The organism is Anabaena sp. UHCC 0187, assembly GCF_009712035.1.
In the GTDB taxonomy this organism is placed as follows: Bacteria; Cyanobacteriota; Cyanobacteriia; order Cyanobacteriales; family Nostocaceae; genus Dolichospermum.
Window position 1 is genome coordinate 1 of the sequence record NZ_VILB01000001.1, and the last position, 57,671, is coordinate 57,671.

Here is a 57,671-nt window from a genome sequence, read left to right on the forward strand (position 1 = left end):
GAGAGCAAATCTCCAAAATGTTTTATAATTACGGATTTTATGCGTTTATAGATGGCGAATATGAGCCGCCTACACAAAATTAACCAGACTGTCAATCTAGTTTACAATTTTTTACGCTTTCTATCATAATAGGTGAAAATCTCTAATTTTGCTAGTGAACTAGAAAGAAAATTTTATTTGAGGATGGGAAGGGTAGGAAAGTAGGGAAAAAATTCTTCGCAACTGACAACCGACAACTGACAACTGACTAATGACGCTAGAATGGGTTTTAAAGTGAAAATTGATTAATTCTAAATGTTTACCATTGACTTAAGCATCAGAAATACTGCTTTCCCCATATCAGTACAACGTAAGTCTACTGAAGATGCCGAAGCTGTCTATCAGCTAATTTTGGCAGCAATGCGTTCTGGTAATCCTGATCTTGTGGAACTCAAGTGCGAAGGCAAAACAGAGAAAAAAATTGCTGTTCGTGCTAGTGAAATTTCGGGAGTTCAGATTATCCAAAAAGATAGTGCAGCTACTAGCAGTGGTAAACCACCTGGCTTTGCTGCTTTTACTGCTGAGTAACCCAAGGTGTAAACATGACAGCAGTAGGCATTGAAGTTAATAATTTAAACTTCTTTTGGCCTAATGGAGAGCAAGTAATCAAATCTTGCTCTCTTAAAGTACCTAAAGGTGAGTTTTGGATGCTTCTGGGGACAAATGGCAGTGGTAAATCTACGCTTCTGAGATTAATAGCAGGTTTATTAGCTCCTCAATCTGGGGAAGTTATGGTTTCACCTCCCGTTGGTTTTGTGTTCCAAAATCCTGATCATCAACTAGTAATGCCAACAGTTGGTGCAGATGTGGCTTTTGGATTGGTGGCGGAAAAGTTACAACCGGCTATGGTGAAGGCTAGGGTTGAGGAAGCTTTGGGGGCAGTAAATTTATTGTCTCTACAGCGACGACCTATTTATGCCCTTTCTGGGGGACAAAAACAGCGAGTGGCAATTGCTGGGGCGATCGCTCGTCATTGTGATGTTTTATTATTAGATGAACCCACTGCTTTACTAGATCCAGATAGTCAACTCGATTTAGTGGCTAGTGTGCGTAATCTCGTTAAAAGTCGCGGAATTACAGCTTTGTGGGTAACTCATCGGTTAGAAGAGTTAAATTACTGTGATGGTGCTTTTTTATTGGAAAAAGGCTGTTTAGTTGATGCCGGTGAACCAGAACGTCTTAAACAGCGATTAATTCAAGTACATCATTAGGTTTAGTAGGAGTCAGGAGTCAGGAGTCAGAAAAAAGAAGAAGAAAGAAGAAGTAAAAGCCCTAATTTTGAGAAATTTTTGACCAGATGCCAGAATACAGGATGCTGTATAGGTATCTGGTTTTTTAATATAGCGAAATATAAAATTTTGCAGATTGGGAAAAAATATTTTTTATAGAAAACAACTTCAGCAATCCTTATTTTTAGAGGCGTTTTCGGAATTAAGGCTTCTATCTTAGGGTCTAATTTTGATTGAAAGAAGCATTTTTTATTTTTTGTAGCATGGGGTTACAAGCAATGCTTCATTTACTATAAGTCTTATGAATGATTTTTGTTAACTCTAGATAATTGTGATTAAAAACCATGTCTCGTTCCATAGTCCCGGCCGTTCTCTTAGTAGACGGTTACAATATTATAGGCGCTTGGCCTTGCTTGATAAAAACCCGTGATCATGCCGGACTTGAGGCTGCACGGGGTGAGTTGGTGGAAGCAATGACTAATTATAGTGCTTTCCAAGGTTATGAAACTCAGGTGGTGTTTGATGCTCAATATCAAAACACTCCTAGCAACAGAGAAACTATTACAGATTTTTTAACAGTACATTATACGGATTTTGGCCAGACCGCAGACACATATATAGAAAAAACCTGTGCGTCTCTCCGTCACCAAATAGCCCAATCTTTACTTTCTCGCATGATTGTCGCTACATCAGATCGGGCGCAGCAATTAACAGTTCAGGGGTATGGGGCTGAATGGTTGTCAGCGCATCAACTATGCGGGGAAGTGGAAACTACTGTTTGTCGGATGCGCCATAGGTATCAGTCGCAAAAAAAACCCAAAAGTAGATTTCTGGTGAATGGGATTGATGCTAAAGCCAGACAACGGCTAACGGAATTACGGATGGGATTATAGATTTTATAATTCTAAAATCTCTGAATATCACTGCTGGAAAGGGTTTGGGGTATTAAAAATGAAAGGTTTCAGCAGCAACCAAAAAAAAGTTAAAAAAATTTTCCAAAACCACTTGCATTAATTTGGATTTCGGTTTATTATAGCTAAAGTTAAGAGCGTTCCTCAGTAGCTCAGTGGTAGAGCGATCGACTGTTAATCGATTGGTCGCTGGTTCGAATCCGGCCTGGGGAGTTTAAATAAATAAAAGATGAAGCATGAGGTTTTCCACTTCATGCTTTTGATTTTGTATGTAAACAAATATTAAGACTGGTTGGTAAATCAGCTACTGAAGCACGACAAAAAAATAAAACTAAGAATTAATTCAAGCTTGAGGGTAGGGGTTTAATCCAGGTTAATCTCCTACAATACTTTAATTGCACCTAGCTACTTACTTCTTGTTCTCTATTCACTTTATTAAGATTGGTTTAATGGTTAATTGTTTAAATAGATTTATTGATCTTTTTTGGAAAATACCATGCCACAGCGGATAATTATAGAAGTTAATAGTTGGTTCAAACGGGATAGAATTGTCCGTAACTTAGAATTTTTTCAGGATATTATTGTGATCTCCCTTTGCGTAAGTTTATTTTGTGTCATGCTTATGCGATTAGGAGATATGTTTTTATCATTTTTACATCCATTAGATTTACGACAAGTAACATCCGATATTTTATTTATTTTGATATTAGTAGAATTGTTTCGGTTATTAGTTGATTACCTACAAGAAAGGAGTATATCTGTAGGTGCAGCCGTAGAAATTACCATTGTTTCAGCTTTACGAGAGGTAATTTTACGTGGTGTATTAGAAATTTCCCGTGATCAACTTTTTGGACTTTCTGTATTTTTACTAGTTTTAGCAGGAATTTTTCTGGCTTTACCTTGGATGCCTCGTTTATTAGAACAGGTAAAAATTACCAAACATGAAACAGTAGAACCAGAGTGATAATTCTATTGGGCAATAGGGAAGAGGATAATTTTACCAATTCCCAATTCCCTCATGATAAATTTATATGATTAAAGGAGAATTTAAATCCACTCCAATTTGGATCTAATCTCTAGATAATTGCCTGATATGCTGATAACAAGATCCCATAATTACCAAAACTTTATCCTCAAATAGATGTATATGTCTCAATTAACATCAAAAAAATGGATTTTAATTCAACAGAAAATTACTCCGTATTTATTTTTATTGCCCGCTTTACTGATATTAACAGCCACTGTTTTTTGGCCAGCAATTCAAGCCTTTTATCTGAGCTTTACTAGCTATGAAAATATAGGAGATCCTCCCCAGTGGATTGGCTTGAAAAACTTTTTGCGTTTATCGAAAGATCCTGTTTTTTGGCAAACTTTACAAAACACATTTCTTTATCTGATTGGTGTTGTGCCAATTTTAGTATTTTTCCCCTTAATTTTAGCAATTTTAGTCAATCAAAAACTGCGGGGAATGAATTGGTTCAGAACAGCATATTATACCCCAGTCGTAATTTCTATGGTTGTGGCAGGGATAGCTTGGAAATGGTTATATGCAGAAAACGGATTACTCAACCAAATCCTCAAAATTTTAGGGATTTTTCCCGACGGAATACCTTGGCTAACAAGTCCAGATAAAATCTTGGGAATTGTCCCCATTTCCCTAGCTAGTATTATGGCTGTAACTATTTGGAAAGGACTAGGCTACTACATGGTGATTTATTTAGCTGGATTACAAGCTATTCCCGCTGATATCTATGAAGCGGCTGCTATTGATGGTTCAGATCATATTCGTAAACATTGGGATATTACCCTACCATTAATGAAACCTTATTTAGCTTTAGTAGCCGTAATTTCTGCCATTGCTGCCACTAAAGTTTTTGAAGAAGTTTATATCATGACTCAAGGCGGACCTCTGAATAGTTCTAAGACAATTGTTTATTATTTGTATGAGCAAGCATTTGGTAATTTAGAAATTAGCTATGCTTGTACAATTGGTTTGGTGCTATTTTTAATTATCTTAGGTTTATCAATTTTGCGATTAGTGGTCAATCAGCAAGATGGTAATTGGTAATTGTCAATCTCACAACTGGAATGAAGCCGTTAGTGCCACCGCTAAAGCATCAGCCGCATCATCTGGCCGAGGAATTTCATCTAAATCCAACTCCCGCATTACAGCCTCTTGGACTTCTGCCTTATCTGCTTTACCATAATTCGTTAAAGCTTGCTTAATTTGGGGTGGTGCAAATTCCACATAAGGCAGCTTACGCTGTCCCAAAACTAACATCAGGACACCTCTAGCCTGGGCTACAATAATGGTATTTGCCATCCGATAAAAAAATAATTTTTCAATTGCCACCAAATCTGGCTGTAAGTCCTCCATCACAGTGTGTAAATCGTCAAATAAAATACATAGTCGCTGAGTCATTTCCGTATCGGCAGAAGTACGAATTACGCCAAAATCTACCATCTCTACCGTTGTTTCTTGTCCTTGAGTTTGACTTTGTTGCCAATTAATTGCCCCAAAACCCACAGTTGCCAGTCCTGGATCTATTCCTAAGATGCGTTTTTTCATAAAGTTCACTTTTATTAACTTGGTAAGAGGCAAGAGGCACGAAAATATGAAGTAATGAATAAATCTTATAGTTTCTCCCTAATCTTTAAGGCAAGTGATGTAAAGTTTCTGTTAAATATTGTTTGTACCAACGTTCCCTATTAGGTATGTTTATCGGTTTCCTGAAACAGGCCATTAATTCGCTACAACTCCAGTCCCACAGCCGCACTTCCTATCGGGTTAACCAATGGTTCAAATGGTTATCCCCTGGATTAGCGGTGAAACGCTGGTTGCTTATCACTGTTGGGGGTGTTGTCTTAGCCAGTTTGGGGTTGGCTATTTGGGTAAAATTAACCCCCATTTTTTGGATACTAGAGTTACTGAAAGGTTTTTTAGCATTCCTCGCCGACATTTTACCCAACTATATCAGCGGTCCCTTACTGCTTATATTTGGTGTCATGTTAGTGCTGTGGGGACAATCCCGCACAGTCGGTTCAATTACAGAAGTGTTAAGACCTGGAGTTAATGAAGAGGAATTAATAGATGTCCTCTTGGCACATCGTCGCTTATACCGAGGTCCCAAAATCGTAGTTGTTGGTGGTGGGACTGGACTTTCAACTTTACTCAGAGGCTTAAAAACCTACAGTGCTAATATTACTGCTATTGTCACCGTAGCAGATGATGGCGGTTCTTCTGGGAGGTTGCGGGAAGAATTTGGCGTTTTACCACCTGGAGATATCCGCAATTGTTTAGCAGCGCTGGCAGATGAAGAAAAATTACTGACAGAATTATTTCAATATCGTTTTCGGGCAGGAGATGGCTTAACAGGTCACAGTTTTGGTAATTTATTTTTAACTGCCATGACTGATATTACTGGGGATTTGGAACAAGCGATCGCTGCTAGTTCTAAAGTCTTAGCGGTGAGAGGACAAGTTTTACCTGCTACCCTTAGCGATGTCCGTCTCTGGGCAGAATTAACCGATGGCCGCCGCATTGAGGGTGAGTCGAATATTCCCAAAGCTGCGGGAAAAATCGTCAAAATTGGCTGTATTCCTGAAAATCCCCCCGCAGTTCCCGCCGCAATTAAAGCCATTAAAGAAGCTGATTACATTATTATTGGTCCGGGTAGTCTTTATACAAGTTTAATTCCTAATTTATTAGTTGGAGAAATTGCCGATGCGATCGCCGCTACTAATGTACCCCGCATTTACATCTGCAATATCATGACTCAACCAGGAGAAACTGATGGATATAGCGTTGCTGAACATATTCAAGCCATAGATGATGCTTGTGGCAATAGAAGGTTATTCGATGCCGTATTAGTTCATAAAAAAACACCCTCAGCCCAAGCCCTGATCCGTTATGCCCAACAAAATGCCCATCCAGTGTTTTTGGATAGAGAAGCTGTCACCCAATTAGGACGGCGATTAGTTCCTGCTAATATTTTATTTGAAGATGAAAATGGTGCTGTTCGCCATGATCCGCAGAGACTAGCCAAGGTTTTATTAAAATGGTATAGTGGAGCGCATCACGGGAAGTAAGGACTGGGGACTGGGGACTGGGTTGAATTTTACCAATGACCAATGACCAATGACTAAAATTTTCCTTGCTGACATAGAAGCGACACAGCAATTAGGTATTACCCTTGGGGAAACTTTAACTGCTGGAAGTGTGATTTTATTAGAAGGTGATTTAGGTGCGGGGAAAACTACCTTAGTGCAAGGGATTGGTAAAGGTTTGGGGATAATTGATTCTATTGTCAGTCCTACCTTTACTCTCATTAATGAGTACCCAGAAGGACGCATTCCCCTTTATCACTTAGATTTATACCGCCTAGAACCTCAAGAAGTGACTGGGTTGAACCTAGAAAGCTACTGGGAAGGGATAGAAGTAATACCAGGAATCGTGGCCATTGAATGGGCTGAACGAATGCCATATTTACCAGATAGTTATTTAAAAGTATGTTTAAACTATGGTGAAAATGGCTCACGTCAAGCCGAAATTATGACTGTAAATTGTTAAGTATTAACAACTGACAACTAACTATGAAAAAGTTAAAGCTTGTCCGCGAACTTGGGTATTTATCTGCCCTTGATCATAAACAATTTCACCGCCGACAATTGTTGTTACAGGCCAACCTGTTAAATTCCAACCTTCAAAGGAACTCCAACCACACTTGCTGATAACTTCTTCCCGTTTAACTTCACGGTAATTTTTTAAATCTACCAAAACTAAATCCGCATCGTAACCGGGCGTAATTTCTCCCTTGTTGGCAATACCATAGGCTACAGCTACGGCTTTAGACATCCATTGCACAACTTGGGCAACAGTACACTTCCCATCCATTGCAGCGGTTAACATTAAAGGTAAAGAAGTTTCTACACCCGGCATTCCTGAAGGGGTGTTGGGGTAAGTTTGGGCTTTTTCCTCTAGAGTATGGGGGGCGTGGTCAGTGGCAATGAAGTCAATGATACCATCACGTAGAGCTTGCCAGAGAACTTCATTATCATGGGGCGATCGCAATGGTGGATTCATTTGCGCTAAACTACCAATAGTTTTATAAGCATTAGTATTCAAAAGTAAATGTTGGGGTGTCACCTCTGCCGTTACCCAACTCGGTTTATCCTCACGCAGTAAATCCGCTTCCTCTGCTGTGGACATATGGAGGATATGTAACCGTCTTTGATACTTTTTAGAAAGTTTTAATGCTAATTGGGTGGCTAACAAAGCAGCTAGATTATCTTGAATTTGGGAATGAACAGCCAGATCTGTAATACCCGCAAACTCCTGTTTTCGTTGCTTAATTCTGGCTTGATCTTCCGCATGAACAGCAATTAAACGGCTTCCTTTCGCAAAAATCGCCTCTAGAGAGTCTTCCTGACTCACCAACAAATCTCCGTGCATTGACCCCATAAAAATCTTAATTCCCGGAGTTGGCTGGGCAGAGAGTAAATCTGGTAGATTATCGGCCGTAGCTCCAATAAAAAAGCCATAATTAACTAAGCACTTCTGGGCAGCCCGTTGTAACTTGTCATCTAAAGCTGATTGGCTAATGGTTAAAGGTCTTGTATTGGGCATTTCTAAAAAGGAAGTCACACCCCCCTTAGCGCAAGCACAACTAGCAGTAAACAAATCTTCCTTGTATTCTAGTCCTGGTTCACGGAAATGCACCTGGGGGTCAATTACGCCAGGCAACAAAGTTAATCCTTGTGCGTCAATCTCACGGGTGGGTGTGGCATTAGTGATTTCTTGTCCTACCTGAACTATTTGCCTTCCCTGGGTTAGCACATCGCCAATCATTGACTCACCATTGGGTAAAATAATTTCAGCGTGGCGAATCAGTAAACTTTGTGGAGTTGACATGGATTTAAAAGTTTTAAGTATAAAGGGACTATTTATGGATCATAGATAACTTTTCCTTTAAGGTAAACTTAATCTCCACGAAGAATCGGCGATTTTGGTTTTGTGTTAAAAAATGTTTATCATCAAGTAAGCTAAAAACCTTAGTATTTGTAGTTGAATAAAAGAAAAACACTAGATTTTTTACTTTATTTACCTACCATCTGCTACATCTCGTTAAGATTAATAATATCAAGTCTATCTGTCTGAGTTCAATACTAGTCTCTTAACATACTTCAACAATTTCATGCAAAATCAAGCGTCTGATAAAAACTCTAGCCAAGAACCCGATAATTCCTGGATGGTAGAGCTAGGTAAAACGATGATCTTGAGTATCTTTCTGGCTCTAGGAATTCGTACCTTTGTCGCCGAAGCCCGTTGGATTCCCACTGGTTCTATGGAACCAACTCTACATGGTGTCAAAGACCAGTGGAAAGCAGACAAGATTATTGTTGATAAAGTGAAGTATAAATTTTCTAATCCTGAACGAGGAGATATAGTAGTATTTTTACCACCACAAGAAATACAGAATAATCCTGAACGGGAAGCATTTATTAAAAGAGTAATTGGTTTACCTGGAGAAAAAGTAGAACTGAGAGAGGGCAAAGTATATGTCAATAGCAAGCCCCTACAGGAAGATGTTTACCTATCCTCCTCTGTGCGGACATTCGTTGAAGCTTGCAATAGTAGCGGACTCCAACCTCCTTTCTTGGCTCAACCGGAAATTATTCCGCAAAATTCCTACTTAATGCTCGGTGATAACCGTCCTAGCAGTTATGATGGGCGCTGTTGGGGTGTTGTTACCCGTAGTAATATTATTGGTCGGGCTGTAGTTCGTTTTTGGCCGCTTGATAGAATGGGTGCAATTGATAAATCTCCTGCCTATTCATCTCCAAAGCCATGAAATGATGGCATATCTAGCAAAGATTTTTTTATATCCAATTAAGTCGCTAGATGGAGTAGAAGTAGAAAAGGCGACTATTCTTGACCGTGGCTCACTTAAGTATGACCGGGAATTTGCATTTGTTGACGCACAAAATAAGTTTGTTAATGGGAAGCGTTATCCGAAAATCCATTTGTTGCGTTCAGAGTTTTTTGTGGAACAAAGGCTGGTAAAGCTCAAATTTCCCGGTAAAAATTCAGAACAAGTTTTTCATTTAGATGAAGAACGTCCAGCATTAGCCGCAGTTTTCAGCGATTTTTTGGGTTTTCCTGTGCAATTGCAGCAAAATACCACCATGGGTTTTCCTGATGATACAGATTCACCAGGGGCAACCATCATTAGTACAGCTACCTTAATAGAGGTTGCATCCTGGTTTCCTGGTATCAATGTTGATGAAATGCGGCGGCGAATGCGTGCCAATATTGAAATTGACGGTGTGCCAGCATTTTGGGAAGATAAGTTATTTGCTGCTAGTGGGGAAACAGTAAGCTTTACAGTGGGAGATGTACAGTTTTTGGCAATTAACCCTTGTCAACGCTGTGTAGTTCCCACAAGGGATTCTTACTCAGGGGAAGTTTATCCAAATTTTCAGAAAATCTTTGGGCAAAAACGCCAAGCAACTATGCCAACTTATGTAAATACGGCGCAATTTAATCATTTTTATAGATTGAGTGTAAATACTAGAGTTCCCGTAACGGAAACAGGGAAAATAATTACACTTGGCAGTAGTATCGAAATTTAGCAATAAAAAATTAGTAACAAAAAAAAATCTAAATTTTCCTGATAACGGGCTGCTATTTTCAGTCGAATAAACGCATAATGGAAATGTGACTGATTTATTAGCCCCTTTACAATCCCTAAAACAAGGTAACTGGTTCAAATTAATTTGCGGAGCCAGTTTCCAACACCTTCCTGCGGTCAGAAATCTCACATTAGCCTACACCTTGGCTGGTGCTGACTGTATAGATGTAGCAGCCGATCCGGCGGTCATTGCCGCTACCCAAGAAGCTTTACTGGTAGCCAAAAGTTTGGCAGATGAGGCCCAGCAGCGCGGCTTTGCCTTTGCAGGTGATTTGCCTTTGTTAATGGTTAGCCTCAATGATGGCGAAGATCCCCATTTTCGGAAAGCTGAGTTTAATTCTCAGGACTGCCCTAGGGATTGTCCCAGACCATGTGAGAAAATTTGTCCAGCCCAAGCAATTTTATTTAACAATACCAAAGATGATTTTTCTGGAGTAATTTCCGAAAAATGTTATGGCTGTGGCCGTTGCATTCCTATCTGTCCTTATGGGATAATTTATACAAAATCATATGTGTCAACGCCAGGGGAGGTCGCACCATTGATTATGTCAACGGGAATAGAAGCCGTAGAAATTCATACTCAAGTGGGGCGGTTGGCAGAATTCCAACGGTTATGGGACGCAATGACACCTTGGGCAGATAAATTAAAGTTAGTAGCCATCAGTTGTAATGATGGAGAAGGGTTAATTAATTACCTACAAGCTATTTATGATTTGATTGTCCCTCGTCCCCAGTTTTTAATTTGGCAAACTGATGGACGTTCTATGAGTGGTGATATTGGTGATGGTACTACCATAGCCACAGTAAAATTGGGACAAAAAGTTTTGGCAGCAAACCTACCGGGATATGTGCAGTTAGCAGGCGGCACTAATAGCTACACCGTTCCTAAATTAAAGGGAATGGGACTGCTGAAAGAGGCAAGGGAGCAGGTAGCAAATGAGGCAAGGGAGCAGGGAGCGGGGAGCAAGGGGGAAAATGAAGAAATGGAGCAGGGAAAAGAGAGGAAGAGAGATAACGAGGAAATGAAGCAAGGATCAGGAAGCAATGGGGAAAATTCTTCTCCCCTGCCCCCTGCCCCCTGCCCCTCTGCCTCTTCTCCGCTGCCCCCTGCCCCCTGCCCCTCTGCCTCCATCTCCGGGGTTGCCTATGGTAGCTACGCCCGTGTATTGCTGTCATCTATTCTTGACCAGTTGGAACACAAGGAGGTGATTAACACTGATAGTCAAGGTAATATCCGCCTAGAATCAGAACCGGAATTACTGTGGGAGGCTGTAAGGCTTGCCCATACTCTCGTTTCCCAGATTAAGTCTGGGCAGTAACGCTCCAACCATATCTCTAAAAACGTCAAGTCACCAATAGAAAGCATGACGATTACAGAAGATCTCCAAAAGTTGTTAGACATTTTGCCCCAAGACCTCCAACAAAAACTAGAAAATCATCCTCAAGGGGATATTTTAGTTGAGGTGGTCTTAGATTTAGGCCGTCGTCCCGAAGCTCGGTTTCCCCATGCAGCGGAGTATTTGAGCGAAACACCGGTCACTCAGGCACAGATAGATGATTGCATTCAACGAGTTGGAAATTTTGGGGGGGATAATCGGGCAGGAATTGAGCAAACTTTACATCGGATCAGTGCTATCCGTAACCGTAGCGGTAAGATTATTGGCTTAACTTGTCGGGTCGGCAGGGCGGTATTCGGAACAATTGCTATGATCCGCGATTTGGTGGAAACTGGTCAATCAATTCTCATGCTAGGTCGTCCTGGTGTTGGTAAAACCACGGCTTTAAGGGAAATTGCCCGTGTGTTGGCGGATGACTTAAATAAGCGAGTGGTCATTATTGACACATCTAACGAAATTGCTGGGGATGGTGATGTTGCTCACCCAGCCATTGGTCGTGCGAGACGGATGCAAGTTTCTAAACCAGAGTTACAACATCAGGTCATGATTGAGGCTGTGGAAAATCATATGCCAGAAGTCATTATCATTGATGAAATTGGCACGGAATTGGAAGCTTTAGCAGCCCGGACGATTGCGGAAAGGGGTGTGCAATTGGTAGGAACTGCCCACGGTAATCAGATTGAAAACCTGATCAAAAATCCCACTCTGTCGGATTTGGTTGGAGGTATTCAGGCTGTTACCCTGGGAGATGATGAAGCTAGACGGCGTGGTTCGCAAAAGACGGTTTTGGAACGTAAAGCTCCACCGACTTTTGAGATTGCTGTGGAAATGCTAGAACGGCAACGCTGGGTAGTTCATGAGTGTGTGGCTGATACGGTTGATACTCTGTTGCGTGGTCGTCAACCGACTCCACAAACGAGAACTGTTGATGATCATGGCAAGGTTGGCATTGCTAGACAGTTATCCGTAGTTAATGGTGGCAATGGCAATGGCAACGGTAATGGCCACGTTACGAATGTGGAAGAATCTTTCTTAGCTGCTAAACCTAATGGTTGGCGTTCTTCTGGACAAATGGTGGCTTTACCACCTTTATCTCTGGATCGGGAAAGACCGACGGGACGCAGTGAGTTTGACCGCTTGTTGGATGAATCTTTCAATTACTCTGAAGGTTTTGATTTTGTCAGCCGTAAACAATCAGGGCCAAATGGGGAGGATTTACCACTGCACATTTACCCCTATGGGGTGAGTCGTCACCAACTGGAACAGGTGATTAATGTGCTAACTTTGCCTGTGATATTGACCAAAGACTTAGATAGTGCGGATGCTATTCTGGCTTTGCGATCGCACGTCAAGAATCACGCTAAGTTAAGACAAATGGCTAAGGCTCGTCATGTACCCATTCATGTGATCAAGTCTAGTACAATTCCCCAAATTACTCGCAGTCTTCGCCGTTTACTGAATATTGATGATCCAGATATTGGCGATGACCGAGAGTTACAACTGTTATTACATAACGGTGGTGATGATGAGATGGACGCTTTGGAGGAGGCTAGACTTGCTGTAGAGCAGATTGTTATCCCTAAAGGTCAGCCTGTGGAGTTATTACCGCGTTCTTCCCAAGTGCGGAAAATGCAGCATGAGTTGGTTGAACATTATCGCCTCAAATCCGATAGTTTTGGCGATGAACCTAATCGGCGGTTAAGAATTTACCCGGCGTAGGTTGTTGATAAATTTCCCCTGAAAGGATTGTTTTTACATCTTTTCGGGGGATTTTTTTGATAGCACAATATCCACTAATTGTCTGAATCCCACATTCAGCAGGTAAAACCAGAAAAAAGGTATTTTAGTCTAAATGGACTGAAGGTAGCTAAAGTGAAAACAGAACTACAAGTGGATGTTAAAGACATTGACCATTTAGGGATAATTGCGGGCAAGGTAAACGAAGATTTAGCTTGGGTAGAGTCATGGCTAAACTTCCTCATACCTCTCTGACTGCTATTGCTATTACTTTTTTAGTTATGAATCTTTCTACCTTGCTATCAAGGTTTTTTTGGGGATTTTTATATCAATTTTTCCAAATAACGTCTTTTCTCTCTAGTTTGATTAGTAAAAATGATGTTTTACCAAAAGGTAAACAACAAAAACTTATATTTGCTTGTGCCTAATTACTTAGTCATTTTTTTCTTGCCTTTTCCCACTTTTTCAGCAAGCCCCAAGTAGAGAATAAAATCGTTATTAAGACCCATCAGAATCAAGCGTGACGTTTTATTTTAGCCACTAATTTGTTAGATGAAAAAAAGTGGACTAAAAAAACACTAAACGAATCATGGTACTGGCAATGATTATGACATTAGCTCTCATGGTTTATAGCTTAGGGCAACGTCAACTCAGACAATCCTTAAAACTTACTAATTCTCACCTCCCTGCCTCTGCGTGAAAAAATATCCTCTAATCCTATAAAATCACCCGTCAATTGAACTGCGTACAAAAAAGCGTTACCCTAAGCGCATAGGATAAAACAGAGGAGAATAGCGTGACTTCAAACACCCAAATCCCAGCATTAGACGTACCCAGCGCCATAGTACAACGTCGTTCCATCAAAACCTTCAAACCAGACCCCATCTCCCCAGAACTACTCAAGCAACTGGTAGAATTAACCGTAGCTGCACCCAGTAGTTTTAACGTCCAATCGTGGAAAATAGTTTTAGTTCAAGACGAAACCCAAAAAGAAGCATTATGTGCAGCTTCTTGGAATCAAAAGCAAATTATCCAAGCGCCTGTTACCTTTGTTTTCGCTGCTGACGCTGCTGCGGGAGAAAAAGATATCACACCTATTTTAGAACAAGGTGCAGCCACTGGGGCTTGGAATGAGGGAACTGTGAATTATTTTAGAAATGCAATTCCCCAATTTCAAGAAAAGTTAGGAGACAAGCGCCGGGAATACGCCATTAAAGATGCCATGATAGCTGCTACAAATTTAGTATTAGCAGCGGAAAGCTTGGGTTTATCCACCTGCTTTATGAATGGTTGGATGGAGGAACAGGTTAAAGCTATCATTGGGGCAGAGAATGACCCAGATATCGGTATTGCGGTTTTAGTACCTGTAGGTTATGCGGCTGAACCCCGTTTAAATCCTGGTCGTTTACCATTGTCGGTTAATGTTTCTGTGGATAGACTCGATAATCCTTATCAAGGTTAATTAGGGATTAGGGGATTAGGGGTATGAATGCAGATATCAGGGAAGTGAAATATATTTTTGTTTCGCGCAGAGGCGCTAAGGAGCAAAGACGCAAAGACGCAAAGAAAAAATGTTGCACAGAATCATGAAATTCATTAATTCATCCGTCTTGATCTGCGTTTATCTGCGTTTATCTGCGTTCAATTATTCTTAAAATATTATTCTATCCAGCTTCATTTTCATCCTACCTACTATAAAAACTATATATTTCGGTCTTTTAAATTACAAAGTGATAATTTGTAATTGTACATCAATAAACATAAAAATAGTTGGTTTTGATTTAAAAATATTGTAATAGAGCCAAGATCAAAATCTGCTTTTGGCTCTGTAGATTAATTCTAGAAGTTCTGCTTTTAGTTTTTTCTGACAATTCATAAAAATTTACATCTAGTAAATTTAACCTCTCACAGTGATTTAGTTTAGCTACATTCATAATTACTGTTGTCACTATGAGGAAATAATTTGCCGGCTATACATTGCAGCAAACTCACACTAGGTTTATCAAATAATTTATTGATATTAGTGAGTGGGTATCTAGCAATTATTTAAGTTTGGTTAGGGAGTAGTCAGTCTAGGAGATAGTAATGCTGGATTTTTTCACTTCATTGAATGAGCATAATTTACCATATCCAGATCCCTTACATCCTATCGTGGTTCATTTTGTAATTGCGATGGTGCTATTTTCTGTTTTTTGTGATTTTGCTGGTTATGTAACTGGTAAAACTACTTTGTTTGAGGTGAGTTGGTGGAATATGTGTATTGCCACGGTAGCTATTTTTGTGGCAATTATTTTTGGTCAATTTGAGGCTGGTTTAGCAAAACCCTACGAACTCGCTAAATCAGTTTTAAATATTCATACTCTCATCGGTTGGTCACTTTCAGGTATTATTGCCGCTATTACTGCTTGGCGTTATGTTTTGCGGAGTCGTGATCCGAAAAAACTCCCTTTTCATTATATAGCTGTGGCAGTTTTATTAACAGCCTTGGTTGGTTTTCAAGTATATCTTGGTGATGAACTGGTATGGGTGTATGGCTTACATACCGTACCTGTTGTGGAAGCGGTAAAGGATGGAATCTTGCCATGAATTCAGAATTATTAGACCAAATTAGTCACCAAATGGGTGCAAATGGTTTACCTTATGCCATTCCTATTCATCCTAATTTAGTACATCTAACATTAGGTTTATTCATCATTGCCATTATCTTTGATCTTTTAGGTGTATTTTTCCCTGTGGAAAAATGGCTGTTCAATTTTTTGGGAATTAAAGTTGAACGTTCTCAATTATTTGATGTCGGTTGGTACAACATTTTTGCTGCATCTGTGATTACATTTTTCACAGTTGGTGCAGGTTTTTATGAAATGTTATTAGCAGCCCCACCAGCAGATATCAAAAGTCCCTGGGGAATGCTGGCAATGCCCACAATGATGTGGCACGGTGTGGGCGGTGTATTGCTATTAGCGATGATTGTTGGTATGACCTTTTGGCGAGGTTGGCAACGTTACGTTATCGGACAATATGAAGATAGAGAAGTGCAAATTTCTTATCTGGTTGTCGGTGTAATTATTATGTTGCTGATGTATTTTCATGGAACATTAGGAGCGCACCTGGCAGCAGATTTTGGTGTTCACAATACAGCCGATAAATTACTGCGAGCAGGACAAGACATTAATCAGATATTTGGTAATAAGTGATTGGTGATTGGTAATCGGTAAAAATTCTTGTCTAACAACTGACTACTGACCACTGACTACTGACAACTAACCACTGACCATTATGAAAATTCGGCAATTTCTCAACTTTTTGACCATAGTTACTGGGGCAGTTGCGGTAACTCTTACTAGTCTCTGGATTGGTAAACAGGCTTATTCTTGGCTTCCTCCCCAAGGGGCTGCTGAATCTCATCTGATTGATGATTTATTTAGCTTTTTGGTAACATTAGGATCTTTAATTTTCCTGGGAGTAACGGCTACTCTCTTCTATTCCATTTGTTTCCATCGGGCGAAAGCTACAGATTTAGGTGATGGTCCCCACATTGAAGGTAACGTCACTTTAGAAGTAATTTGGACAGCAATCCCAATTATGTTGGTGTTGTGGATTGCGGGTTATAGTTACCAAGTTTACGAAGAAATGGGTATTCAGGGCCCATCTCACCAGATCCACCTACATAACCCCATGAAGATGGAAACCGCCTATGCTGTGGCAGATCAAGCTTCAGAAGCCGCAGCAGGTGAGGATGTAGAACACATTGATGTATCCGCTAAACAGTGGGCTTGGGTGTTTCATTACCCCCAAAGCAATGTTACCAGTACAGAATTGCATTTACCAAGCGATCGCCGTGTGCGTCTAAATCTGCATTCGGAAGACGTACTTCACGGCTTTTTTATCCCCGCTTTCCGCCTCAAACAAGACATCATTCCTGGTAACGACCTCGACTTTGAATTTACTCCCATTCGCCCCGGTACGTATGATTTAACCGACTCTCAGTATAGCGGTACATACTTTGCCACTATGCGAGCCAAGGTCATTGTCGAATCACCTAGCAACTATCAGCAGTGGTTAAGCAAAGCTGCGAGTCAAAAACCCAGCCCAGCCCCTAACCAAGCGGCTTCCGAATATGCCCTCAAAGTAGAAAACGGCATTGATAGCGGTTGGAAAACCGTTGAACCCGCAGCCCCTCCATTAGTCAATTTCCCTGGTTAAATCCGTTATTTTTCTTTCTTACTGACAACTAACAACTGACCACTGACAACTAACAAATGACTAACACCCCCATTCATATCGCTGGTGAATCACATCACCACGAACCGCCCCAAACCTGGAGAACATACTTCAGCTTTAGTACCGACCATAAAGTTATCGGTATTCAATACCTCGTTACTTCCTTTATCTTTTTCCTTGTTGGTGGCATCTTCGCCATGATTTTGCGGGGAGAACTCATTACCCCCGAAGCTGATTTAATTGACCGCACAGTCTACAACGGAATGTTCACCATGCACGGAACAGTGATGCTGTTTCTGTGGACATTTCCCTCCCTTGTTGGTATGGCTAACTACCTCGTTCCCCTGATGATTGGGGCGCGAGATATGGCATTCCCCCGCTTGAACGCTGTCGCTTTTTGGATGGTTCCCGTGGTGGGAATTCTCCTCATGTCCAGCTTCTTCGTTCCCGGTGGCCCTGCTCAATCTGGCTGGTGGGCATATCCCCCCGTTAGTACCCAAAACCCCACGGGAAACTTGATTAATGGTCAAGTTCTGTGGTTATTAGCGGTGGCGATTTCCGGTGTCTCTTCCATTATGGGTGCGGTGAATTTTGTCACCACCATTGTGAAAATGCGAGCGCCAGGAATGGGTTATTTTAGAATGCCTCTCTTTGTTTGGGCAGTATTCAGCGCTCAAATTATCCAATTATTTGGACTGCCAGCTTTAACCGCCGGGGCGGTCATGTTGCTTCTTGATATTACAGTGGGAACTGCCTTTTTTGATCCTACTAAAGGCGGAAATCCGGTGATGTTCCAGCATTATTTCTGGTTCTATTCTCACCCTGCGGTATATGTCATCATTTTGCCTATCTTCGGGATTTTCTCGGAAATCTTTCCCGTTTATTCCCGCAAACCTTTATTTGGTTACAAAGTCGTTGCTGTTTCTTCAATGTTAATTGCTGTAGTTAGCGGCATTGTTTGGGTACACCATATGTATGTGAGTGGTACTCCTGGTTGGCTACGGTTATTTTTCATGGTGACAACCATGTTTGTATCTATTCCCACAGGGATTAAGGTATTTGCTTGGGTGGCAACTATTTGGGGTGGCAAAATTCGCTTAACTACACCAATGTTATTTGCTTTGGGTGGTTTGGTAATGTTTGTATTTGCTGGGATTACAGGAATTATGCTTTCTTCTGTTCCAGTGGATGTTCATGTTAACAATACCTATTTTGTAGTTGGTCATTTCCATTATGTTCTCTATGGAACTGTGACGATGGGAATGTATGCCGCTATCTATCATTGGTTTCCCAAAATGACGGGGAGAATGTTCCACGAAGGTTGGGGACAAGTCCATTTTTGGTTAGCATTTATCGGCACAAATTTGAATTTCTTACCCATGCACCCATTAGGTTTGCAAGGGATGTTACGTCGTGCTGCTTCCTATGCACCTGAATTAGTTGGTTGGAATATTGTTGCTAGTTTGGGTTCTTTCCTATTAGGAATGTCTACTCTTCCTTTCATTTTCAATATGTTGATTTCTTGGATGGACGGAGAAAAAGCTTCTGCTAATCCTTGGAGAGCAATTGGTTTGGAATGGACTATTTCTTCTCCTCCTCCTGTTGAGAATTTTGAAGAAATTCCGATTGTTACTTGCGAACCTTATGGTTATGGCAAATCTGAATTAATGGCATCTTCTGAACATGAGTAATTTGTCAATTTCTAGATCCCCGACTTCTGGCATTAATTCATAATTTATTAACAAGATCAAAAAAGAAGTCGGGGATCTTCTTTCTCACTAATTTATTCAATTGGAAATTATGATGGATAGTTCTATTTCTTCAGAAGAGTTACAGCCTCACCACAGTCATGAACACGAACATGATGAAGAAGGCAATAAAATGTTTGGTTTTATTGTGTTTCTGTTATCAGAAAGTGTCATTTTCTTGAGTTTCTTTGCTGGCTATATTATCTACAAAACTTCTGCTGTTAATTGGTTGCCGGCTGGTGTTTCTGGTTTGGAAATAAAAGAACCTAGCATTAATACTGTCGTTTTAGTTGCTAGTAGTTTTGTGATTTATTTTGCAGAGAAAGCCCTAGAAAGACATGATTTAAAGACTTATCGTCTGTTGTTGTTTTTAACAATGGCTATGGGTGGTTATTTCCTCTATGGACAAGCGGTGGAATGGAGTCAACTGGAATTTGGCTTTACTTCTGGTACTTTTGGAGGAATGTTTTATCTATTAACTGGTTTTCATGGTTTGCACGTTTTCACGGGTATTCTGTTACAGTTAATTGTGTTGTTGCGTTCTTTCATTCCTGGTAATTTTGATAATGGACATTTCGGGATAAATGCCACTTCTTTGTTTTGGCACTTTGTTGATGTTATCTGGATTGTTTTGTTTTTGCTTATCTACGTTTGGCAGTAGGGAAAGAATAGGATTGATTATTGGTTCGTAGTTGGTGCTAAAGTGCTGACTACGAACCAATAATATATACTCAAACTCATTTGTTTAAATATAAAATTTTTGTTATAAGTATTTTTCACCCCATTCTTGAGTCGTTTGCTTGTATTGCTCACTTACTTGATCAATATACTTTGCTGCAATCTGCCGCATATTGCTTTTGTTAGGATCTTCTTTAGCTTTACTAAATTCTTCAAAAACCCCATTACATTGTATGAATATTTTTATAGCTTCTATTAACTTATTATCATCTAAAGTACATAGTTCATAATGTAAATGGGCTACTGTAGGTATAGGAAAATTATCATCTTTTACTTGTTTTACTTCAATTCCTGTGTTAGTAAAGCAGCATTCATTAAAGCCAAGCAATCTCACATTCTCTATACTTTTTTTTCTGAGCAAACTCATACCTAAAGAAATTTTCTCTAGGTCTTCAGGAGATGAAGGTAGCCATAAGGATGGAAAACCATTCCCACCCTTAATATCTTTTAAATATTTCTCAGTATGTTCTGGAGATAGAATCCCCTTCTGCCCTTTACCTATTGCCCATGTAGCAAGGTTATCAACACGCCTGTAGTAACGTAACTCACTCACACCTTATAGCGACTCCAAGTATTCACGTACAGATGTATTTTCTTCATTTTTAAGCAAATTCTTGGCTTCTGCAAGTATTTCTTCGGCAATTTCTACTTCACCTAATCCAAAACTTATTGCTTCTAGTCCAGAATATCTTACTTCTGCTTTATGATGTTGAAGAAGTATTCTGATAATATCAGCCGCATCTTTAGCATAAGCTTCTATTTCTAAAAGAGGTTCAGTGAGTCTTGCTATAGCCATTAATCGGAAAATGTCTAGTTTATTAAGCAATTGCTTGAGCATCTTGACATCTTCCGTGGAAAGTGGATATCTGCCTTCCATCAGTTGATCTCTAATCTCTTCTACTCTATCCTCAAATTCAGAAATATTTGAACTGGAGCATAAATAGATAAATGTATTATACTTCCATGCAAAAACTTCTAAACTGCGTTTTTTAGCCTCTAAAAAAGCTTTATCCTTATAATGTTCTGGACGACTTCTACCGCTAGATTTAGTGCCTCTAAATTGTCCGGTGTTTGGATTGATTACTGTTCTCATTTGAAAAGCTCCTCTGCTGTTTCAGTGATACTTTTAAAAAATATCTCGTCTCTCAACCTTCGCAAATTTTCTTCAAAAATCATTTTAATTGTTTGATCATCATTAGCTTCTAGATTAACTTCTTGAAAAACATCAATATCAAATATTAAAGGATATGCTTTTTCTCCTTTCTCATTGTCTGTAACCTCACCAATTGTTTGATTGACAATTGCTCGTGATGGTTCGTATTCTGGATGACATACTCTTACTTGCATAAAATACCCTTCCATTGTTACCTTTAAATCATCTGGTATTCCCGGTAGTATTTTGATGTAATTATTTAATTCTATATCTCCTTCAGCAGGTATCATGATTTGGTTTATATAGCGTAAACCTAGACGAGTTACTTGTGTAGGAAATGTAATTTCAGCATATTTCTGCCAAAGCTGATATGCTTCTTTATAAAATTTTTCCCATCCTTCATAAGGTTTTAATTTGCTGAATGTAAACCCGTTTAATTTGGCTTGAATAATTCTTTTTTTATCCTCAGATAGAAAAATATATCCTTCTGGTTTATTAGATATTGACAATGACTGAGGATTTATTATTTCATCAGGATTTTCTAAATTAAATTCAATACCTCCTTGAAATGCCATTCTTTGTTGACGATTAGGAAAAGATTCCTTAATTTCTTCATGAATATCTAACAGTCTTGTCTGCTCAAAATCGTCATCTACATTGACCGTAATATCAAGGATTGCTTCAGTAATAGGTGAATTAGGAAATCTCATTTTTCATTTCTTCAACAAACCAATGAATATTGATAAAATCTGTCCTTATTTAGAGTATACAAAAACTGTGATAATTTTTTTGTATAACTAAATATTTCTTATTATATCACAATAGATTCAGTTGGAAATAGAAAATTGATCATCTTATTTTTATATTAACCAATCCTAGCGATATAGTATACAAGTTCAACACAATTTATTATAAATTGTAAAAGCACATTATAATACCTAAGCTTTGTATACAAAAGGTAAAATTTATCATATATAAGTTGAGCAAAACTTAAAAAAGCCAAAATTGTAATATTGCTTATTTTAGAACATATATACTATACTAAAGCAACTGTTTAATAAAACTTACTTTATCTGCTTAATATCACGAGGTGGTATTTCATCTGCTGTTAAAGTCACAATTTTACCATCTCGCAAAATACTAATTGATTCTCCTAACCTACGATGTCTTTCTATAGCATTTGCAATAGCAAATTTCACACCAGCATCAATTTTTTGATAAAGTTCTGTATGATTAATTCGAGCTTCTTTATTTTGCTGTGATTTGATTTCAGATTCCGTATTCATAAATTATCACTTCCTGATTTTCATCTAACTTAGCATTTTTAGCTATAATATATCATCTTAATAAATTATACTTGCCAAATGATCAATAATCAACCTATTTGCATTTCCCTATTCACAGGTGCTTATGGCTTAGATTTAGGACTAGAACAAGCCGGATTTCATACTGTTAGTGTAGTTGAAAAAGATAAAGATGCAGTCAAAACAATTGCTCTTAATAGACCTTATCTCCAAGAAAGTGCTATTCCCAGAGAATTAGAAAAAGTTACTTCCCAACAATTACTAGAAGAAGGAGGAAGAGTTTTAAATTTAGGTCGGGCTTTACTTCCGGGAGAAATAGATTTAGTCACGGGTGGTCCCCCTTGTCAGCCATTTAGTACCGCAGGAAAACGGGGTTCAGTTATGGACCCGCGCGGGAGTTTATTTATGGATTTTATTCGCATTGTCAAAGAAGTCCAACCTCGATTTTTCTTAATGGAAAATGTCAGAGGTTTACTTTCTGCTTCTTTGCGTCATCGTCCTATTAATCAAAGAGGAAAAGATTACCCAGCTTTAGAACTTGATGAGATGAATGGTGCGGCTTTAAAAGTCGTTTTAGCAGAAATGAAGGAATTAGGCTACAACGTAGTTTATAACCTATTAGAAGCCGCAGATTATGGTGTTCCCCAAAATAGATCCCGTGTGGTTTTTATTGGTTCTAGAGATGGTGAAACTGCTACATTTCCTCTCGCTAAATATAGTAAAGATGGTAAATTTTTACCAAAGTGGAGAACTTTAAAAGATGCCTTAATAGATTTTGTGGATGTTCAACCAGAATTTATTAGTTATTCAGAAAATAGGCTGAAGTTTTTAAGATTATTAGACGCAGGACAAAATTGGAAAAATTTACCAGAAGAATTACAAAGAGAAGCAATGGGAGGTGCTTATAATTCCGGTGGAGGAAAAGTTGGTTTTTACAGAAGACTATCTTGGGATAAACCTTCACCAACTATCACAACCAGTCCCCAACAAAAAGCTACAGATATGTGTCACCCTGTGGAACTTCGTCCTTTAACTGTGGGCGAGTCTGCCAAAATTCAAACTTTTCCTGATGATTGGATTTTTCATGGTTCGATAAGTTCTAAATACAAACAAATTGGTAATGCAGTTCCGGTATTACTCGCTAAAGAACTGGGTGAATATCTGATTAATTTAATGCAGGGAAATCAACCAAAAGGAAAAGAAGTTACTGAACAACTTTCTCTATTTTCTTTATAGAATTTACTTTGCAGCTAACTCAGCAAATTCATTATCAATTCTCTGTAGCATCTTTCTGATATGGTTCTCAATTAGCTCATATTCAAGATGAATCATATCCCAAAATTCTTTACCAGCTATGCGAGGAATTTTAGAGTCGTTAAATGTCCATGAACCTAAATTAAAAGCAGATATAAATAAGGGATTTTCATGAATCCCTAATTCTTTTTTCGCTCTATTTGTTTGTGAACCAGTTAAAGTACCCTTTAAAGTTTTTAACTGTGCAAACTTAATTTTTGAGTCTGTTTGTAGAACAATATCTATTCCCTTAATTTTGATTCCAAATTCAAATTCAGGTACAATTACATAAGGGCTAATATCAGCTATTTCTTCCCAAAGTTGCCCCATTTTTGTACTAAGGCTTCTTGTAACTGAGTTGCTAGTAACTAATAACTTTGCTCCACATAGTTCAAAAAGATTACGTGGATTAGGATGATGCTCAAGTATTGAACTTTTATTTTTAAAATCTGTTCTTAACCAGTCAATAAACTCATCTGCAAACTGCTCAGTTTTACTGCTAATTAAATTAGATTGAGTCTCTAACTCTAGAACAGAGTAATTTTGATTATCTTTTTGAATTTGATATTCAAAATATGTTGATCCTATTGAGGAAATAATTTTCCCATATTGATATGCTATATGTAAATCTTCATCTATTATATTAGTACAATCTATCAATGAAGCATGATATAAAATTAATTCTTTTCGTTCTTTTATAGAAAGTGATATGAGAGTTTCAGCAGCTAACTTGATAGACATAAAATATTTGCATTAACCTATTTAAACAAAATTTAGCAAATAGATATCTTTATACACTTGATATTTTCAATCAATATTCGTATACCTAAGTGAAAAACTAAATACATTCTGGTTACTGTATCATATCAGAGAAGCATAGATATTAAATTAAAATGAAATCTGGTATTAATCCTAAACAACGGGAATTTTTTTAACCTATCACTATCATAGGAAACACAACCAAACTTAACTTCATATATAGATGTCTATAAAATCAATCATTTGGCTAAATCTGTACTGAAAATTATCCCAAAATGAAATATCTAACTCATCACAGCGATCGCACACCTCGTACAATAAAAGATAGATTGTTGCGAATTGTATAGTTAGGGATTATAGCTGTTATGGCTGCCGCCGTTTTCATTGAAAATCTAAAAAAAAGCTACGGTAATGTAGTCGCAGTCCAGGATGTTTCCTTTCAAGTCCAACCTGGAGAAATATTTGGTTTACTTGGCCCCAACGGGGCAGGAAAAACAACCACCCTGCGGGCTTTGTGTACCCTGACAACCCCTGATGCTGGAAAAATTGAAGTTTCCGGCATTTCGGTCTTAGATCACCCCAAATTAGCCAGGCAAAAGTTGGGTTATGTCGCCCAGGAAGTAGCTTTGGATAAAGTCCTCACTGGCCGGGAGTTACTCCAATTACAAGCCGCGCTTTATCATCTTCCCGGTGCGCTGATTAAACAGCGAATTAACACTATTTTGGATTTGCTGGGTTTACAAGAATACGCAGATAAAAAAACCGGCACTTATTCCGGTGGTTTACGCAAGCGGTTAGATTTAGCGGCTGGTTTACTCCATGCCCCAGATGTGCTGGTATTAGATGAACCAACCGTAGGATTAGATATTGAAAGCCGGGTTGTGGTGTGGGATTTCTTGCGTCAATTGCGGGCTGCGGGAACTACCGTTGTCATTACCAGCCATTATTTAGAAGAAGTTGACGCTTTAGCCGATAGAGTGGCAATTATAGATAGAGGTTTGGTTATTGCTAATGGTACACCATCGCAGTTAAAAGATCAGGTGGGAGGCGATCGCATCACCTTAAGAATCCGCGAATTTTCCCCCAGTGAAGAAGCCGAAACTGCGAAAAACCTCTTAGCAGCCTTACCTTTTGTCCAAGAAATCATCATCAATAGCGCCCAAGGTAACTCCCTAAATTTAGTAGTCACCCCCCAAAATGACGTTTTAATAACTATTCAACAGGCGTTAAATAATGCCAGTTTACCAATTTTTGGCATCGCCCAATCTCGTCCTAGTTTAGATGATGTTTACCTAGCTGCCACCGGAAAAACCTTAATGGATGCCGAATTAGCCGCTGTAGCCAATCGTGATCCTAAAGCTGAAAAGAAGCAGAATATGAGATAGAGATAAGTTTCCTGGATAAATAGAGGTTATCGGCATCCGGTTTGTCATAGTCTTGATTTTGAGAAAGTTTATGTAAAATTAACTCTTCCTTATTCAAGGCTTAACTTTTTTGCTGTTGACTGAGATTAAATTCACTTTTTGCTGCAACATTGAACTTCCCCCAATTACCTTGAAGTGAAAAGGCTTGGGGGATTATTTGTTAAAATATCCTAAACTTAGGAATAAATCCTTTGACCAGCAAAAATCCCCAACAATCAAGTAATATTAGTTACTCTCGCGTTATCCATCTCAGCCATCGGATTGATACAAATATACCTACATGGACAGGTGATCCACCCGTAGAATTTACCAGTGTTGCCGAAATCCAAGATGATGGTTATTACTTACGACGCTTTGCTTTGGGAGAACATAGCGCCACTCATATTAATGCCCCCAATAGTTTTTATAGTAGCGGTACAAGTATTGACCAGTATCCAGCATCATCATTAATATTACCTGCTATAGTTATTAATATTTGCGACCAAGCGGCAGTGAATGCTGATTATGTCTTAACTATTAGCGATGTCCAAACTTGGGAAACTGAATTTGGGGAAATTCCCCTAGGTAGTTTAGTGATACTATATACTGGTTGGCAAGAAAAATGGTTAAATCAAAAGACGTTTTTTAACCAAGATAAACATGGAAAAATGCACTTTCCCGGTTTTAGCTATGATGCAACTGAGTTTTTAATTACACATAGACAAATTGCTGGAGTGGGCATTGATACTCATGGTGTAGATTCTGGGCAGAATACCAATTTTACTATTAATCGTTTGCTGTTGGAGCGATCGCTAATTGTGATCGAAAATCTCACGAATTTAGATCAGTTACCACCCCAAGGTACTACCTTAATCATTGGGATTCTCAGGTTGAGAGGAGGTTCTGGTTCTCCCGCTGGGATAATGGCATTATTTTAAATTTCTATGCACTTCTTAACAAATAAAGGGGATCTAAAACTAGATCCCCTTTATTGTTTCTAACATAACGCAACTTATTACTAATTTTTAGCAATACTGCAAGTTAGATTTTGAACTGAATGAGAATTACTGAATGGGAAGTTGCTATTTTTTTAGTCAAGAGTAGAAATTTGATAAATCACACAACTACCCTTGCAACTAACTTTAGCTTGAAAACTGGAGGCTTGAGACTTTGAATTTTAGACTCTTGCCAGCAGTTTTAGATTTCACCATTAACCTGCATTTGATGGACTTGGTCTGCCAATTCTTGGCAACTTTGATCATCTAACTTGTCAATTGCCAACATTCCCATGAGAATAACTTCTTTCAAAGTTAAGCGAGTTGAATGTGCCTGTTTTTGCACAATCTCCTTAATGATGGGAGATACACCGATTGCTGTACTAGCTCTAGCCACGTTATAAAAGGAAACATTAAAGACTTCGGATAAATCTTAGCACTTTTTACGAAGTTATTCTACATCCCCGGAACTGATCTACTTTAGTTTCGATAAATCTTCATATGTCTAATCCAGACTATAAATAGCAAACAGACCTAATAATTCTGCAAATCTAACTTTTAGACTACGGACATAACTCTTCTGTAGCAAGCATTTCCACGATTTACTTATTTTGCTGCACATAGCTATGTTTTTGAAATTACACCATGAAATTACATATTTCTTGCCTGTATTAATTACAAAGATATTTAACTCAGTAAGCGCAAATAAACGTATATGTCTAGAAAAATAATATGTCATGTAACCCTTGTAGATTAAGAATTTTAGCCTTTTGCTTCTATTTTCTTACAAATAAATATTGATACTGAAATAATTATTTATTAATTTTTCTTACAACTCACATCACAATCCATCTGTAATTGTCATCTATCAAAAGTATGAAACCCAAAAATTTAGTAGATATTAAAAGAATAGGTAGTTGAAAAATGATGGTGAAAGATAGACAGACAAAAAGCTATAAAGCTTATATAGTAAGTTTTTTGAAGCCTAAAAGCCCCAAAATTTAGTATCTATTAATCATAACTAGAGAGGATGGCTGATAGCTGAGGGAATCTGATACCGTTAGATTGATTAACAATGTTAAATATTGTGAACTACCAAAATAGATAGAAATCGAAATCTTCCTGAATTCACTTAGTTAAGGCTGTCATAAGAAAAAGTAGTGAATACGCACAAGGAATAAAACAACGATGAGTGAACCTTATCTGTTGGCGGCAAGTTTGTTAACAGGATTAGTCATACCAACATCAACAATTCCCCAGATACCCAATTTTCCGGACGATTTTCTATCCTTATCGGATTTAGCCCAGGGTTTCCAGTCTTACGACACCGAAAAAACCTCTCCTCGTCAAATTGCTGTACCTGAATTTAGTAGTCAAGCTGAAAAGTCCACAGCAGTAGGAAAAAGTTTCTCGAATATTGATAAATTATTCCCAGAATTTAGTGGCGGAACTTTGTCCCCAGAGGAACAATCATCAGCTATCGGGAAAAACCTCCCTAGTCTGGGGATTCTGCTATCAGAATTTAGACGGAATGGGTTATCAGCACCGACAAAATCATCATTCAACTTCAATTCCCAAACAACTAAAACTAAGTCACCGGTTTCTGGCAGCCAACTTTACCAGCAAAGACTAGCATCACTCAGAACGGGTCAAATCTATACACGTATCGATAATGATGAGAATGTAGAATCATCCTGGGAGTCAGAAAAAGCATCTAAACTCACTTATCAAGATTGGAAAAGCCTATTAGCTATGGAAGCTAAAGCTATTAATAAAGGTCAAGGTACAAATCGTTTGAGTATCTTGGTAGGTGATTCTTTAAGTTTGTGGTTTCCGAAAGACAAACTCCCTACGGGTAAATTATGGCTAAATCAAGGCATATCTGGAGATACTTCCGAGGGTGTTTCTAAAAGATTGTCAGCATTTTCGACAACCAGACCAGATGTAATTTATTTAATGATTGGCATTAATGATTTACGTAAGGGTGCTACTAACCAATCAATTTTGGTGAATTCCTCACGGATTATTCACAGCTTACGTCAGAGTCATCCCAGAAGTCAGATTATTGTCCAATCTATTTTACCTGTACGCTCTCAGAAAATTCCTAATAGCCGTATTCGTCACATTAACTCCCAACTTGCCGTCATTGCGAGAAAGCAAGGCGCGAATTATCTGAATATTCACAATTGGTTTACGGATATTGATGGTAACTTGCGACCTGAATTAACTACGGATGGATTGCATTTATCCCCAGCAGGATATCAAGTGTGGCAATTCGCACTAGAGCAAATAGAATATAGAGTTGCTCAAACTTACAATTGAGGTTGATTCTCCACCCCTGTAACCTTAACTGTCCTTTAGGCAAGGGATGAAAGCCAGCCAGAGGCTTTAGCCTCCACTGAAAGTTTTTTTGTTGACAAGATTATGCTTTGTGAACTAGCATAGCTTTGTGGTGTTTAGGTCGAAACCATACTATGGCTAACGCCACGCTACGCTATCGACAGGCTCAGTAACCATGATAATTTACGAGTTCAAAGTCAAAGGAAAGGATAGGCAGTATCGCGCAATAGATGAGGCTATTCGTGCATCTCAATTCATTCAAAATAAATGTTTAAGATATTGGATGGATAACAAAGGTGCGACGAAGTATGATCTCAATAAATATTGCGCGATTTTGGCATCTGAATTTTCTTTTGCGGATGAACTTAATTCAATGGCTAGACAATCTGCTGCGGAACGTTCTTGGAGTGCAATAGCTCGATTTTACGACAATTGCAAAAATAAAATTAAAGGCAAAAAGGGATTTCCAAAATTCAAAAAGAATTGCCGCTCAGTTGAATACAAAGTTAGCGGCTGGAAATTATCACCAAACCGAAAATCAATTACTTTCTCTGACAAGAAAGGCATAGGTACTCTGAAGTTAAAAGGTACTTATGATCTTAATTTCTATGATATTAAACAAATTAAGCGCGTTCGTCTAGTCCGTCGGGCTGATGGATATTATACTCAATTTGCAATTGATGTCAAAATTAGAATTGAATCTCAACCAACGAATCAAATAATTGGGTTAGATGTGGGCTTAAAGTATTTCATTGCTGACTCAAAAGGTAATGTAGAACCTGCTCCACAATTCTATAGAAAGTCAGATAAGCAGTTAAGTCGAGCTAATCGTAAAAAATCCAAGAAGTTCAACACAGACAAAAAGAAAGCTAAACAACCACAATCCAAGAACTATTTAAAAGCTAAAAATAGGTATGCCCGTAAACATTTAAGAGTAAGTAGGCAGCGAAAAGAATATTGCAAGAGATTAGCATATTCCGTGATCCAATCTAACGATTTGGTGGCTTATGAAGACTTAAATATTAAAGGCATGGTAAGAAACCGACATTTAGCGGTGGGAATTTCTGATGCTGGCTGGGCAACTTTTCGACAATGGCTAGAATATTTTGGATATAAATATGGGAAGGTAACGGTTGCCGTTCCTCCCCATAATACTTCTCAAAATTGTTCTAATTGTGGCCAAAAAGTGAAAAAATCCCTATCAACTAGAACCCATAATTGTCATCATTGTGGGTTCGGAGAAGATAGAGATGTTAATGCCAGCATCAATATCCTAAAATTAGGATTAACTACGGTAGGGCATACCGGAAGCTACGCTACAGGAGATTTGCCCTCTTGGGCGATTGGTGCAAACCTGTCGTCTAACGGCGAGTCTGTGAATGTAGAATCCCCGCGTCTTTAGACCGGGGAGTGTCAAGAGCTAAAGTTATTTCACAGGTCAGGGTGTGAGAGCTATCACTAAATATCAAATGGTAGATCGAATAAATGATATCGCTTGGCAAGCTCACCAGGGCAGCGTTGCCGCGATTATTCAAGTATTAAATGAAAAGCTAGTTATGTCTGGTGTCAGAACTAGAGCCGTTTTTGCGGGTGGTGTGTTACAACTTTTGTGTGAAGCGGCTACGGTAGAGCAATTGGAGCAAACTACCTTAGTACCAAAAACCCAAGAAATCTTGGAGTCACTTGCACCGCGTCATATTCGCCGGGTTAATATTAATAGTCGAATTGTTCGAGAAGAACAACTACTATGGTTGGATGAAATTCACCGTGATCCTGAAAATCAATTGCTATGGTCACAGGAAATTATCCTATCCCAACCAAATTTGTTTAAGCGGTTAATTTCCAATTTCACTGAAGCTGCTACTAAATCAAGAAGACCTATTTTAGCGCAACCCCAATCTTTACTCAAGAATCCAGATCAAGGCAAAATTTCCGTCAAAACTTTAGTCATGACGGTTTCTGGTTTATCTTCAGTAATTTTACTAGCTTGGCTACTTGATGTTAGGTTTGGTAATACATTGAAAAATCTTTTACCATTGACAGGTTTTCCATCTTCGCAAACAGCTAACCAGGGACAACCAGAATTGTCAAATCGTCCTAGTAGCCAAAGTTTTTCCGCTCCATCTGATGATCCATTTGCCGCATCTGTGCGACTGGCTAACCAAGCTACTGCGGCGGGTAAAACAGCTATGACTTCAACTCAGTGGTTAGAATTAGCTGCTACTTGGCAACGGGCTTCTGATTTAATGGGTCAGGTTGCCCCCAGCCATAGCCGCTATCAAGAAGCACAGATTAGAACTAAGTTGTATAAGAAGTTTAGTGAGGTAGCTGAAAAAGAAGCCCAGAAGAATGAATCGTAAGTTAAATTTTTAACTTCAACTACGCACTCATTTCTAACATCCGTTGCATTGGTCGTAGTGCTGCTGTGCGGAGTTCTTCTGCTAAGGTAATTTCTGGGGTGCGATAATTCATGGCTAAATACAGTTTTTCTAAGGTGTTTAGCCGCATAAATGGACATTCGTTACAGTTACAATCACTTTGCGGTGGTGCGGGAATAAAGTGTTTGTCAGGTGCTAGTTTTTGCATCTGGTGAATGATTCCCGGCTCTGTAGCTACGATGAATTCTTGACTAGGGCTGGTTTGACAATAATTGAGTAAGGCGGCTGTAGAGCCAATAAAGCTGGCGTGACGCAAGACGCTGGTTTCACATTCGGGGTGAGCGATCGCTTCCGCTTGGGGATGTGTAATTTTTAACTGGACTATTTTCTTTTCGGAAAAAGTTTCATGGACAATACAGCTACCTTGCCATAACAGCATTTCCCGTCCGGTTTGTTCCATCACATACCGTCCCAAGTTCCGATCTGGGGCGAAAATAATCGGCTGTTCCTGGGGTATTTGCTGGACAATTTTCACAGCGTTGGAACTGGTACAAATAATATCGCTCATGGCCTTGATTTCAGCAGAGCAGTTAATATAGGAAATGACTAAATGATCTGGGTGTGCATCTTTGAACTCTGCAAATTCTTTGGGCGGACAACTATCTGCTAAAGAACAACCTGCATTGATATCTGGTAACAATACCAATTTATCAGGGTTAAGGATTTTGGCGGTTTCGGCCATGAAGTGAACACCGGCAAAGACAATGACATCGGCTTTGGTATTGGCTGCGGCTCTGGCTAATTGTAAGGAATCACCAATAAAGTCGGCAATATCTTGAATATCGGGATCTTGATAGTAGTGGGCTAATATTACCGCGTTGAGTTCTGTTTTCAGATCCTCAATAGCAGCAAATAAATCTAATGGTAGATTACCTGATTTTGACGGATTAAGTGTAGTTGTAAACACAATTAAAAACTGCTTTTAATTACAAATTATTACGTTGTGAATTTAATTATAGTAGTTTTTACCAAAAATAGTGGGGAATTGATTTTAGCAATTTATGCCCAAATCCGGTGGAGTTTCATATCCTGGAGATATACGGCTTTTTAAAGTGGCATGACCAGTCAGAAAACTCAATCAATAACCTTGAAAATTGCTGTAATTGGCGATGTTCACGACCAATGGGAAGTGGAGGACGGCATAGCACTCAAGCATCTGGGTGTGGACTTAGTGCTGTTTGTCGGAGATTTCGGGAATGAATCGGTGGAAGTGGTAAAAGCGATCGCTTCCTTAGATATTCCTAAAGCAGCGGTAATGGGCAATCACGATGCCTGGTACTCGGCGACTGAATGGGGACGCAAAAAATGTCCTTATGACCGCACCAAGGAAGACTGGGTACAGGAACAACTCGATTTATTGGGATCTGCTCAAGTCGGTTATGGTAAGTTGGATTTTCCCCAGTGGAATTTAACTGTGGTGGGTGGTCGTCCTTTTACCTGGGGAGGACCCGAATGGCGATTTGCCCAAATGTGTCAAGAACGTTATGGTGTCTCTAGTTTGGAGGAGTCCGCAGATAAAATCGTCAAGGTGGTAAAAAGTGTTACTTATGAGAATATTATTTTTCTAGGACACAATGGACCAAGTGGTTTGGGCGATCGCGCTGAGGACCCTTGTGGCAAAGATTGGCATCCTATCGGTGGTGATTTTGGTGATCCTGATTTCGCAGAAGCAATTTCTCAAAGTCTCAACATGAAGAAAACTGTTTCTCTAGTGGCTTTTGGTCATATGCACCGGACTCTACGCCATACTAAGAAAATCCAAAGGAAGGCTGTGTTTAGAAGTCCAGAGGGGACTATTTACTTAAACGCGGCTACTGTCCCCCGAATTATTCACCAAGACGGGTTGAAGTTACGGAATTTTTCTCTGGTTGATTTGGAGGATGGTCTGGTAACAAAAGCTTCTCTGGTTTGGGTGGGTCAGGACTACCAGGTGGCTACTGAGGAAGTTTTTTATAATTCTTCGGTTTCAGTAGTGCCAATTCTGTAATTATATGTTATGATGTTATTTGTCAGTTTTTGTATTCTACAATTCTGGCAAATAATCTGGAGAGGTGGCAGAGTGGTCGATTGCGCCTGACTTGAAATCAGGTGAAGTGAAAGCTTCCGGGAGTTCGAATCTCCCCCTCTCCGTTTTTTTAGTTTCTATCTCACGCAAAGGCGCAAAGTCGCCAAGAAGAGAGTAAGAGTTTGATCTGTAAATATTAAATCTGCTGTAAGGTAAGTGTCAGATTTGCTATTGCTATTATTCTAGATATAACCTTTCAAATATGTAATTCAGTAATAGGTATGATTTGCTGAGTTTACTAATAATGCTAGGGTGTAGATAAATGTAAATATTTAGTCCTAATTAAAATTGAATTTGTCATGAAAATAGAAATTGCTAACTTAGGTGTTATTGAAAAGGCAGAAATTGATTTAAAGCCTTTGACTGTGTTTATTGGTGGTAATGGTACTGGTAAAACTTGGACAGCTTATACTTTAGCATCTATTTTAGGTGAGTATGGATGTGAAAGATATTGGCAAGCTTATCTTGATAAAAAGACTCAACAGAGATATCCAATTATAGATCATGCAATTGAAGAATTTTTGCAAGAGGGAAATGTTCGGATTGATTTAATAGATTTTGCTGAAGAGTTTATTGAAACATATATTAATGATGTTTCTGCTTTAGCATATACCTGGATGAATAGATTTCTAGCCACAGATCGTGTTGATTTTAAAAAGATGAAAGTGAGTTTTGATTTAGCAGAAGCTAAACCAGCAATATTGAATAATCTTAAAAAAGATTTTGTAGATCAACAGTTATCTTTTGGCACTCAAAGTAAAGATACTTTGCATATTCTCAAAGAATTAGGTGACAGTAAGATTTATTTATATATACTTTCATTTTCCGAAGAAAATATTTTGAAAAAGTTACCTAGAAGAGCATTTGAGCAGATTTTGCTTAAATTAATTTTTAGAACAATTCACAGGTTTTTTCATTTAGAAACTTATATATTTCCTACAGAAAGAACAGGAGTTTTACCATTCTTTTCTTCATCTACAAAAATTGAAAATTACGTAGATATTGAAAATTTTGATGATATTGATGAGAATGTAAAAAATCTTTTATCTATGAAATTAAGCATACCAGTACAAGATTTAAAATTGACACTAGAAAGCATATATATAAAAACATCATCGGAAAGAGAAAAAGAAATACAACTTTACCCAGAAGTTTTAGAATATCTTAAATTAGCAGAAATTTTAGAAAATGATATTTTAGGGGGTAAAGTTAATGTTGAAAATTCTAGCTTCGATCAAGAAATTCTCTATCAACCATCAGAAAATGTTAAATTAGAAATGACAGTTTCTTCTTCAATGGTAAAAGAATTAGCTCCGTTAGTTTTGTGTTTACGTTATTTCGCTGTACCCAATGAATTACTAATTATTGATGAACCAGAAGTGAATTTACATCCAGCAGCGCAAGTACAAATTATCGAATTTTTAGCAATGTTAGTACAAGCAGGTTTAAAAGTTTTAATTACAACCCATAGCCCTTATATTATTGATCATCTTTCTAATTTAATGAAAGCTGCTAAATATGAAGATAAAGAAAGTCTCAAAGAACGATTTTATCTAGAGAGAACAGACGCTTTTATTCCTCAAGAAAAAGTTTCTGTTTATCTATTTGAAGATGGTACAGTTAAGGATATTTTACATGAAGACGGTAGGATAGATTGGGGAACATTTGGAAATGTCTCAGATGATATTTCCCATATTTTCCCATAATCACTCTTATAATCTTGAATTCAGGAGTGATTTTAAAATGCCTTTCAATACTTTGTAATTAATAGAGATTCAGATTTAGGTAATTTTTTGCGAGGTGCGAAGTATCAACCGAAAGGAAAACGAAAGAAGGGTAGATAATTTACTCCAAAGTATTTCTAGTTTTCGCTTGTCCTTTATTAAATCATGCTACTATTATTAATAATCTTCAGTATCACTTATACATGATAAGCAGTGATGACCTTTTTCTGATCAGGAGTATAAATAGATTCTACTCTTGGGTATTGTTCATGAACCCACCAAACTTTAATTCTGTTACCTTGCGCTGGAGCAGTTCCTGATATAGAATAACCAGCATCAATCATTAATTTTTCAAATTGATTTGCATCTAAAATTGTACATTTAAACTTTGGTAGTCCCTGTATTTGATGCTTATTGAGGGTCATAACTACCATTATAAGTTGTTAATATCTTATAACCTGGTAACACTAAAGCCATGCCTGTATTACTATGTATTGTACCTGGATATCTGTAAGGTTGATCATCAGGAACAGCACCACCAAACCGAATATGTATTCCTGGTAGCCATAAATAAAATCCAGGAATTAATAAATCCATGCTGTAAGCTATTTCTCTCATTGCTTGATGAGTGGAGTTATTGCTTGTCAGTGTAAAATTGGTGTTTGTAATGTTCAACACAAGTTTTCAATCTCCAATTAGGAATTGTGACAAGAGAAATTAGTTTCAATTAATATTCTATTTTATCGCCAAAATTGACAATTGACAATTATAAATTATCAATTATCAATTATCAATTAAATTACTTCTTGGCTATTCCCAATTTTCTAAACTACAACCTTTTCCAAAATCAACTTAGAACGCTTCATTTTTTCAGGAATAGCCACAGGATAATCACCAGTAAAACAAGCTGAACAGAAACTATTAGTATCTTCTCTGGTGGTTTCTAACATTCCTTCCCAACTTAAATAAGCGAGACTATCAACTTGTAATTGCTTGGCTATTTCCTCAACTGATTTTGTCGCTGCAATTAATTGATCTTGGGTATCGGTATCAATACCATAAAAACAAGGATGAGTTACAGGAGGAGAAGAAATTCTCATGTGGACTTCCGCTACACCCGCATCACGCAAGGCTTGTACAAGTTTACGGCTAGTAGTTCCCCGGACAATAGAATCATCAATAATTACCACTCGCTTACCGTACAAAACATCTTTGAGAGGGTTAAGTTTCATTTTAATCCCTGATTCCCGCATGGCTTGGGTAGGCTGAATAAAGGTGCGGCCGACGTAGCGATTTTTAATCAATCCCTCACCATACGCTATACCAGAAGCTTGGGAAAAACCAATGGCCGCAGGGATACCAGAATCAGGAACACCGAAAACCAAATCAGCTTCTATCGGTGATTCAGCCGCCATTTTCCGTCCTAACCGCATTCGATAACTGTATAATGTTTCGTTGTGCATGAGGCTATCAGGACGGGCAAAGTAGATCATTTCAAAGATACAAAGTTTGCGTTCTGATTGTTGATGCCACTGAAATGATTCTAAACCGTTTTCAGTAATCCAAACTAATTCTCCTGGGGAAACATCACGCAGATATTCAGCACCAATAATATCTAAACCGCAAGTTTCAGAAGCGAGAACGTAACGCACAGGATCACTATCTAATGTGCCAATGACTAAGGGACGAATCCCATTAGGATCACGAACTCCCATTACGCCTTCAGGTGTGCCAATAGTCAGGCTAAATGCGCCTTCGCACCGATGAAAGGCACTGATAGCCCCTGTTACCCAATCTGCACCAGCGTTGACTTCTTGAGCGATCGCATAAGCAATCATTTCTGAATCGGTGGTCGTGATTAAGTTAAACTTATCTTTAAGTAATTCTTCTCGCAGTTTTGTGGTATTGACTAAATTACCATTATGTGCTAAAGCTAATAAACCCAAACGAGTTTCCACCACAGCGGGTTGGGCGTTAACTTTGCGACTAGAACCGGTAGTGGAATAGCGAGTATGTCCAACTGCCAGATTTCCGGGTAACTCATCTAAAATGGCTTCATTGAAGACTTGAGACACCAAGCCCATATCTTTGTGCTGGTGAACGTGCATACCCTCAAAGGTAGCAATACCAGCCGATTCTTGACCCCGATGCTGGAGAGCATACAATCCAAAGTAGGTCAATTTAGCAACGTCTTGTTCTGGGGCGTAAATGCCAAACACACCACAAGCTTCTTCTGGCTTATCAGGGCGGTTTTCATGACTGTTAATTGAGCTATCGGGGGATTCATCCGAGGTAACGGAATTGATGGGAATCATACTGGTATTGCTCCTGGTGGGGATGTTCTTCAAAGGTCAAAAGTCAAAAGTCAAAAGCAAAAAAATTCTAGTTGTCATCTTGCTTTGGGGATAGTTGAAAACTTCTTAACAAATCTTTAACCATCCACTACAACATTACCGTGAATTGGTCAAGGATCAAGTATGAATTGTGAATTTTCATCTCGAATCCTTGATTTTTGAGATTAATCAGGTATTGGTGTAGATAGCGAGACGGTTAGAGATTGCCTGAGAATAGCGATCGCTCATATCTTGGATACTAACCTGGACTAATTTCTGATTGTCTCCGGTTAAAATCGTCAAATTACCAGAATTAGTCACTGTTCCCAGTAGTTGACAATTCTCCGGAATATGCTCCTCTAAATAGGATTCCCATTTTTCTTGATTTTCTTCACTCACAGAAACCAAAATTCTCGCCCCACCCTCACCAAACAGCACTTCATCAAAACGAGAATTATTATTTACACCAATTGGGAAATTAATTTCCGCGCCTAAATTTCCTGAAAGACAAGATTCCGCTATCGCTACAGCCACACCACCCTCAGCCGAATCATGGGCAGAATTTACCCAACCAGAGCGAATACCGTCACGACAAGCTTTTTGGACACGCCGTTCTAAATCAAAATCAATTCTAGGGGGCTTACCAGCGATCGTATGATGAATAGTTGCCAAATATTCAGAAGCGCCTAACTCAATTGTAGATTGAATTGACAAACCCAGAAGGTAAATTACATCCCCGACATTTTGCCAACCTTGTCCGCAAATTTTCGTTAAATCAGGAATTAACCCCACCATACCCACAACCGGAGTCGGGTAAATTGGTTGAGGATTACCTTCCGCGTCGAAAGTTTCATTGTAGAGAGAGACATTCCCCCCAGTTACCGGCGTTCCCAACTCCCGACAACCTTCACTCAAACCCCGACAAGCGGACGATAATTGCCAATAACCAATGGGTTTTTCTGGACTACCAAAATTGAGGTTATCCGTCACAGCGATGGGTTCAGCACCCACACAGCTAAGATTCCGGGCAGCTTCCGCTACTACTGCCTTAGCCCCTTCATAAGGATCAAGATAGACATAACGAGAATTACAATCTACCGTAGCCGCAACACCGGATTTTAAATTAGCAATGGGGGAAGTGAGAGTGGGGGTTTCTTCCAAAGGACGTAACCGCACCACAGCCGCATCTGCACCACCGGGTAACAATACGGTATTATTCTGAACTTGATGGTCATATTGGCGATAAACCCAGCTTTTAGAAGCAATGCTAGGAGTATCCAGCAAAGTCAATAAAATATCATTCCAAGTTTGCAGACTTCCCGCAATTTCAATCCCCGCAGCATTGCAAATAGGTAAACTATCACTTGTCCATTGCCATGCTTTTTGTGCATATTCGGGGGGTTCTGTCAATAATTCTCTTTCATACAAGGGTGTATTTTCCGCCAAAGCATCAGCCGGGATTTCGGCAGCAATTTTCCCCTCAAACCAAATCCTGACAATGGGTTCTTCTATTACCGTACCCGCAACTACCGCTTGCAGTCCCCAACGGTGGAAAATATCAATTAATTCCTGTTCTCGTCCCTTTTCGGCAACAAACAACATTCGTTCTTGAGATTCCGAAAGCAGGTATTCATAAGGAATCATTCCCGATTCCCGCACCGGAATTTTATCTAAATCGAAATCAATCCCCACACCACCTTTAGCAGCCATTTCCGAAGTTGAACAGGTAATACCCGCAGCCCCCATATCCTGTGCCGCAACTACAGCCCCAGTTTTAAATGCCTCTAAACAAGCTTCAATTAAAGACTTTTCGACAAATGGATCTCCTACTTGCACAGCGGGACGGTTATCCATTGATTCTTCGGTTAATTCCGCACTGGCAAAACTCGCGCCGCCCATGCCATCCCGTCCGGTGGTTGAACCCACATACAGCACGGGATTTCCGAAGCCGGAAGCCCCCGATTTGACAATTTCTGACGTTTCCATCAATCCCAGCGCCATGACGTTGACCAGAGGATTTCCAGAGTAGGCGGGGTCAAAATACACTTCACCACCAACAGTGGGAACGCCGACGCAGTTACCATAATGGGAGATTCCCGCAACTACACCGGTAAATAATCTTTGGGTTTTCGGATCATTCAAATCACCAAAGCGCAAAGAGTTTAATAAGGCTATGGGACGCGCCCCCATGGTAAAGATATCTCTTAATATCCCACCTACTCCGGTTGCAGCACCTTGGAAGGGTTCAACGGCGGAAGGGTGGTTATGGGATTCTATTTTAAACGCTAATTGTAGTCCGTCGCCGATATCCACAACTCCGGCATTTTCACCGGGTCCAACAAGAATGCGGGGACCTGTGGTGGGAAACTGTTTGAGTAATGGGCGGGAATTTTTATAACAGCAATGTTCTGACCACATCACCCCAAACATACCGAGTTCGGCTTTGTTGGGGTGACGACCTAAGCGGCGGACGATTTCGGTATATTCTTCTGGTTTTATGCCTTCTGAGGCTATTTCTTGAGGGGAAAAGGGATTTTCACCAAATGTGGTCATGGAATTTATGCACCAAGAGGACAGAGAAATATTCTATCTGAGATCCCCGACTTCTTTTTTTTAATCTTGTCAACAAATTATGAATTGATGTCAGAAGTCGGGGATCTGAGGGTGTGGTAGTCCAGTCTACTATTGTTTTATAGGATTGAAAGAGATTTTAGATATAATTATTGATGTTAATTAATTGTTTGCTTATGCCATCTAAAGATATATTTCATGAATCTGTACGTAACGCTTTAGAAAAAGATGGTTGGATCATTACCCATGATCCACTGTATATTAAAGTTGATGATATCGAATTTTTTGTAGATTTGGGAGCAGAAAGACTATTAGCAGCGCAAAAACAAGGTCAACAAATAGCTGTAGAAGTGAAATCTTTTGTAGGTGCATCTGAAGTAACTGAATTTCATCTTGCTTTAGGTCAAACTCTCAATTATCGGTTAGCATTAAAAAAAGAACAACCTCAACGGATTTTATATTTAGCCATTAGCGAAGACACATATCGAGATTTTTTCTCTCGTCAATTTATCCAAGACTCTTTAAAAGAATATCAAATTAAGGTTTTAATTTTTGATTCTTTAACCCAGGAGATTGTTTTATGGAAAGAATAAATTACTCGCAAATTATTCAAGATATTTTAAGCAATCATTCTACCAATGATACAGCTAATGGTACAGAAATTCAGTTGCTTTTTGATACGCAACGTCATCATTATCAAGTATTAAATATTGGTTGGAAACAACAAATCAGAACCTATGGGGTGATTATTCATGTTGATATTAAAGATGATAAAATCTGGATACAAAGAGATGGTACAGAAATTGGTATTGCTAATGAATTAATCACGGCTGGTGTCCCTAAAGAAGATATTATTTTAGGATTTCATGCTCCTTATAAGCGGCAATTTACAGGTTTTGCGGTGGGATAATAATTTATTTCCATTTTTTACCATTTCATAACAGGTTTATTCTTTATCAATAATCAGACTAACACCACAGCGAATCGCCGCTTCTGCTAACCGATTATCAAGTGTTGCTAATGGTAATTGTAACCGCAATGCTAATTCTAAATAAGCTGCATCATAAGCGGCTAAACCTTCTTCTCTTGCTAATTTCAAGGTTGCATCTAAAGCATTTGTATCTGTAGCCATATCAACTTGAATTAATAGGGACTGTAATAAATTAATAGCTTCCTGAGATTGTTCTTTTGTCATGCGGTTACGTCGTTCAGCTACAATAAGAGTATTAGCAATCTCTAGCGACCAAATTCCTGGTACAAATGCTTCAGAATCTACCATCATTGTTAGTATGGAATTAGCATAATCATTATTTTCGTCTACCAAACACCAGCTAATTGCTACGGAACAATCTAAAACAAACTGCATTAAAATCTTCGTCCTTCTTCAATCATTTCACGGATTAGGTTTTTATCTAAACCTACTTCTTTCCTTAGTTGTTGCATTCTACTAATTGCGTCTTGAATTGATTTTTTAGTAGTAATTTTTCCCCAAGCGTTATGTTTAATTGTAGTAGTTTCTGTATTATCTAATGGTTGCACAACTACCAATACTTCTACAGATTTATCTTTAAATTCTGTATGGGTTTGGATTTGTAATATACCATCTGTGCCGATATGTGCCAGCAATTTCATTGTTTCCATTTTTTACCACCATTTAGTATGTTTTTGTTATTTTATCACAGCGTTATTCTTCGGGTTTAAGATCCCCGACTTCTAGCATGAATTAATTGTTGATGAACAAGATTGAAAACAGAAGTCGAGGATCTGGAGGTGTGGTAAATATTCCCTGCTTCTGTTTGGTTTACCGGAAATTGTAACTGTATCAGATTTATATTGACGTATTACCTTGAAAATAGTAATATTCATCATGTAAATAGTAATACGCACTTATAAGCAGTAAATTTTATGTCAGCAGAATTTCCTACACCAGACAGCTTATGGATTATTACTGAAGAAGTGGCAGAAACCTCAACGACAAGTATTAGCGGTGCTAGAAGTGGTGCTGATATAGGTGGATTATTGGGAAGTAAGACTACTGAGGAACAAATAATAGTTACTAAGGAAAAAGACAAAGTAATAATTACCAGGCGTAAAGTTGAAGTAACAAAACTCAAGCAGGAAATGAGGGGATTTATCCAAGCTATGCGAGAATGTTTGGATGAAGCCGATACTGATGATTCCAAAATCCGCTTAGATGAAGTAGAAGTTTCTGTAGAAGTCAATGGAGAAGGACAATTTAGTTTATTCGGAACAGGGGGAAAAGTAGGCGGTAAAGGTAGTCTAACTTTTAAATTCAAGCGACAATCTTAACATGGGTAAAAATTGGGCAATTAGTATCGGCATTAATCAATATGACAACCTGCAACCCCTAAACTTTGCTAAACGGGATGCAGAAGCAATGGCCGCTTGGTTTCGGGAAGAAGCGAAATTTGATCAGGTGTTTCTGTTTACAGATGACTCTCTACCCATTCCCGCTAATCCACCCATTCCCACTCAACCAACTTACGGACGGTTGCGGCGATTTTTGCAAGCACAATTTGACCAACCTCTATTAAAACCAGAAGATAATTTATGGTTCTTTTTTGCTGGACATGGTATGCGTCATGCAGACAAAGACTATTTAATGCTTGCAGATAGTGATCCTGGTGATATTGAACATACAGCTATTTCCGTTGAATACATTACTGAAAGATTGCGTCGTAGTCGTGCTGATAATGTAGTTTTGTTATTAGATGCCTGTCGAGAAGAAAGTAGTCGTAGTGGTTTGGGAATAGGTGAAGAGAAGCATCAAGGAGTGATTACTTTTTATTCCTGTGCTGCTAATCAAAAATCTTGGGAAATTGCCGAATTACAACATGGTTCATTTACACACACACTATTAACAGGTTTAAGGTTACATGATGAAGCTAATTGTGCCACTGTGGAACGATTAGATAGATATTTAAATTCTTATGTTCCTCAATTAAATTCTAGCTATCAAAAGCCAATTCAAAATCCTTATCTCAAGGCAGAACCGCCATATAAAATGTATTACATTTTGTTAGAGCAATCTGCTACTCTTAAAGATGTTGAATCATTAAAATTACAGGCATCCTTATCTGAAAATGCTGGAAATTTTGAGTTGGCAAAACAAATATGGATTAGGGTTTTAGGTGTGTCTCGTGCTGATTTAGATGCAATATCGGCTCTTGAAAGAATTGCAATTAAAACACATACTTCAACACCGGAAACAATTTCTCAGCCGATTGTTAATTTCCAATCTTCTGGTTCATCTAGAGGTGACGTTACTATATTTACACAGATAATTGAAGAAATTAAAGAAAATAATCGCAAACAAGAGGAATACCGACAGGCTGTTTTAAAACAACAGTTTCCTCTGACTAAAAAAAGTATTGATAATTTAGCTAATTTACAAAAGTCCTTGCAACTTAGTGAAGAAGAAGTCTTAAAAATAAGACAACCGATTTTTATTCAAAAAGAAGCAGAATATCGAAAACGTCAGGAAGAAGAGAGGATTAGAAGAGAACAAGAGGCTGAAAGAACTCGTCAACAACATCAGCAAAATTTAGAGCAGTATCAACGGTCATTTTTAACAACTATTGAGAGAGAATATCCCCTTCGTCAAGCAAGTAAAAATAAATTAAAGAAATCACAAAATTCCTTGGGACTCAGTGAACAGGAAATATTGCACATAGAACGGCCAATTATTGCTAAGAAAGAAGCAGAATATCAAAAACTTCAGGAGGAAAATAGAAAAAGACAGGAACGATCTGTAAATTCTCCAGCGACACCACAACTAATTCTATCTTCTATAAATCGCAGACAATTTTTAACCTATGCTGGGTTAGGAGGGACAGGTTTAGTTACTACTGTTGTATTCAGTCAGATATTTAAGGTACAACAAAAACCACTATTAACATTTAAGTTTACAACAGTAACAACACTTGATAAGACAGGAACAAAACTGAAAAGTAACCCTAATAACGAAGCCAAATATTTTAAAGAAGATTTAGGTAATGATATTACTTTAGAAATGGTACAAATTCCGGCTGGTTCTTTTAAAATGGGTTCACCACCAGATGAAACAGGGAGACAAGAATCAGAAGGACCACAGAGGATAGTAAATTTATCTGCCTTTTTTATGGGTAAGTTTGAAGTAACTCAGGAACAGTATCAACAAATAATGCGTAAAAATCCCTCTGGTTTTCCAGGAAAAAAACGCCCTGTAGAAAAAGTTTCTTGGTATGATGCCATAGAATTTTGTAAAAAACTAAGTCAAAAAACCGGGCGTACCTATAGATTACCCAGCGAGGCTGAATGGGAATACGCTTGTCGTGCGGGTGAAACTATGCCCTTTTATTTTGGTGAAACTATTACCACCGATTTAGTCAACTATGACGGTGACTATAATTATGGTGATGCTCCCAAGGGAGAAAACCGAGGAGAAACTACTAATGTCGGAAGTTTTCCCCCTAATGCTTTTGGTTTGTATGATATGCACGGCAATGTGTGGGAATGGTGTCAAGACGATTGGCATGATAATTATACAAATGCGCCTAATGATGGTAGCGTATGGACAAGTCAAAGCGGCAATAGAAAGCTGCTGCGCGGTGGTTCGTGGAACGACTCTCCTGTTTTTTGCCGTTCTGCTGCTCGCAGCAACCACCACCTCGTCGTCAGCCTCAATGTTGGTTTTCGGGTTGTTTGTAGTGGTGCGGCGAGGACTTAGTAGCCCTTTGCACTCTTGCGCTTTTGCTCTTTTCTCTTCTTTTCTTTACACTTGTAAGCGTAGTGAAACGGAGCGATCTAAAAATTTTTATTTGAAAAAGCGATTAGCTTGACTTTAATCAATGTGAATCCCACGACGAACTTGATTTTCTCTTTCCTGAACTTACCCGCATTTATAATCATGATTTAGTAATCATCGAATCATGGCAAAATCATATAGATTGGGTAAAATCTCTACCTCCAGCAGAATTAAAACTTTTAAATAGTGCTGATTTTCATAATTCAGAAACTCCCCAAACTATCACTAATTCAGAAATACCACCAGAACAAATCAGCTATGAAAATATAGCCGAAAAATCTCATTTTTATTCTTTACGTGATCAATTATTATTTATGTTTGCGCCAGAATTACGCCGAGAATATGAAAATTATGTCAGTCAACAAGCCGCAAATTCTGGATATAGAACATTAGTTACATCTAATTTACAACAAGCGTCAGATTTAACCGTTGCAAATCTTTTTCACTATTTTAATATTAGAGATGAATCACAACAAGAAGTAAATCAATAATCAACTTTTAAAAATATTGAAAAAAAGTGATCAGTCAAACTAATCACTTTCCATTTCTTCTAATTACTCTGAAGGAGTTTCATTAACAGATGTTTCCGCAACCTTCCTCACCGCTTCAATATCCACACCTAAATTCGCGGCTATTTGTTCCACCGTCAAACCTAACTGTAATAACAGCGGTACTGTTTCTAACTTACCTTCTACTTTTGCGTCCTCCGCAACTTCTCGAAAATACCGTGTTTGCTTTAATTCATCTAGAGTAAACATTGCTTCAATCTCCTGACGAGTTAAATTACTTAATTTGTAAACCAATATCGTCTCTAACAATTCTAGAACTTTTTGTCTTTTACTGGCATCTACCAATTGTTGTCGAGATTTTTGGATTAACTGCCTGGTATGATCAATAGCAGTTTCCTCTTTTTCCACAACTAACTGTACCATTCCCAGCCCTATGGAATTATCGCTTGTTACCTGCAACTCATCCAAATAAATAAACGTGATTTGCTGACTCATTAGCAAACCCCGGTACTGCATTTGTACACCAGGATCTAAACTACGTTTAGCAAAAATCGCTACTGCGTGAAAGTCATTCTTGGGTTGATACTGATTCAGATAAACAAAGATTTCGGTAAATAATCGCCAGTAAAAATCCGCTTTCGGTTGAAATTGAACTTCTACAAAGTAAATTGGTTGTTCAGGTATCTCTGAATCAGGTATAAATAAACCATCAAAACGAAATGCTAGTTCCTTAATTTCTACAGATGTAAATTGATATAACTCCGCTTCTGTAGCTGGTTTGCCAATTAGTTCAAAAAGGATACTAGGTAAAGTTTGAAATAGTTGATAGAATATAGTATCAGTTTTCACGATAATTATGTGCTTTTACATTCGTTTAATAAGTATTGAGGTTGGTATTGATAATTAATTTTATTTGAATATAGTTAATAAAATTTAGATCCACTATCTTATTTTACTGACCAAAACCCAACTTCGAGTTCAGTTACTCCTCCACAGTGACGTAAATCACATATATATATGACTTAGATCCTCCCATAGAAATCGCCATGTTGGCATAATTAATAGTAACTGAACTCTAGCCGAGTCATTAATAGGGAACACACTAATTGCCGACAGCTTACCATAAGTTCGTCGGTTTTTTATTATCAGTGACTTACTGAATCTATGGTAATCATAACACTAATTTATGATGAAAATATCCCCACAACTGGTTAATAACCTGACAAATATTGCCATAGCCACTACCAACTGTGGGGAAGTAAAGACTTTTACCCCTGTTCTTTGCTATAGTACAGGCGTTTGATTAAGACATCGCTTGAATGATGTAATCAAAGTAAGGTGCGGTTTCCCCAGCGTCTTCTGCATTCAATAAATCCAAAGACGCTTGTTTGAGAGAAGTGATAGCCTCTACCATTCCGGGAACGGGAACACCTAGAGAGTTGTACATTTCCCGCACCCCAACCAAACCAATTTTTTCAATGGGTTCTTTGTCACCAGCAAGTACACCGTAGGTAATTAGGCGTAAATACCAGCCAAAGTCCCGAATACACAAAGCCCGTTGTTTTTCGCCGTAAGCATTACCACCGGGGGAGATAAAGTCAGGGCGTTTTTGCCAAAGTTTTTTGGTAGCTTCTTGAACGATCTTTTTCTCGTTTTCTGAAAGGGTAGCGGCGATTCTTGTGCGCTTTACACCTGTTTCCAAAAATGCTTTGATGTTTTTGAGTTCGCCACTGCTGGGGTAACGCAGTTCGTCGTCAGCTTGGAGAATAACTTGGCTAATTACAGTCATGATTATCTAAATGACCTGAAATATTTATATCTGCTAGTTTACCGACTTAGAGGGACATTCGTGAAGTGTATGGGAAGATAGGGATAAATGAATTTACAATTCGACATTGGGAACTCTCCCTTCCCTGTGAAAAAGTTCCCTATTCCCTTATAACTGACTAATGACTAATACAATGTGGCGACAAGATGAAATTATCGAACTGGAAATTACTGATTTAAGCGACACTGGTGATGGTGTGGGACGCTTTGAGCAACGGGTGGTTTTTGTTTCTGATACCGTACCAGGCGATCGCTTACTTGTCAAATTATTCAATGTTAAGCCAAAATATGCTTATGGTCAGGTGCAGGAGTTATTGCAAGCCTCGCCTCAACGGGTGCGTCCAAGTTGTATTGTCGCTGATAAATGCGGTGGTTGTCAATGGCAACATATTAAATATGATTACCAGTTAATAGCCAAACGCAATCAAGTAACTCAAGCTTTAGAAAGAATTGGCGGTTTTGTGAATCCACCGATAAATCCAGTCTTAGTGGCTGCTGCATCCTTGGGTTATCGCAACAAAGTTACTTATCCTATTGGTATGTCTGCTACAGGTCATGTCCAAGCTGGATATTATCAAAAAGGTAGTCATAAATTAATCAACTTGAATCAATGCCCCGTTCAAGACCCTCGGTTAAATCCTTTATTAGCTGAAGTCAAATTAGATATTGAAAAGCAGGGTTGGGCAATTTATGACGAAACCCGCCACAAAGGCTTAATTCGCCATTTAGGTTTACGCATTGGCCGCCGCACAGGGGAAATGCTGCTAACTTTAGTCGTCAAAGATTGGAATTTGCCAGGAATTGAAACCCAGGCGCAGCAATGGTTACAGCGTTATCCTCAATTAGTGGGCGTGTCCCTCAACCGCAATAGCGATCGCACAAATGCTATATTTGGATCAGAAACCCGTTGTCTAGCTGGAATTCCCTACCTGCAAGAAAAATTCGCCGGACTGGATTTTCAAATTCGCCCAGATACCTTCTTCCAAGTGTACACAGAAACAGCCGAGGCACTCTTAGAGGTGATTCAGTCAGAACTGAATTTACAAGGTCACGAAGTCCTAGTAGATGCCTATTGTGGTATAGGAACTTTAACTTTGCCCCTGGCTAAACAAGCAAAGCACGTCACCGGGTTAGAATTGCAATCAACAGCAGTAGAACAAGCAATTGTCAATGCCCAAGAAAATGGAATTAATAATGTAACTTTCCTTGTAGGTGCAGTGGAAAAAATTCTGGAGAATTTGGAAATTATACCAGATGTGGTCTTACTTGATCCGCCCCGCAAAGGATGTGAAGCTAACGTTATCAAAACATTAAGAAACCTGAAACCATCTCGAATTGTTTACGTCAGTTGTAAAGTAGCTACTCTTGCCCGTGACCTAAAATTACTTTGTGAAGATGGGCTATATAAACTCACAAGGGTGCAACCTGCGGACTTTTTTCCGCAAACGGCTCATGTAGAAGCAGCCGCTTTTCTGGTGTTATCGGACAATGATAAGGATAGTTAATTCTTTACAAAAATAAAAATCAGAAATTTGTAGTCTAGTGGATACTCATAATGCTAGAATGGAATTACATAAAAATAGAAACTCATTTTGTTTTAAAGAAATCGAAGCTGCATAGACTCTTAATAAAGGTGAATAAAATTGTGTTAATTACAAACCAGCAGTTAACGAGAATATCTTTCTCCTCTTGTTCAAAAATAGCAGTTTTGACTCATCTGCTAAATGAACAGATTAACTTAAGCAAATTGTAAATAAGCAATATAAATTCTCCCATTAAATTGCTATGCTCTAGCATTTTTATAAATTTAGTTTTACAGACGCAAGTTTGAAGGCAGCATGACTACCTAATTTTGATCAGAATGCCCAAAAAAGCAAACTGATGTCTAGCTAAATCAAAGCTACGGGGTTTCTCTTGTGATTACCATTTCTCTTCGTCCAGTTGGGCGTTATTGGGGGACAATTAGTTTTGCCTCCACTCTTTATCTTTGTCCAATCCTAGATTTACTCTTGACTGATATTCCGGCAAAATTGCAATCAGAACTGCGACTAGGACTCCAAGAAGCCCTAGTAAATGCCGCTAAACATGGGAATAATCTTGATCCCGGCAAATTAGTGGTAGTTCGGTTCTCATTAATAGATAATCAGTATTGGTGGATTATCTCAGATCAGGGTAGCGGCTTCACTCCCTCCCTCGAAGGTGATAGTGATCCCGATGACTATTTACCACCAGACGAAGCGGAAAGTGGACGGGGTATGTCCTTGCTGCATCAGATTTTTGATCAAGTAAAATGGAATCGCAAAGGTACAGAACTCACGCTTTGTAAGCAATTAGAAAGTCGTCGTTTATTATCTTTGCGAAGATGAAAGGGAACAGGCAAGATATATATTTCCCTATTCCTTAATTTCCTCGCGCTTGTGTCCGTGAGTGGGACAGGGAGGGGCAGAAATTGACTTATCCAGCCAGCCTACAGCCTGTTGTAGCCTTGCCTGTGCCTCTTGGGGTTCATTTTTGACCAGAAATACCATTGCGGCGGCTGCCTGTTCACTAGCGCGGGAATTGCGGTTAGACTTGAGACGATGCCAATCATCAGGAGAGATACTCAGCCTTTCCATGAGTGCTTGTGCTAGTTCTAGAGTGCTGATTTCATTTAGTTGGCTAGTTTGCGACATAAGACCAAGTACCGAGTTAAGAGTAAAAGTTATGATTTAATCATCATAGCCAATGACTAATCACCAATGAGTAATTTAGAGGAAAATCCCCAGCCAGATTTTGCACAGGAATTAGAGGAAGTAGAAACTTCACTGCGATTCTTGAAAGATAGATATACCCAAGTGCAAAATGATCAACAACAAAAGGCACAATGGCAACAGGAATTAAAGAATTTAAAGCAAAATAGAAAGCAGACTCCAGAAATTAAGAACGAATTAACCCGCCTTCAAAAACAGTTAGAAACCTTAGAAATCAACTTAGAAAGCCAGTTGTTTTCTTGGAGTAGCCTGAAAAGACCTTTTTGGCAAGCTATCCGGTTTGGTGGTTTAGGCGTTATTATCGGTTGGTTATTAAAATCTTGGGTGGGATAGTGCCAATTTTGGATTTTTAATGGCTTTAACTGTTATTTTTTTAAATACATACTATATACCAAAACAAAAATTGTAGAAAATGCTAAATCCTCGTATTGCGGAAATATTAAGAAGTGGTAAACCAGAAGAAACTTTGGTAGTCCAAGGTTGGGTAAGAACAAAACGCGAATTAAAAGGATTTGCGTTTCTGGAAGTTAATGATGGTTCATCTTTAGGTAATTTGCAAGTTGTTATTAATCAAGATTTACCAGATTATCAAGGAATATTAAAACAAATCAATACAGGTGCTTCTATAGAAGTATCAGGAGTCCTAGTAGCTTCTCAAGGAAAAGGACAAAGAATAGAATTAAAAGCAGATACAGTGAAAGTATACGGAGACGCTGATCCTGATACCTATCCTCTGCAAAAGAAACGTCATTCCTTTGAGTTTCTGCGAACCATTGCCCATTTGCGTCCTCGAACTAACTCTTTTGGTGCAGTATTTCGGGTGAGAAATGCTTGCGCGACTGCTATTCACCAATTTTTTCAACAACGGGGATTTTTATGGGTGCATACTCCCATTATTACCGCTAGTGATTGTGAAGGGGCTGGAGAATTATTTAGTGTTACCAATTTCAATTTAAAGAATGTTCCCAAAACTGAAAATCAGGAAATTGATTATAGTCAAGACTTCTTTAGTAAACCCGCATATTTAACAGTTAGTGGCCAATTAGAAGCCGAAATTATGGCTATGGCTTTTACTAATGTCTATACTTTTGGCCCCACATTCCGGGCGGAAAATTCTAATACTTCGCGTCACTTAGCCGAATTTTGGATGGTTGAACCAGAAATGGCTTTTTGTGATTTAGAAGGTGATATGGATTTGGCTGAGGAGTTTCTTAAACACATTTTTAAATATGTAATGGAAACCTGTCCTGAAGACATGGAATTTTTTAATGAACGGATTGATAATACTGTTTTGGAAACTGCAAATAACATTATTAACAATCAATTTGAAAGGTTGACTTATACAGAAGCAGTCAAACTTTTAGAAAAAGCTGATGTTAAATTTGATTATCCTGTGAATTGGGGTGCAGATTTACAATCAGAACATGAACGCTATTTAGCCGAAAACCTGTTTAAAAAACCTGTGATTGTCACAGATTATCCCGCACAAATCAAAGCCTTTTATATGCGGTTGAGTGATGATGAAAAAACCGTCCGTGCTATGGATATTCTCGCACCAAAAATAGGGGAAATTATTGGTGGTTCACAACGGGAAGAACGGTTAGATGTCTTAGAAAAACGGATATTAGCACAAGGTATGAACCCGGAAGATTTGTGGTGGTATTTAGATTTACGTCGTTATGGTACTGTTCCCCATGCTGGTTTCGGTTTGGGGTTTGAAAGATTGGTGCAATTTATGACGGGTATGGGGAATATTCGGGATGTAATTCCGTTCCCCCGCACACCACAAAGCGCGGAGTTTTAATGATTGTAGAGACGTTATTGATAACGTCTCTTTTAAAAATGTTATTTTTCTAATTGCTAACTTTTCGGTTTATATCAAACTCCGGTGAAGTCAAAAATATTTTTATACAGCACCTTGACGAATCATTTCAAATCCATATACATAGATGTCAGCAACCTTATAGCGTTTCTGTTTTTCGCGCCATTCAATAATACCAATCTCTTGTAAAAAAGAAGCAAACTCTTCAAAATCTGCTATATCATGTGCTGATTCTTGCCATATATTACGTAACTCGTCTTTATCTAAAAAGGCTGATTTTTGCTTGAGAGAATCAAAAAATTGAGCCAAATCAGGATATTCCTCTTTTATTTCATCACAGCGTTTTTCTGATGCTTTCTTTAACCCGATTTCTAAAGATTTACTTCGCAGTAAACGGTCAGTAGGTGGTTGAATTGATGATTTTCCTTTATAGCTTAATTCTTGCTCTTTTGCTCCTTCTAATAATATGCTTAAACTTCGAGGAAAAGTAGTATCACTTGAGTCTGTTAATCTTTCATAAACCCATCTTGATACATATTTAGCTTTGTCTCCTGTTCTGCGACGACTTCCCCAAAGTAATTCTAAGGCTTTATCAATCACTTCTTCACTAGCTTGATCAATACTTTCAACAGCAATAGGAGAGAATCTATCAACTAAATTTTTGAAACCTTCAGATTGTATTACTTGGCGCAGTGCTAATCTTAAAAAATCAACCCTAGTCCACTGTAAGAGAATATCGCGTCCATTGAAATGACTTCTGTTGTCAAAAATTAAACGATGCCATATATCTTCTCTCAAGAAAATTTTAAACCTAATTGCTGTTAATCTATTAGCATCACAAGACTGAATTAGTTGAAATAATCCAGTGAGTGCTTGCTGTCTTAATTCTCCTACCTTACGAAAGTCTTCATCTAAATCATCGTAAAGAAACCATAGCTTTTGAGATTTCTTTTTAGCTTCTTCATTAATTATATCTATAATATCTTTAACTATAAGTGGAAGATGAGATTGAGTAGATAATTGTAGTAAAGCTTGAGTGCATTCATACTGCCATCTTTCTTTAGGCAACTTACTGATAATTTCTTTGATTTCACTAAATTTGTCACTTCTAGGGAATTTAAATAAATCTTCTTGATGACACCTCAATAGTAAATAAGCCCTCCAAAAAGCTTCCCATGACCCATTATTTTGCTGCAAACTTTGATGGATAGTTTGGAATTCATCACGAACGGGGCGGCTTTCCTTAAAGCTGCCATGAGCCGACAAAAATACAGTATTATCCAACCGTCCATGAGCTAGTCTTTGAGCCACACTTTTGTGTTTGAGAAAAAGCGAATACAGAGCAGTTTTACCTGTTCCCTTTCGTCCTCTTATCAAACAGGTTGTATCATCTAAAAATTTGTCAAAATCAGTGGTGCGCTGAAATAGTAGATTCAAATTCTGTTTTGTATCAGCAGCATTGACTTCAGGAAATTGTAGGCTTTCAATAATTGGCCAGCGTTTCTCTAAATTAGTTAAAATATTTTTGCGTTGGAGTTCATCAGTTTCCTCATCAATCAAATTGGCAATTTTATTATAATAATCTAGTAAAGCTGGCACGGGATAATTTTCAGCTAAAGCAATTGGCGACAGGTAAGGAACTACTAAAGCTTCTTCTATTTTTAATTGGGAATTATCTAAATCCTCCTCGTCATTATTTTCATTGGTTACTGTTTTTATCCTTTCAATCAAAGATTTCCAAACTTTTTTTACTTTAGATAAACCAATTTTAGTAACATCAGGGACAGGAGAAAAAACAAATTTAATTTGTAGATTTTTAAAACTCTGAAGAGATTGTAAAAGGACTTCTATTCCCTGTTTATTTTGTTCATTAGGAAAAAGAAAAATGATTGCTTCGTCAGCAGCTTGGATTAATGATAAAGCTCCCCATTGATTAATTCCCGTTCTCGAATCAATTAAGAGAATATCTGGTTTTAATTGTTCGTAAATTTCTCGCTTGAAAATAGTCCAAAGATTTTGATCTCCATCAATAACAGTATTAGCATGAAGATCATCAACCTTAGAAATATAATCAAGACTAAGACAACCAGCAGGAACAACAAATAATCTTCCTGTAGCGTTAGGTATTCTCACTTCACCAAATATTTCAGTAATTGAAATACTCGGATCTATTCCTTCTGGTAAATAGGAACGTTCATAAAAATAGTCAACAATTCCATATTTTGGTTGTGGTTGTAGGTTAAATGCTGTACTTAAACCAGGTGCTTCTAAATCTAAATCTACAGCTACAACTTTACGTCCTCGCATTGCTAAAATCCAAGCAACATGAGTTAATGCTGTAGTGCGTCCTACTCCTCCTTTAAAGGAATAAAATGTCACTGTTCTGGGTAAATTGAGTTCGCGCTGAGGTGCTATTGATTGATTTTGTGGGTTTGCTGCTTGGATAGCTAAATCTTGCCAAGTATGTATTGATGCTGGATCAAAAATCTGTGGCGGTGAAATATTAAGTAATTCAGCTTCTTGAAGTGTATATAGTGAGAGAAAACCAGGAGATAAATGAGGAACTTGTGATTGAAGTAAGTTAGAAATTTGTTCTTTACGTTGAGGAATAGATAAACCTATAAAGCGATCGCTCACAATAGTCAAATTCAATAAACCAGATGTAGAAATATTTACATCAACCCATTCCTGTGACTTCTGTACATACTGGTTTGTAATATCCTGTTTTAGTAAAACCTGCCAATTTTCCTGCATTTGATCACCTCTTTAAAGTTGAGTAGCTTGCTTCAGTAACCAACTTTTGATACTTGTGTATGCGTATAACCAGCGTTTGTAATTTAATTCATCAGGTTCGATACTAGAATAACGCATATCTATGAAATGTTGACCCATTGGATTTTCCACTTGATCAAGCCATTTTCTTCCTTCTGAAAAATTATCAATTCTAGATTTAAGTTTATTATGTTGTTTAAGAAGTTCTGTGTAACTATGTGTCCTCAAGTTTTGACTTGCAACCCCAGGTAGAGTATTAGAAATAATTGCCTTTAGTAAGCACTCAATGGTTACACCACCAAAGTGCATAGCTCCAACTTTCCTAACAGGGTTTAGTGTTTCAGTATCAGTATGGCGCTCCATAAAAGCTGCCTGGTAATCTTCCATACTTGTTAAACTTAAAGTTCAAGCTTGATTCAGTATATTATTAAATTAGGATTTTTAAGCTAAAAATTAAGCATTAACAACAAAAAACAGCCAACCCTTTCCAGAAACAGCGATTATTCAAACTCGAAAAACCCGAACAAAACCTGAGTTTTAGGATCAGTAAATTGGTGAAAAATCTCTGAAACGACATGATAATATTCATTCTGTCCGAATATAGTAATATTAGTTAATGGTAAAACTCTACTATCGCGGCATGACAGACGAAAATGGCAAGCCCAAAATCGGTCGAAGTGCCAGACTATTAGGAGTTAGACTGGGTATTGATATAAATATCAAGCAAATGCCCGTAGATAGTCTAGATGAGCAAGGCTATTTATTACCAGAGTCAGAGCGTGAGTTTCAAGGTGAGCTTGTTGATGTTGCCATTGTAAATACAGGGGGAATGTCCGTTTCCCTCTCCATTGAAGCTTTACCAGCACCTCGCAAACCTGCTAAATTTGGTGGATATGGAAAAGATCCCCTATGGCAAATTGATGATAGTAACATCACTGGAGATTTACAAGCTGTTCAGGATAGCCCAACCCACGTTAGCATTTCGCCAAGAGTTACAATGTTACTAGAAAGGTACGAATTAGCCTTGGCAAACACCCAAGATTATTGGGAAAGAATTGATTAGAACTAAATAGGAGGTAGGTATGGCATGGATATTTAGTTTATCAGCAGAGTGTGGCTCTGATGAAAGCAGTGCTAAGGAATTTGCTCAATATTTTCAGCAGAGTCCCATCGAACTACTATGGGCAATGCTAGATGTTAATTTATACCCATGTCGTGCAGACACTTTTCAAGATATAGAAAATAATTGGTGGTGTCGGTTTTCCCCAAATCATATCAGTGAACGGGGAATAGATAGCCCTAAAAATCCCTATTTAATGGAACAGTTAGTTATATCACTCTATTCATCTCTAGAGTTTGCTCCTCCATTTCGTTATGCTTTAGTTGGTGTAGAAGTTGATGAATTTAGAACCCATAGTGAACTAATAGAAGATTTACCTAATTTATCTATTCCAGGATTAGTTTTATCTACAGCACTTGCAGAGGAAGTAAAAACATTACCAGGTTTCCAACCATTTAGTTCTGGTTATGTTTGGCAACCTTATCCTGATCAGATGGTATCCCCAGAATTAAAAAATCAGCCTGATGAAATTTTATCTGTAAGTTAAAACTCAATATTCTCTCTGAGCCTCCGCGCCTCTGCGTGAGACAAAAAAATAGCCGCCCCCTTGCGGAAGCGGCCATTATTCAAACTAGGAAAACTACTAAAAGATTTTAGTAATCGTAATCTCCACCCATACCAGCGCCAGCAGCAGGAGCGCCATCTTTAGGTTCGGGCTTGTCAACAATGATACATTCAGTTGTCAACACCATACCAGCGATAGAAGCAGCGTTTTGCAAAGCAGAACGAGTTACTTTAGCGGGGTCAACAATACCAGCTTCCAACATATCAACGAATTCGTTGGTAGAAGCATTGAAGCCAATGTTGAAATCTTTTTCTTTCACTCTTTCAGCAATAACCGCGCCGTTTTGACCAGCGTTTTCGGCAATTCTCTTCAGAGGAGCAGGTAAAGCCCGAACAACGATTAAAGCACCAGTCAACTCTTCATCTTTGAGGTTGTTGTGCGCCCAAACTTCCAATTGAGGAGCGAGGTGAGCCAAGGTTGTACCACCACCGGGAACAATACCTTCTTCTACAGCAGCCTTGGTAGCGTTGATAGCATCTTCCAAGCGCAGCTTCTTGTCTTTCATTTCGGTTTCGGTTGCTGCACCAACTTTAACTACAGCTACACCACCGGACAATTTAGCCAAACGCTCTTGGAGTTTTTCTTTGTCGTAGGAAGATTCGGTTTCATCCATCTGACGACGGATTTGTTCGCAACGAGCCTTGACACCAGCTTCATTACCTTCAGCCACAATTGTGGTGCTGTCTTTGGTAATGGTGATGCGACGAGCTTTACCTAGACTTTCTAACTTGGTGGTATCTAGTTTCAAACCAGCGTCTTCAGTTACGAGTTGACCACCGGTGAGAACTGCGATATCTTCTAACATGGATTTACGGCGATCGCCAAAACCAGGAGCCTTAACAGCCGCCACGTTAAGAACACCGCGTAAACGGTTAACTACCAAAGTTGCCAAAGCTTCTTTTTCGATGTCTTCAGCAATAATTACCAAAGGACGACCGGAACGAGCTACTTGTTCGAGTACAGGAACTAAATCTTGTACCAAAGCAATTTTCTTGTCAGTTAACAAGATGTAAGGCTCATCAAAAACGGTTTCCATCCGTTCTGCATCGGTAGCGAAATAAGGGGAAATATAACCCTTGTCAAAGCGCATACCTTCGGTGATTTCCAATTCGGTGGTCATAGACTTCCCTTCTTCTAGGGAAATTACGCCTTCTTTGCCCACCTTGTCCATAGCTTGAGCAATCATAGCTCCGACTTCTTCGTCGTTACCAGCAGAAATTGCCGCAACTTGAGCGATCGCCTTAGAATCTTCTACAGGGCGAGCGTGTTCAGCAATTCTTTCTACTAAAAACGCAGATGCTTTATCAATACCGCGTTTCAATAAAATCGCATTAGCACCAGCCGCAACGTTCCGCAAGCCTTCTTTAACGATAGCGTGAGCCAAAACGGTAGCTGTGGTTGTACCATCAC

Annotated in this window: 57 protein-coding genes, 2 tRNA genes and 1 pseudogene (1 of these 60 running past the window's edge); 39 read left to right on the plus strand and 21 right to left on the minus strand. The window is 38.6% G+C overall.

The features are described from left to right. The first annotated feature begins 294 nt into the window (after positions 1–294). From FJR11_RS00005 to FJR11_RS00030, 6 genes are all read left to right on the plus strand, one after another. Positions 295–567 (plus strand): hypothetical protein, encoded by a 273-nt coding sequence (locus FJR11_RS00005; protein ID WP_168501691.1) that lies wholly within the window; start codon positions 295–297, stop codon positions 565–567. A 14-nt stretch (positions 568–581) separates the two neighbouring features. Beyond that, positions 582–1,250, plus strand: coding sequence for an ABC transporter ATP-binding protein (locus FJR11_RS00010; protein WP_168501692.1), 669 nt, complete (start codon positions 582–584; stop codon positions 1,248–1,250). Positions 1,251–1,612: 362 nt separating this feature from the next. Next, positions 1,613–2,161, plus strand: coding sequence for an NYN domain-containing protein (locus FJR11_RS00015; protein WP_168501693.1), 549 nt, complete (start codon positions 1,613–1,615; stop codon positions 2,159–2,161). A gap of 159 nt (positions 2,162–2,320) precedes the next feature. Next, positions 2,321–2,392, plus strand: a tRNA-Asn gene (locus FJR11_RS00020). Positions 2,393–2,675: 283 nt separating this feature from the next. Beyond that, positions 2,676–3,143 (plus strand): phosphate-starvation-inducible PsiE family protein, encoded by a 468-nt coding sequence (locus tag FJR11_RS00025; RefSeq protein ID WP_168501694.1) that lies wholly within the window; start codon positions 2,676–2,678, stop codon positions 3,141–3,143. Between the two features lie 183 nt (positions 3,144–3,326). Continuing rightward, positions 3,327–4,247 (plus strand): carbohydrate ABC transporter permease, encoded by a 921-nt coding sequence (locus FJR11_RS00030; protein ID WP_168501695.1) that lies wholly within the window; start codon positions 3,327–3,329, stop codon positions 4,245–4,247. A 9-nt stretch (positions 4,248–4,256) separates the two neighbouring features. Here FJR11_RS00030 and ruvC read toward each other — a convergent pair whose 3' ends face one another. Then, positions 4,257–4,748 carry a crossover junction endodeoxyribonuclease RuvC gene (gene ruvC, locus FJR11_RS00035; protein ID WP_168501696.1) on the minus strand — a complete coding sequence of 164 codons (492 nt, stop codon included), beginning with the start codon at positions 4,746–4,748 and terminating at the stop codon, positions 4,257–4,259. 146 nt (positions 4,749–4,894) lie between these two features. On the opposite strand from ruvC, the gene yvcK reads away from it, so the two are divergent. Both yvcK and tsaE read left to right on the plus strand, forming a co-directional pair. Next, on the plus strand, positions 4,895–6,268 hold the full coding sequence (gene yvcK, locus FJR11_RS00040; protein ID WP_168501697.1) for a gluconeogenesis factor YvcK family protein: 1,374 nt from the start codon (positions 4,895–4,897) through the stop codon (positions 6,266–6,268). A 49-nt stretch (positions 6,269–6,317) separates the two neighbouring features. Continuing rightward, positions 6,318–6,749 carry a tRNA (adenosine(37)-N6)-threonylcarbamoyltransferase complex ATPase subunit type 1 TsaE gene (gene tsaE / locus FJR11_RS00045; RefSeq protein ID WP_168501698.1) on the plus strand — a complete coding sequence of 144 codons (432 nt, stop codon included), beginning with the start codon at positions 6,318–6,320 and terminating at the stop codon, positions 6,747–6,749. 21 nt (positions 6,750–6,770) lie between these two features. Here the strand turns inward: tsaE and FJR11_RS00050 are convergent, their stop codons facing one another. Then, positions 6,771–8,090, minus strand: a complete 1,320-nt coding sequence (locus FJR11_RS00050) for a dihydroorotase (RefSeq protein WP_168501699.1) — start codon at positions 8,088–8,090, stop codon at positions 6,771–6,773. Between the two features lie 283 nt (positions 8,091–8,373). Between FJR11_RS00050 and lepB the strand changes: the two genes are divergently transcribed. The 11 genes and pseudogenes from lepB to FJR11_RS00105 all read left to right on the plus strand — a co-directional run bounded on the left by lepB (position 8,374) and on the right by FJR11_RS00105 (position 19,634). Continuing rightward, positions 8,374–9,030, plus strand: coding sequence for a signal peptidase I (lepB, locus tag FJR11_RS00055; RefSeq protein ID WP_168501700.1), 657 nt, complete (start codon positions 8,374–8,376; stop codon positions 9,028–9,030). Between the two features lie 4 nt (positions 9,031–9,034). Beyond that, positions 9,035–9,811, plus strand: a complete 777-nt coding sequence (locus tag FJR11_RS00060) for an MOSC domain-containing protein (protein WP_168501701.1) — start codon at positions 9,035–9,037, stop codon at positions 9,809–9,811. A gap of 85 nt (positions 9,812–9,896) precedes the next feature. Further along, entirely contained in the window at positions 9,897–11,189 is a 1,293-nt protein-coding gene (ldpA, locus tag FJR11_RS00065; RefSeq protein WP_168501702.1) for a circadian clock protein LdpA, read from the plus strand. A gap of 45 nt (positions 11,190–11,234) precedes the next feature. Next, complete coding sequence (locus FJR11_RS00070) at positions 11,235–12,986, plus strand: R3H domain-containing nucleic acid-binding protein (RefSeq protein WP_168501703.1); 1,752 nt, start codon at positions 11,235–11,237, stop codon at positions 12,984–12,986. A 209-nt stretch (positions 12,987–13,195) separates the two neighbouring features. Then, positions 13,196–13,432: pseudogene (locus FJR11_RS23440) on the plus strand (transposase); the annotation flags it as partial. 368 nt (positions 13,433–13,800) lie between these two features. After that, on the plus strand, positions 13,801–14,466 hold the full coding sequence (locus FJR11_RS00080; protein ID WP_168501704.1) for a nitroreductase family protein: 666 nt from the start codon (positions 13,801–13,803) through the stop codon (positions 14,464–14,466). 623 nt (positions 14,467–15,089) lie between these two features. After that, positions 15,090–15,590 (plus strand): DUF2231 domain-containing protein, encoded by a 501-nt coding sequence (locus FJR11_RS00085; RefSeq protein ID WP_148761008.1) that lies wholly within the window; start codon positions 15,090–15,092, stop codon positions 15,588–15,590. Then, the gene (locus tag FJR11_RS00090; RefSeq protein WP_168501705.1) at positions 15,587–16,198 is read left to right on the plus strand and encodes a DUF2231 domain-containing protein; all 612 of its coding nucleotides are present in this window, start codon (positions 15,587–15,589) and stop codon (positions 16,196–16,198) included. The genes FJR11_RS00085 and FJR11_RS00090 overlap by 4 nt, the downstream gene beginning before the upstream one ends. Positions 16,199–16,280: 82 nt before the next feature. Further along, on the plus strand, positions 16,281–17,207 hold the full coding sequence (locus FJR11_RS00095) for a cytochrome c oxidase subunit II (protein ID WP_168501706.1): 927 nt from the start codon (positions 16,281–16,283) through the stop codon (positions 17,205–17,207). Positions 17,208–17,263: 56 nt separating this feature from the next. Further along, the gene (ctaD, locus tag FJR11_RS00100; RefSeq protein ID WP_168501707.1) at positions 17,264–18,916 is read left to right on the plus strand and encodes a cytochrome c oxidase subunit I; all 1,653 of its coding nucleotides are present in this window, start codon (positions 17,264–17,266) and stop codon (positions 18,914–18,916) included. Between the two features lie 112 nt (positions 18,917–19,028). Beyond that, positions 19,029–19,634 carry a heme-copper oxidase subunit III gene (locus FJR11_RS00105; RefSeq protein WP_168501921.1) on the plus strand — a complete coding sequence of 202 codons (606 nt, stop codon included), beginning with the start codon at positions 19,029–19,031 and terminating at the stop codon, positions 19,632–19,634. A gap of 102 nt (positions 19,635–19,736) precedes the next feature. On the opposite strand, the gene FJR11_RS00110 is transcribed toward FJR11_RS00105, so the two are convergent. The 4 genes from FJR11_RS00110 to FJR11_RS00125 form a co-directional block, all read right to left on the minus strand. After that, positions 19,737–20,264, minus strand: coding sequence for a hypothetical protein (locus FJR11_RS00110; RefSeq protein ID WP_168501708.1), 528 nt, complete (start codon positions 20,262–20,264; stop codon positions 19,737–19,739). A 3-nt stretch (positions 20,265–20,267) separates the two neighbouring features. Further along, the gene (locus FJR11_RS00115) at positions 20,268–20,804 is read right to left on the minus strand and encodes a hypothetical protein (protein ID WP_168501709.1); all 537 of its coding nucleotides are present in this window, start codon (positions 20,802–20,804) and stop codon (positions 20,268–20,270) included. Next, entirely contained in the window at positions 20,801–21,574 is a 774-nt protein-coding gene (locus tag FJR11_RS00120) for a TIGR04255 family protein (protein WP_168501710.1), read from the minus strand. The genes FJR11_RS00115 and FJR11_RS00120 overlap by 4 nt, the downstream gene beginning before the upstream one ends. Positions 21,575–21,928: 354 nt before the next feature. Further along, positions 21,929–22,150 (minus strand): hypothetical protein, encoded by a 222-nt coding sequence (locus FJR11_RS00125; protein ID WP_168501711.1) that lies wholly within the window; start codon positions 22,148–22,150, stop codon positions 21,929–21,931. A 78-nt stretch (positions 22,151–22,228) separates the two neighbouring features. Here FJR11_RS00125 and FJR11_RS00130 point away from each other — a divergent pair, with 78 nt between their 5' ends. Continuing rightward, complete coding sequence (locus FJR11_RS00130; RefSeq protein WP_168501712.1) at positions 22,229–23,404, plus strand: DNA cytosine methyltransferase; 1,176 nt, start codon at positions 22,229–22,231, stop codon at positions 23,402–23,404. Between the two features lie 3 nt (positions 23,405–23,407). Here FJR11_RS00130 and FJR11_RS00135 read toward each other — a convergent pair whose 3' ends face one another. Beyond that, positions 23,408–24,202: a hypothetical protein gene (locus FJR11_RS00135; RefSeq protein ID WP_168501713.1), complete on the minus strand. Its 795-nt coding sequence runs from the start codon at positions 24,200–24,202 to the stop codon at positions 23,408–23,410. Positions 24,203–24,585: 383 nt separating this feature from the next. Here FJR11_RS00135 and FJR11_RS00140 point away from each other — a divergent pair, with 383 nt between their 5' ends. Together FJR11_RS00140 and FJR11_RS00145 are read left to right on the plus strand one after the other, a co-directional pair. After that, the gene (locus tag FJR11_RS00140; RefSeq protein WP_168501714.1) at positions 24,586–25,605 is read left to right on the plus strand and encodes an ABC transporter ATP-binding protein; all 1,020 of its coding nucleotides are present in this window, start codon (positions 24,586–24,588) and stop codon (positions 25,603–25,605) included. Positions 25,606–25,835: 230 nt separating this feature from the next. Next, positions 25,836–26,561, plus strand: a complete 726-nt coding sequence (locus FJR11_RS00145) for a cyclase family protein (protein WP_168501715.1) — start codon at positions 25,836–25,838, stop codon at positions 26,559–26,561. Positions 26,562–26,820: 259 nt separating this feature from the next. On the opposite strand, the gene FJR11_RS00150 is transcribed toward FJR11_RS00145, so the two are convergent. Continuing rightward, positions 26,821–27,015: a hypothetical protein gene (locus tag FJR11_RS00150; protein ID WP_168490915.1), complete on the minus strand. Its 195-nt coding sequence runs from the start codon at positions 27,013–27,015 to the stop codon at positions 26,821–26,823. Positions 27,016–27,806: 791 nt separating this feature from the next. Between FJR11_RS00150 and FJR11_RS00155 the strand changes: the two genes are divergently transcribed. From FJR11_RS00155 to FJR11_RS00165, 3 genes are all read left to right on the plus strand, one after another. Continuing rightward, positions 27,807–28,940, plus strand: a complete 1,134-nt coding sequence (locus FJR11_RS00155) for an SGNH/GDSL hydrolase family protein (RefSeq protein WP_168501716.1) — start codon at positions 27,807–27,809, stop codon at positions 28,938–28,940. A gap of 193 nt (positions 28,941–29,133) precedes the next feature. Then, entirely contained in the window at positions 29,134–30,360 is a 1,227-nt protein-coding gene (locus FJR11_RS00160) for an RNA-guided endonuclease TnpB family protein (RefSeq protein WP_168501717.1), read from the plus strand. A 67-nt stretch (positions 30,361–30,427) separates the two neighbouring features. Further along, positions 30,428–31,318: a hypothetical protein gene (locus FJR11_RS00165; RefSeq protein ID WP_168501718.1), complete on the plus strand. Its 891-nt coding sequence runs from the start codon at positions 30,428–30,430 to the stop codon at positions 31,316–31,318. Between the two features lie 19 nt (positions 31,319–31,337). Here the strand turns inward: FJR11_RS00165 and nadA are convergent, their stop codons facing one another. Next, positions 31,338–32,303 (minus strand): quinolinate synthase NadA, encoded by a 966-nt coding sequence (gene nadA / locus FJR11_RS00170; protein ID WP_168501719.1) that lies wholly within the window; start codon positions 32,301–32,303, stop codon positions 31,338–31,340. A 150-nt stretch (positions 32,304–32,453) separates the two neighbouring features. On the opposite strand from nadA, the gene FJR11_RS00175 reads away from it, so the two are divergent. The 3 genes from FJR11_RS00175 to FJR11_RS00185 all read left to right on the plus strand — a co-directional run bounded on the left by FJR11_RS00175 (position 32,454) and on the right by FJR11_RS00185 (position 35,167). Further along, positions 32,454–33,383, plus strand: coding sequence for a TIGR04168 family protein (locus FJR11_RS00175; protein WP_168501720.1), 930 nt, complete (start codon positions 32,454–32,456; stop codon positions 33,381–33,383). 58 nt (positions 33,384–33,441) lie between these two features. Next, a tRNA-Ser gene (locus tag FJR11_RS00180) sits at positions 33,442–33,526 on the plus strand. A 234-nt stretch (positions 33,527–33,760) separates the two neighbouring features. Beyond that, on the plus strand, positions 33,761–35,167 hold the full coding sequence (locus FJR11_RS00185) for an AAA family ATPase (protein ID WP_168501721.1): 1,407 nt from the start codon (positions 33,761–33,763) through the stop codon (positions 35,165–35,167). Positions 35,168–35,382: 215 nt separating this feature from the next. Here FJR11_RS00185 and FJR11_RS00190 read toward each other — a convergent pair whose 3' ends face one another. The 4 genes from FJR11_RS00190 to purL form a co-directional block, all read right to left on the minus strand. Then, entirely contained in the window at positions 35,383–35,610 is a 228-nt protein-coding gene (locus FJR11_RS00190) for a hypothetical protein (protein WP_148766153.1), read from the minus strand. Continuing rightward, the gene (locus FJR11_RS00195; RefSeq protein ID WP_168501722.1) at positions 35,597–35,863 is read right to left on the minus strand and encodes a hypothetical protein; all 267 of its coding nucleotides are present in this window, start codon (positions 35,861–35,863) and stop codon (positions 35,597–35,599) included. The genes FJR11_RS00190 and FJR11_RS00195 overlap by 14 nt, the downstream gene beginning before the upstream one ends. Before the next feature lie 146 nt (positions 35,864–36,009). Further along, a complete protein-coding gene (gene purF / locus FJR11_RS00200; protein WP_168501723.1) occupies positions 36,010–37,500 on the minus strand; it encodes an amidophosphoribosyltransferase in 1,491 nt (496 codons plus the stop codon). Between the two features lie 207 nt (positions 37,501–37,707). Further along, positions 37,708–40,071, minus strand: coding sequence for a phosphoribosylformylglycinamidine synthase subunit PurL (purL, locus tag FJR11_RS00205; RefSeq protein ID WP_168501724.1), 2,364 nt, complete (start codon positions 40,069–40,071; stop codon positions 37,708–37,710). A gap of 194 nt (positions 40,072–40,265) precedes the next feature. Between purL and FJR11_RS00210 the strand changes: the two genes are divergently transcribed. Together FJR11_RS00210 and FJR11_RS00215 are read left to right on the plus strand one after the other, a co-directional pair. Continuing rightward, positions 40,266–40,682 carry a XisH family protein gene (locus tag FJR11_RS00210; protein ID WP_168501725.1) on the plus strand — a complete coding sequence of 139 codons (417 nt, stop codon included), beginning with the start codon at positions 40,266–40,268 and terminating at the stop codon, positions 40,680–40,682. Continuing rightward, complete coding sequence (locus FJR11_RS00215) at positions 40,670–40,999, plus strand: XisI protein (protein ID WP_168501726.1); 330 nt, start codon at positions 40,670–40,672, stop codon at positions 40,997–40,999. The genes FJR11_RS00210 and FJR11_RS00215 overlap by 13 nt, the downstream gene beginning before the upstream one ends. A 36-nt stretch (positions 41,000–41,035) precedes the next feature. On the opposite strand, the gene FJR11_RS00220 is transcribed toward FJR11_RS00215, so the two are convergent. Together FJR11_RS00220 and FJR11_RS00225 are read right to left on the minus strand one after the other, a co-directional pair. Then, positions 41,036–41,455 carry a type II toxin-antitoxin system VapC family toxin gene (locus tag FJR11_RS00220; protein WP_168501727.1) on the minus strand — a complete coding sequence of 140 codons (420 nt, stop codon included), beginning with the start codon at positions 41,453–41,455 and terminating at the stop codon, positions 41,036–41,038. Next, the gene (locus tag FJR11_RS00225) at positions 41,455–41,730 is read right to left on the minus strand and encodes a hypothetical protein (RefSeq protein ID WP_168501728.1); all 276 of its coding nucleotides are present in this window, start codon (positions 41,728–41,730) and stop codon (positions 41,455–41,457) included. Before FJR11_RS00225 ends, FJR11_RS00220 begins: the two co-directional genes overlap by 1 nt. A 264-nt stretch (positions 41,731–41,994) precedes the next feature. On the opposite strand from FJR11_RS00225, the gene FJR11_RS00230 reads away from it, so the two are divergent. From FJR11_RS00230 to FJR11_RS23825, 3 genes are all read left to right on the plus strand, one after another. Further along, entirely contained in the window at positions 41,995–42,399 is a 405-nt protein-coding gene (locus FJR11_RS00230) for a hypothetical protein (protein ID WP_168501729.1), read from the plus strand. Between the two features lies 1 nt (position 42,400). Beyond that, positions 42,401–44,818 (plus strand): SUMF1/EgtB/PvdO family nonheme iron enzyme, encoded by a 2,418-nt coding sequence (locus FJR11_RS23445; RefSeq protein ID WP_254444632.1) that lies wholly within the window; start codon positions 42,401–42,403, stop codon positions 44,816–44,818. Between the two features lie 392 nt (positions 44,819–45,210). Continuing rightward, a complete protein-coding gene (locus FJR11_RS23825; RefSeq protein ID WP_371417413.1) occupies positions 45,211–45,387 on the plus strand; it encodes a hypothetical protein in 177 nt (58 codons plus the stop codon). 63 nt (positions 45,388–45,450) lie between these two features. Here FJR11_RS23825 and FJR11_RS00245 read toward each other — a convergent pair whose 3' ends face one another. Beyond that, entirely contained in the window at positions 45,451–46,254 is an 804-nt protein-coding gene (locus FJR11_RS00245) for an Rpn family recombination-promoting nuclease/putative transposase (protein WP_168501730.1), read from the minus strand. 454 nt (positions 46,255–46,708) lie between these two features. Then, complete coding sequence (locus FJR11_RS00250) at positions 46,709–47,194, minus strand: allophycocyanin subunit alpha-B (protein ID WP_015083049.1); 486 nt, start codon at positions 47,192–47,194, stop codon at positions 46,709–46,711. Between the two features lie 160 nt (positions 47,195–47,354). On the opposite strand from FJR11_RS00250, the gene rlmD reads away from it, so the two are divergent. Together rlmD and FJR11_RS00260 are read left to right on the plus strand one after the other, a co-directional pair. Continuing rightward, the gene (gene rlmD, locus FJR11_RS00255; RefSeq protein ID WP_168501731.1) at positions 47,355–48,737 is read left to right on the plus strand and encodes a 23S rRNA (uracil(1939)-C(5))-methyltransferase RlmD; all 1,383 of its coding nucleotides are present in this window, start codon (positions 47,355–47,357) and stop codon (positions 48,735–48,737) included. A gap of 411 nt (positions 48,738–49,148) precedes the next feature. Then, the gene (locus tag FJR11_RS00260; protein WP_168501732.1) at positions 49,149–49,598 is read left to right on the plus strand and encodes an anti-sigma regulatory factor; all 450 of its coding nucleotides are present in this window, start codon (positions 49,149–49,151) and stop codon (positions 49,596–49,598) included. A gap of 27 nt (positions 49,599–49,625) precedes the next feature. On the opposite strand, the gene FJR11_RS00265 is transcribed toward FJR11_RS00260, so the two are convergent. Beyond that, positions 49,626–49,904, minus strand: a complete 279-nt coding sequence (locus FJR11_RS00265; protein WP_168501733.1) for a DUF6439 family protein — start codon at positions 49,902–49,904, stop codon at positions 49,626–49,628. Positions 49,905–49,970: 66 nt separating this feature from the next. Here FJR11_RS00265 and FJR11_RS00270 point away from each other — a divergent pair, with 66 nt between their 5' ends. Both FJR11_RS00270 and asnS read left to right on the plus strand, forming a co-directional pair. Continuing rightward, positions 49,971–50,315 (plus strand): hypothetical protein, encoded by a 345-nt coding sequence (locus tag FJR11_RS00270; RefSeq protein ID WP_168501734.1) that lies wholly within the window; start codon positions 49,971–49,973, stop codon positions 50,313–50,315. A 79-nt stretch (positions 50,316–50,394) separates the two neighbouring features. Beyond that, a complete protein-coding gene (asnS, locus tag FJR11_RS00275; RefSeq protein ID WP_168501735.1) occupies positions 50,395–51,786 on the plus strand; it encodes an asparagine--tRNA ligase in 1,392 nt (463 codons plus the stop codon). Between the two features lie 102 nt (positions 51,787–51,888). Here the strand turns inward: asnS and FJR11_RS00280 are convergent, their stop codons facing one another. Next, positions 51,889–54,558 carry a ParA family protein gene (locus FJR11_RS00280; RefSeq protein WP_168501736.1) on the minus strand — a complete coding sequence of 890 codons (2,670 nt, stop codon included), beginning with the start codon at positions 54,556–54,558 and terminating at the stop codon, positions 51,889–51,891. Between the two features lie 12 nt (positions 54,559–54,570). After that, complete coding sequence (locus FJR11_RS00285) at positions 54,571–54,963, minus strand: hypothetical protein (protein ID WP_168501737.1); 393 nt, start codon at positions 54,961–54,963, stop codon at positions 54,571–54,573. Between the two features lie 229 nt (positions 54,964–55,192). Between FJR11_RS00285 and FJR11_RS00290 the strand changes: the two genes are divergently transcribed. Continuing rightward, a complete protein-coding gene (locus tag FJR11_RS00290) occupies positions 55,193–55,639 on the plus strand; it encodes a hypothetical protein (RefSeq protein WP_168501738.1) in 447 nt (148 codons plus the stop codon). Positions 55,640–55,658: 19 nt separating this feature from the next. Next, positions 55,659–56,183, plus strand: a complete 525-nt coding sequence (locus tag FJR11_RS00295) for a hypothetical protein (RefSeq protein ID WP_168501739.1) — start codon at positions 55,659–55,661, stop codon at positions 56,181–56,183. Between the two features lie 106 nt (positions 56,184–56,289). On the opposite strand, the gene groL is transcribed toward FJR11_RS00295, so the two are convergent. After that, positions 56,290–57,671, minus strand: the 3' portion of a protein-coding gene (gene groL, locus FJR11_RS00300) for a chaperonin GroEL (RefSeq protein ID WP_168501740.1). It continues 253 nt past the right edge of the window; 1,382 of the gene's 1,635 nt are visible here — the last part of the coding sequence; its start codon lies beyond the right edge, outside the window; its stop codon occupies positions 56,290–56,292.

Bases quoted from the DNA above. Each gene is read 5' to 3' on its own strand.
- FJR11_RS00005 (WP_168501691.1), top strand. From the start codon at position 295: ATGTTTACCATTGACTTAAGCATCAGAAATACTGCTTTCCCCATATCA.
- FJR11_RS00010 (WP_168501692.1), top strand. From the start codon at position 582: ATGACAGCAGTAGGCATTGAAGTTAATAATTTAAACTTCTTTTGGCCT.
- FJR11_RS00015 (WP_168501693.1), top strand. From the start codon at position 1,613: ATGTCTCGTTCCATAGTCCCGGCCGTTCTCTTAGTAGACGGTTACAAT.
- FJR11_RS00025 (WP_168501694.1), top strand. From the start codon at position 2,676: ATGCCACAGCGGATAATTATAGAAGTTAATAGTTGGTTCAAACGGGAT.
- FJR11_RS00030 (WP_168501695.1), top strand. From the start codon at position 3,327: ATGTCTCAATTAACATCAAAAAAATGGATTTTAATTCAACAGAAAATT.
- ruvC (WP_168501696.1), bottom strand. From the start codon at position 4,748: ATGAAAAAACGCATCTTAGGAATAGATCCAGGACTGGCAACTGTGGGT.
- yvcK (WP_168501697.1), top strand. From the start codon at position 4,895: ATGTTTATCGGTTTCCTGAAACAGGCCATTAATTCGCTACAACTCCAG.
- tsaE (WP_168501698.1), top strand. From the start codon at position 6,318: ATGACTAAAATTTTCCTTGCTGACATAGAAGCGACACAGCAATTAGGT.
- FJR11_RS00050 (WP_168501699.1), bottom strand. From the start codon at position 8,090: ATGTCAACTCCACAAAGTTTACTGATTCGCCACGCTGAAATTATTTTA.
- lepB (WP_168501700.1), top strand. From the start codon at position 8,374: ATGCAAAATCAAGCGTCTGATAAAAACTCTAGCCAAGAACCCGATAAT.
- FJR11_RS00060 (WP_168501701.1), top strand. From the start codon at position 9,035: ATGGCATATCTAGCAAAGATTTTTTTATATCCAATTAAGTCGCTAGAT.
- FJR11_RS00070 (WP_168501703.1), top strand. From the start codon at position 11,235: ATGACGATTACAGAAGATCTCCAAAAGTTGTTAGACATTTTGCCCCAA.
- FJR11_RS00085 (WP_148761008.1), top strand. From the start codon at position 15,090: ATGCTGGATTTTTTCACTTCATTGAATGAGCATAATTTACCATATCCA.
- FJR11_RS00090 (WP_168501705.1), top strand. From the start codon at position 15,587: ATGAATTCAGAATTATTAGACCAAATTAGTCACCAAATGGGTGCAAAT.
- FJR11_RS00095 (WP_168501706.1), top strand. From the start codon at position 16,281: ATGAAAATTCGGCAATTTCTCAACTTTTTGACCATAGTTACTGGGGCA.
- ctaD (WP_168501707.1), top strand. From the start codon at position 17,264: ATGACTAACACCCCCATTCATATCGCTGGTGAATCACATCACCACGAA.
- FJR11_RS00105 (WP_168501921.1), top strand. From the start codon at position 19,029: ATGGATAGTTCTATTTCTTCAGAAGAGTTACAGCCTCACCACAGTCAT.
- FJR11_RS00115 (WP_168501709.1), bottom strand. From the start codon at position 20,804: ATGAGAACAGTAATCAATCCAAACACCGGACAATTTAGAGGCACTAAA.
- FJR11_RS00120 (WP_168501710.1), bottom strand. From the start codon at position 21,574: ATGAGATTTCCTAATTCACCTATTACTGAAGCAATCCTTGATATTACG.
- FJR11_RS00125 (WP_168501711.1), bottom strand. From the start codon at position 22,150: ATGAATACGGAATCTGAAATCAAATCACAGCAAAATAAAGAAGCTCGA.
- FJR11_RS00130 (WP_168501712.1), top strand. From the start codon at position 22,229: ATGATCAATAATCAACCTATTTGCATTTCCCTATTCACAGGTGCTTAT.
- FJR11_RS00135 (WP_168501713.1), bottom strand. From the start codon at position 24,202: ATGTCTATCAAGTTAGCTGCTGAAACTCTCATATCACTTTCTATAAAA.
- FJR11_RS00140 (WP_168501714.1), top strand. From the start codon at position 24,586: ATGGCTGCCGCCGTTTTCATTGAAAATCTAAAAAAAAGCTACGGTAAT.
- FJR11_RS00155 (WP_168501716.1), top strand. From the start codon at position 27,807: ATGAGTGAACCTTATCTGTTGGCGGCAAGTTTGTTAACAGGATTAGTC.
- FJR11_RS00160 (WP_168501717.1), top strand. From the start codon at position 29,134: ATGATAATTTACGAGTTCAAAGTCAAAGGAAAGGATAGGCAGTATCGC.
- FJR11_RS00165 (WP_168501718.1), top strand. From the start codon at position 30,428: ATGGTAGATCGAATAAATGATATCGCTTGGCAAGCTCACCAGGGCAGC.
- FJR11_RS00175 (WP_168501720.1), top strand. From the start codon at position 32,454: ATGACCAGTCAGAAAACTCAATCAATAACCTTGAAAATTGCTGTAATT.
- FJR11_RS00185 (WP_168501721.1), top strand. From the start codon at position 33,761: ATGAAAATAGAAATTGCTAACTTAGGTGTTATTGAAAAGGCAGAAATT.
- FJR11_RS00190 (WP_148766153.1), bottom strand. From the start codon at position 35,610: ATGACCCTCAATAAGCATCAAATACAGGGACTACCAAAGTTTAAATGT.
- purF (WP_168501723.1), bottom strand. From the start codon at position 37,500: ATGATTCCCATCAATTCCGTTACCTCGGATGAATCCCCCGATAGCTCA.
- purL (WP_168501724.1), bottom strand. From the start codon at position 40,071: ATGACCACATTTGGTGAAAATCCCTTTTCCCCTCAAGAAATAGCCTCA.
- FJR11_RS00210 (WP_168501725.1), top strand. From the start codon at position 40,266: ATGCCATCTAAAGATATATTTCATGAATCTGTACGTAACGCTTTAGAA.
- FJR11_RS00215 (WP_168501726.1), top strand. From the start codon at position 40,670: ATGGAAAGAATAAATTACTCGCAAATTATTCAAGATATTTTAAGCAAT.
- FJR11_RS00220 (WP_168501727.1), bottom strand. From the start codon at position 41,455: ATGCAGTTTGTTTTAGATTGTTCCGTAGCAATTAGCTGGTGTTTGGTA.
- FJR11_RS00225 (WP_168501728.1), bottom strand. From the start codon at position 41,730: ATGGAAACAATGAAATTGCTGGCACATATCGGCACAGATGGTATATTA.
- FJR11_RS00230 (WP_168501729.1), top strand. From the start codon at position 41,995: ATGTCAGCAGAATTTCCTACACCAGACAGCTTATGGATTATTACTGAA.
- FJR11_RS23445 (WP_254444632.1), top strand. From the start codon at position 42,401: ATGGGTAAAAATTGGGCAATTAGTATCGGCATTAATCAATATGACAAC.
- FJR11_RS23825 (WP_371417413.1), top strand. From the start codon at position 45,211: ATGTTTGCGCCAGAATTACGCCGAGAATATGAAAATTATGTCAGTCAA.
- FJR11_RS00250 (WP_015083049.1), bottom strand. From the start codon at position 47,194: ATGACTGTAATTAGCCAAGTTATTCTCCAAGCTGACGACGAACTGCGT.
- rlmD (WP_168501731.1), top strand. From the start codon at position 47,355: ATGACTAATACAATGTGGCGACAAGATGAAATTATCGAACTGGAAATT.
- FJR11_RS00265 (WP_168501733.1), bottom strand. From the start codon at position 49,904: ATGTCGCAAACTAGCCAACTAAATGAAATCAGCACTCTAGAACTAGCA.
- FJR11_RS00270 (WP_168501734.1), top strand. From the start codon at position 49,971: ATGAGTAATTTAGAGGAAAATCCCCAGCCAGATTTTGCACAGGAATTA.
- asnS (WP_168501735.1), top strand. From the start codon at position 50,395: ATGCTAAATCCTCGTATTGCGGAAATATTAAGAAGTGGTAAACCAGAA.
- FJR11_RS00280 (WP_168501736.1), bottom strand. From the start codon at position 54,558: ATGCAGGAAAATTGGCAGGTTTTACTAAAACAGGATATTACAAACCAG.
- FJR11_RS00285 (WP_168501737.1), bottom strand. From the start codon at position 54,963: ATGGAAGATTACCAGGCAGCTTTTATGGAGCGCCATACTGATACTGAA.
- FJR11_RS00290 (WP_168501738.1), top strand. From the start codon at position 55,193: ATGGTAAAACTCTACTATCGCGGCATGACAGACGAAAATGGCAAGCCC.
- FJR11_RS00295 (WP_168501739.1), top strand. From the start codon at position 55,659: ATGGCATGGATATTTAGTTTATCAGCAGAGTGTGGCTCTGATGAAAGC.